The organism is Neobacillus novalis NBRC 102450 (assembly GCF_001591805.1).
Classification (GTDB): domain Bacteria; phylum Bacillota; class Bacilli; order Bacillales; family Cytobacillaceae; genus Neobacillus; species Neobacillus novalis.
On sequence record NZ_BCVP01000005.1, the window covers coordinates 173,015 to 230,685 of the forward strand.

At 41.3% G+C, this 57,671-nt stretch carries 56 protein-coding genes, 1 other RNA gene and 1 other annotated feature (2 of these 58 running past the window's edge); of the genes, 10 read left to right on the forward strand and 47 right to left on the reverse strand.

Going from position 1 to position 57,671, the window contains the following annotated elements:
• Positions 1-378: the 5' portion of a YqeG family HAD IIIA-type phosphatase gene (locus tag BANVL01_RS04250; RefSeq protein ID WP_066090304.1), read on the reverse strand. It extends 138 nt beyond the left edge of the window; only the first 378 of its 516 coding nucleotides appear in the window; the start codon lies at positions 376-378; the stop codon falls past the left edge of the window.
• A gap of 389 nt (positions 379-767) precedes the next feature.
• On the opposite strand from BANVL01_RS04250, the gene BANVL01_RS04255 reads away from it, so the two are divergent.
• Entirely contained in the window at positions 768-908 is a 141-nt protein-coding gene (locus tag BANVL01_RS04255; RefSeq protein WP_066090305.1) for a sporulation histidine kinase inhibitor Sda, read from the forward strand.
• A gap of 39 nt (positions 909-947) precedes the next feature.
• Here the strand turns inward: BANVL01_RS04255 and BANVL01_RS04260 are convergent, their stop codons facing one another.
• Complete coding sequence (locus tag BANVL01_RS04260) at positions 948-1,730, reverse strand: phosphatidylserine decarboxylase (RefSeq protein WP_066090307.1); 783 nt, start codon at positions 1,728-1,730, stop codon at positions 948-950.
• A 119-nt stretch (positions 1,731-1,849) separates the two neighbouring features.
• Between BANVL01_RS04260 and pssA the strand changes: the two genes are divergently transcribed.
• Together pssA and sigK are read left to right on the forward strand one after the other, a co-directional pair.
• On the forward strand, positions 1,850-2,389 hold the full coding sequence (gene pssA / locus BANVL01_RS04265; RefSeq protein ID WP_066090310.1) for a CDP-diacylglycerol--serine O-phosphatidyltransferase: 540 nt from the start codon (positions 1,850-1,852) through the stop codon (positions 2,387-2,389).
• Between the two features lie 159 nt (positions 2,390-2,548).
• The gene (gene sigK / locus BANVL01_RS04270; protein ID WP_066090313.1) at positions 2,549-3,265 is read left to right on the forward strand and encodes an RNA polymerase sporulation sigma factor SigK; all 717 of its coding nucleotides are present in this window, start codon (positions 2,549-2,551) and stop codon (positions 3,263-3,265) included.
• Between the two features lie 30 nt (positions 3,266-3,295).
• Here the strand turns inward: sigK and BANVL01_RS04275 are convergent, their stop codons facing one another.
• Positions 3,296-4,270: a F510_1955 family glycosylhydrolase gene (locus BANVL01_RS04275; protein WP_066147708.1), complete on the reverse strand. Its 975-nt coding sequence runs from the start codon at positions 4,268-4,270 to the stop codon at positions 3,296-3,298.
• A gap of 181 nt (positions 4,271-4,451) precedes the next feature.
• On the opposite strand from BANVL01_RS04275, the gene BANVL01_RS27655 reads away from it, so the two are divergent.
• Positions 4,452-4,622, forward strand: coding sequence for a hypothetical protein (locus BANVL01_RS27655; RefSeq protein ID WP_169803128.1), 171 nt, complete (start codon positions 4,452-4,454; stop codon positions 4,620-4,622).
• Positions 4,623-4,740: 118 nt separating this feature from the next.
• Complete coding sequence (locus BANVL01_RS04280; RefSeq protein ID WP_066090316.1) at positions 4,741-6,540, forward strand: M3 family oligoendopeptidase; 1,800 nt, start codon at positions 4,741-4,743, stop codon at positions 6,538-6,540.
• Between the two features lie 425 nt (positions 6,541-6,965).
• Here the strand turns inward: BANVL01_RS04280 and BANVL01_RS26530 are convergent, their stop codons facing one another.
• The 8 genes from BANVL01_RS26530 to BANVL01_RS04305 form a co-directional block, all read right to left on the reverse strand.
• Positions 6,966-7,106, reverse strand: coding sequence for a YrzI family small protein (locus BANVL01_RS26530; protein WP_082804855.1), 141 nt, complete (start codon positions 7,104-7,106; stop codon positions 6,966-6,968).
• A gap of 27 nt (positions 7,107-7,133) precedes the next feature.
• Positions 7,134-7,277 (reverse strand): YrzI family small protein, encoded by a 144-nt coding sequence (locus tag BANVL01_RS26535; protein WP_082804856.1) that lies wholly within the window; start codon positions 7,275-7,277, stop codon positions 7,134-7,136.
• A gap of 31 nt (positions 7,278-7,308) precedes the next feature.
• On the reverse strand, positions 7,309-7,449 hold the full coding sequence (locus BANVL01_RS26540; RefSeq protein WP_082804857.1) for a YrzI family small protein: 141 nt from the start codon (positions 7,447-7,449) through the stop codon (positions 7,309-7,311).
• A 230-nt stretch (positions 7,450-7,679) separates the two neighbouring features.
• On the reverse strand, positions 7,680-9,248 hold the full coding sequence (locus BANVL01_RS04285) for an SSO2105 N-terminal domain-containing protein (RefSeq protein WP_066090319.1): 1,569 nt from the start codon (positions 9,246-9,248) through the stop codon (positions 7,680-7,682).
• Between the two features lie 1,022 nt (positions 9,249-10,270).
• Positions 10,271-11,404, reverse strand: a complete 1,134-nt coding sequence (locus BANVL01_RS04290; protein WP_066090322.1) for a bifunctional cystathionine gamma-lyase/homocysteine desulfhydrase — start codon at positions 11,402-11,404, stop codon at positions 10,271-10,273.
• A 1-nt stretch (position 11,405) separates the two neighbouring features.
• Entirely contained in the window at positions 11,406-12,329 is a 924-nt protein-coding gene (locus BANVL01_RS04295; RefSeq protein WP_066090325.1) for a PLP-dependent cysteine synthase family protein, read from the reverse strand.
• Between the two features lie 18 nt (positions 12,330-12,347).
• Positions 12,348-13,043, reverse strand: a complete 696-nt coding sequence (mtnN, locus tag BANVL01_RS04300; RefSeq protein WP_066090327.1) for a 5'-methylthioadenosine/S-adenosylhomocysteine nucleosidase — start codon at positions 13,041-13,043, stop codon at positions 12,348-12,350.
• Between the two features lie 14 nt (positions 13,044-13,057).
• A complete protein-coding gene (locus BANVL01_RS04305) occupies positions 13,058-13,696 on the reverse strand; it encodes a class I SAM-dependent DNA methyltransferase (RefSeq protein ID WP_066090328.1) in 639 nt (212 codons plus the stop codon).
• Positions 13,697-13,894: 198 nt separating this feature from the next.
• On the opposite strand from BANVL01_RS04305, the gene BANVL01_RS04310 reads away from it, so the two are divergent.
• The gene (locus BANVL01_RS04310; RefSeq protein WP_066090329.1) at positions 13,895-14,098 is read left to right on the forward strand and encodes a DUF2536 family protein; all 204 of its coding nucleotides are present in this window, start codon (positions 13,895-13,897) and stop codon (positions 14,096-14,098) included.
• Between the two features lie 177 nt (positions 14,099-14,275).
• On the opposite strand, the gene BANVL01_RS04315 is transcribed toward BANVL01_RS04310, so the two are convergent.
• The 22 genes from BANVL01_RS04315 to cymR form a co-directional block, all read right to left on the reverse strand.
• Positions 14,276-14,956 carry a YrrS family protein gene (locus BANVL01_RS04315; protein WP_066096785.1) on the reverse strand — a complete coding sequence of 227 codons (681 nt, stop codon included), beginning with the start codon at positions 14,954-14,956 and terminating at the stop codon, positions 14,276-14,278.
• Positions 14,957-15,029: 73 nt separating this feature from the next.
• The gene (locus BANVL01_RS04320) at positions 15,030-16,793 is read right to left on the reverse strand and encodes a peptidoglycan D,D-transpeptidase FtsI family protein (RefSeq protein WP_066090334.1); all 1,764 of its coding nucleotides are present in this window, start codon (positions 16,791-16,793) and stop codon (positions 15,030-15,032) included.
• A gap of 76 nt (positions 16,794-16,869) precedes the next feature.
• Entirely contained in the window at positions 16,870-17,346 is a 477-nt protein-coding gene (gene greA / locus BANVL01_RS04325; RefSeq protein WP_066090337.1) for a transcription elongation factor GreA, read from the reverse strand.
• A gap of 156 nt (positions 17,347-17,502) precedes the next feature.
• Positions 17,503-18,138 (reverse strand): uridine kinase, encoded by a 636-nt coding sequence (udk, locus tag BANVL01_RS04330; protein ID WP_066090341.1) that lies wholly within the window; start codon positions 18,136-18,138, stop codon positions 17,503-17,505.
• Position 18,139: 1 nt separating this feature from the next.
• Positions 18,140-19,408, reverse strand: coding sequence for a peptidase U32 family protein (locus BANVL01_RS04335; RefSeq protein WP_066090344.1), 1,269 nt, complete (start codon positions 19,406-19,408; stop codon positions 18,140-18,142).
• Between the two features lie 17 nt (positions 19,409-19,425).
• Positions 19,426-20,355: a peptidase U32 family protein gene (locus BANVL01_RS04340; RefSeq protein ID WP_066090347.1), complete on the reverse strand. Its 930-nt coding sequence runs from the start codon at positions 20,353-20,355 to the stop codon at positions 19,426-19,428.
• The gene (locus tag BANVL01_RS04345; RefSeq protein ID WP_066090350.1) at positions 20,352-21,002 is read right to left on the reverse strand and encodes an O-methyltransferase; all 651 of its coding nucleotides are present in this window, start codon (positions 21,000-21,002) and stop codon (positions 20,352-20,354) included. The genes BANVL01_RS04340 and BANVL01_RS04345 overlap by 4 nt, the downstream gene beginning before the upstream one ends.
• A 375-nt stretch (positions 21,003-21,377) precedes the next feature.
• The gene (mltG, locus tag BANVL01_RS04350) at positions 21,378-22,514 is read right to left on the reverse strand and encodes an endolytic transglycosylase MltG (RefSeq protein ID WP_066090353.1); all 1,137 of its coding nucleotides are present in this window, start codon (positions 22,512-22,514) and stop codon (positions 21,378-21,380) included.
• Between the two features lie 189 nt (positions 22,515-22,703).
• A complete protein-coding gene (locus tag BANVL01_RS04355; RefSeq protein WP_066090356.1) occupies positions 22,704-23,006 on the reverse strand; it encodes a DUF1292 domain-containing protein in 303 nt (100 codons plus the stop codon).
• Positions 23,007-23,018: 12 nt separating this feature from the next.
• On the reverse strand, positions 23,019-23,435 hold the full coding sequence (gene ruvX / locus BANVL01_RS04360; RefSeq protein WP_066090359.1) for a Holliday junction resolvase RuvX: 417 nt from the start codon (positions 23,433-23,435) through the stop codon (positions 23,019-23,021).
• Between the two features lie 3 nt (positions 23,436-23,438).
• On the reverse strand, positions 23,439-23,702 hold the full coding sequence (locus BANVL01_RS04365) for an IreB family regulatory phosphoprotein (protein ID WP_024029968.1): 264 nt from the start codon (positions 23,700-23,702) through the stop codon (positions 23,439-23,441).
• Positions 23,703-23,817: 115 nt separating this feature from the next.
• Positions 23,818-26,454, reverse strand: coding sequence for an alanine--tRNA ligase (gene alaS / locus BANVL01_RS04370; protein ID WP_066096787.1), 2,637 nt, complete (start codon positions 26,452-26,454; stop codon positions 23,818-23,820).
• 365 nt (positions 26,455-26,819) lie between these two features.
• The gene (locus BANVL01_RS04375; RefSeq protein WP_066090362.1) at positions 26,820-27,893 is read right to left on the reverse strand and encodes an AI-2E family transporter; all 1,074 of its coding nucleotides are present in this window, start codon (positions 27,891-27,893) and stop codon (positions 26,820-26,822) included.
• Positions 27,894-27,985: 92 nt separating this feature from the next.
• Complete coding sequence (locus BANVL01_RS26545) at positions 27,986-28,120, reverse strand: YrzQ family protein (protein ID WP_082804858.1); 135 nt, start codon at positions 28,118-28,120, stop codon at positions 27,986-27,988.
• Positions 28,121-28,177: 57 nt separating this feature from the next.
• Complete coding sequence (locus BANVL01_RS04380; RefSeq protein WP_024029972.1) at positions 28,178-28,369, reverse strand: YrzR-like zinc ribbon domain; 192 nt, start codon at positions 28,367-28,369, stop codon at positions 28,178-28,180.
• Positions 28,370-28,458: 89 nt separating this feature from the next.
• The gene (locus tag BANVL01_RS04385; protein WP_066090367.1) at positions 28,459-28,959 is read right to left on the reverse strand and encodes a PRC-barrel domain-containing protein; all 501 of its coding nucleotides are present in this window, start codon (positions 28,957-28,959) and stop codon (positions 28,459-28,461) included.
• Positions 28,960-28,992: 33 nt separating this feature from the next.
• Positions 28,993-31,437, reverse strand: a complete 2,445-nt coding sequence (gene recD2 / locus BANVL01_RS04390) for an SF1B family DNA helicase RecD2 (protein ID WP_066090370.1) — start codon at positions 31,435-31,437, stop codon at positions 28,993-28,995.
• Positions 31,438-31,471: 34 nt separating this feature from the next.
• Positions 31,472-32,125 (reverse strand): tetratricopeptide repeat protein, encoded by a 654-nt coding sequence (locus BANVL01_RS04395; RefSeq protein ID WP_066090371.1) that lies wholly within the window; start codon positions 32,123-32,125, stop codon positions 31,472-31,474.
• A 156-nt stretch (positions 32,126-32,281) separates the two neighbouring features.
• Positions 32,282-32,413, reverse strand: coding sequence for a hypothetical protein (locus BANVL01_RS28530; RefSeq protein WP_268874907.1), 132 nt, complete (start codon positions 32,411-32,413; stop codon positions 32,282-32,284).
• A gap of 39 nt (positions 32,414-32,452) precedes the next feature.
• Positions 32,453-33,571, reverse strand: a complete 1,119-nt coding sequence (mnmA, locus tag BANVL01_RS04400; protein ID WP_066090374.1) for a tRNA 2-thiouridine(34) synthase MnmA — start codon at positions 33,569-33,571, stop codon at positions 32,453-32,455.
• Between the two features lie 38 nt (positions 33,572-33,609).
• Positions 33,610-34,752 (reverse strand): cysteine desulfurase family protein, encoded by a 1,143-nt coding sequence (locus BANVL01_RS04405; RefSeq protein WP_066090377.1) that lies wholly within the window; start codon positions 34,750-34,752, stop codon positions 33,610-33,612.
• Positions 34,753-34,797: 45 nt separating this feature from the next.
• Positions 34,798-35,217, reverse strand: a complete 420-nt coding sequence (gene cymR / locus BANVL01_RS04410) for a cysteine metabolism transcriptional regulator CymR (protein ID WP_066090381.1) — start codon at positions 35,215-35,217, stop codon at positions 34,798-34,800.
• Between the two features lie 152 nt (positions 35,218-35,369).
• On the opposite strand from cymR, the gene BANVL01_RS04415 reads away from it, so the two are divergent.
• Positions 35,370-36,641, forward strand: a complete 1,272-nt coding sequence (locus BANVL01_RS04415) for a replication-associated recombination protein A (RefSeq protein ID WP_066090383.1) — start codon at positions 35,370-35,372, stop codon at positions 36,639-36,641.
• Positions 36,642-36,713: 72 nt separating this feature from the next.
• On the opposite strand, the gene BANVL01_RS04420 is transcribed toward BANVL01_RS04415, so the two are convergent.
• Both BANVL01_RS04420 and BANVL01_RS04425 read right to left on the reverse strand, forming a co-directional pair.
• On the reverse strand, positions 36,714-37,664 hold the full coding sequence (locus tag BANVL01_RS04420) for an ABC transporter permease (RefSeq protein WP_066090386.1): 951 nt from the start codon (positions 37,662-37,664) through the stop codon (positions 36,714-36,716).
• The gene (locus BANVL01_RS04425; RefSeq protein ID WP_066090388.1) at positions 37,657-38,583 is read right to left on the reverse strand and encodes an ABC transporter ATP-binding protein; all 927 of its coding nucleotides are present in this window, start codon (positions 38,581-38,583) and stop codon (positions 37,657-37,659) included. The genes BANVL01_RS04420 and BANVL01_RS04425 overlap by 8 nt, the downstream gene beginning before the upstream one ends.
• A 230-nt stretch (positions 38,584-38,813) precedes the next feature.
• Between BANVL01_RS04425 and BANVL01_RS04430 the strand changes: the two genes are divergently transcribed.
• On the forward strand, positions 38,814-39,728 hold the full coding sequence (locus BANVL01_RS04430; protein WP_066090391.1) for an NERD domain-containing protein: 915 nt from the start codon (positions 38,814-38,816) through the stop codon (positions 39,726-39,728).
• Between the two features lie 244 nt (positions 39,729-39,972).
• On the opposite strand, the gene BANVL01_RS04435 is transcribed toward BANVL01_RS04430, so the two are convergent.
• The 5 genes from BANVL01_RS04435 to BANVL01_RS04455 all read right to left on the reverse strand — a co-directional run bounded on the left by BANVL01_RS04435 (position 39,973) and on the right by BANVL01_RS04455 (position 44,856).
• Positions 39,973-40,740, reverse strand: a complete 768-nt coding sequence (locus tag BANVL01_RS04435; protein WP_066090394.1) for a tRNA threonylcarbamoyladenosine dehydratase — start codon at positions 40,738-40,740, stop codon at positions 39,973-39,975.
• A gap of 234 nt (positions 40,741-40,974) precedes the next feature.
• A non-coding RNA gene (gene ssrS / locus BANVL01_RS04440) (6S RNA) lies at positions 40,975-41,172 on the reverse strand.
• Positions 41,173-41,240: 68 nt separating this feature from the next.
• Positions 41,241-43,010, reverse strand: coding sequence for an aspartate--tRNA ligase (gene aspS / locus BANVL01_RS04445; protein ID WP_066090397.1), 1,770 nt, complete (start codon positions 43,008-43,010; stop codon positions 41,241-41,243).
• A 2-nt stretch (positions 43,011-43,012) separates the two neighbouring features.
• The gene (hisS, locus tag BANVL01_RS04450) at positions 43,013-44,287 is read right to left on the reverse strand and encodes a histidine--tRNA ligase (protein ID WP_066090400.1); all 1,275 of its coding nucleotides are present in this window, start codon (positions 44,285-44,287) and stop codon (positions 43,013-43,015) included.
• An 82-nt stretch (positions 44,288-44,369) separates the two neighbouring features.
• Positions 44,370-44,610 (reverse strand) — a binding site (T-box leader).
• 60 nt (positions 44,611-44,670) lie between these two features.
• Positions 44,671-44,856 carry a hypothetical protein gene (locus tag BANVL01_RS04455; RefSeq protein WP_066090403.1) on the reverse strand — a complete coding sequence of 62 codons (186 nt, stop codon included), beginning with the start codon at positions 44,854-44,856 and terminating at the stop codon, positions 44,671-44,673.
• A gap of 284 nt (positions 44,857-45,140) precedes the next feature.
• Here BANVL01_RS04455 and BANVL01_RS04460 point away from each other — a divergent pair, with 284 nt between their 5' ends.
• Positions 45,141-46,910: an N-acetylmuramoyl-L-alanine amidase family protein gene (locus BANVL01_RS04460; RefSeq protein WP_066090406.1), complete on the forward strand. Its 1,770-nt coding sequence runs from the start codon at positions 45,141-45,143 to the stop codon at positions 46,908-46,910.
• A gap of 48 nt (positions 46,911-46,958) precedes the next feature.
• Here the strand turns inward: BANVL01_RS04460 and dtd are convergent, their stop codons facing one another.
• From dtd to BANVL01_RS04490, 6 genes are all read right to left on the reverse strand, one after another.
• Positions 46,959-47,402: a D-aminoacyl-tRNA deacylase gene (gene dtd / locus BANVL01_RS04465; RefSeq protein ID WP_066090409.1), complete on the reverse strand. Its 444-nt coding sequence runs from the start codon at positions 47,400-47,402 to the stop codon at positions 46,959-46,961.
• Positions 47,403-47,413: 11 nt separating this feature from the next.
• Positions 47,414-49,609, reverse strand: a complete 2,196-nt coding sequence (locus BANVL01_RS04470; protein WP_066090412.1) for a RelA/SpoT family protein — start codon at positions 49,607-49,609, stop codon at positions 47,414-47,416.
• A gap of 213 nt (positions 49,610-49,822) precedes the next feature.
• Positions 49,823-50,335 (reverse strand): adenine phosphoribosyltransferase, encoded by a 513-nt coding sequence (locus tag BANVL01_RS04475; RefSeq protein ID WP_066090416.1) that lies wholly within the window; start codon positions 50,333-50,335, stop codon positions 49,823-49,825.
• Complete coding sequence (gene recJ, locus BANVL01_RS04480) at positions 50,326-52,689, reverse strand: single-stranded-DNA-specific exonuclease RecJ (RefSeq protein WP_066090419.1); 2,364 nt, start codon at positions 52,687-52,689, stop codon at positions 50,326-50,328. Before recJ ends, BANVL01_RS04475 begins: the two co-directional genes overlap by 10 nt.
• Positions 52,690-52,890: 201 nt before the next feature.
• Positions 52,891-55,152 carry a protein translocase subunit SecDF gene (gene secDF, locus BANVL01_RS04485; protein ID WP_066090422.1) on the reverse strand — a complete coding sequence of 754 codons (2,262 nt, stop codon included), beginning with the start codon at positions 55,150-55,152 and terminating at the stop codon, positions 52,891-52,893.
• 117 nt (positions 55,153-55,269) lie between these two features.
• Positions 55,270-55,566, reverse strand: coding sequence for a post-transcriptional regulator (locus tag BANVL01_RS04490; RefSeq protein ID WP_066090425.1), 297 nt, complete (start codon positions 55,564-55,566; stop codon positions 55,270-55,272).
• A gap of 123 nt (positions 55,567-55,689) precedes the next feature.
• On the opposite strand from BANVL01_RS04490, the gene spoVB reads away from it, so the two are divergent.
• The gene (gene spoVB, locus BANVL01_RS04495; RefSeq protein ID WP_066090428.1) at positions 55,690-57,234 is read left to right on the forward strand and encodes a stage V sporulation protein B; all 1,545 of its coding nucleotides are present in this window, start codon (positions 55,690-55,692) and stop codon (positions 57,232-57,234) included.
• A gap of 197 nt (positions 57,235-57,431) precedes the next feature.
• Here the strand turns inward: spoVB and BANVL01_RS04500 are convergent, their stop codons facing one another.
• Positions 57,432-57,671, reverse strand: the final stretch of a protein-coding gene (locus BANVL01_RS04500; protein ID WP_066090431.1) for a DUF421 domain-containing protein. The gene runs 426 nt beyond the window's last position; only the last 240 of its 666 coding nucleotides appear in the window; its start codon lies beyond the right edge, outside the window; it ends in the stop codon at positions 57,432-57,434.

Sequence of the window (57,671 nt, forward strand, 5' to 3'; positions counted from 1 at the left end):
TCCACCTAGTACATCGGTTAATAATTGGTCCCCAATGACAACTGCCTCTTCTTTGTTAATTCCCATTTCTGAAATTGCTTTGTGAAATGCAACCGCCATCGGCTTTCGTGCCCGAAAAATAAACGGGATTTGTAGAGGGTCAGAAAAAGCCTTCACTCTTTCTTCATTATTATTTGAAACAATCGTGACGAGAATATTATGTTTTTTTATTTCATCGAACCACTCAATCAATGCAGGAGTGGCATTCGGGCGGTCCCATTCTACTAACGTATTATCCAAATCGGTAATGATCCCTTTAATGCCTCTTCGTTGTAATTCCGCAGGAGATATATCCAGAATGCTTTTTACATGTTCATTCGGTAAAAATTGTTTTAACACTAAGCTAACACCTCATTAATTCTAAATAAAATCGACTCTTAGAAAGGAGTCTCTTACTTGTAACATCATAACCAATTTCACCCTTTGTTTCAAAGAAAAGCGGATGGAAATGACAGTTTTATGAAAATAAAAAATATTTTTCGACAAACATCTACTTCTCCCAGCCCTGTGGATAACCTTATTAACATTATACCCATTGAATCATTTACATTTTCTAACTTTACAAACAATTTAATCACAAGTTATCCACTAGAACCTGTGGATAATTGGAACGATTGTTCTCTAGGATTAAATTTGGTAGATTTAGGGTACACCAATTGAACATACTACTATATGTTAACATTTCAGCAAATAGAACCATTAAATTCAAATTGGAGGTGGATTCTGACATGCGGAAACTGTCAGATGAATTATTAATTGAGTCCTATTTTAAAGCAAGAGAGCTTAACTTAAGTCCAGATTTTATTGGTCTCATTGAAACCGAAATTCAACGTCGTTCTTTATTCAATAAAATTAAGCGGTCTTCATAATCTCCTTAGCGCCCTTTAAGGGCTTTTCTTTTTGTCCTCTTATTTCTTTAAAAACCCAATCTTTTCTCCAACTTTAATTTCTTTCGGGGTTTGAATAGCTGGATCTATTTGGAAAATATTTTTTTCGAATAATAAAACGACAGTAGACCCAAAACTAAAATAGGCCATTTCACTGCCCTTTTCCAATACAGTCCCTTTATGTGTTGTTTCGATAGAATTAACAAACATGGCACCAACCTTGACAATGGTTACATGTCCAAACTCCGTTTTAACTTCCGTCATGACACGGTAATTCTTTGCCAGCGTTCTAACTCCGTACTTTACCCCCCATTTATTAACAGGATACGATTTCTTTCCCAGCGTCCACTGGTTCGTGACATTACCATCTACGGGACTATGAATTCGATGATAATGACTTGGGCTTAAATAAAGAATCATGTATGTACCATTTAAATACTTTGTTAACAGCTCCTGATTTCCAAGCATTTCTTCAATGGAGTAGGTCTTTTCTTTTACAACGATTTCACTTGTTTCTTTTATTTGGCCCACATCTTCGATAACCGCATCTACCGGACTAACAACAGAATGATCCGTTTGATCGATTTCCCGTACTTCTTTTTTTAACGTCCTAATAAATAAATCGTGAAGAGTGGGATATTCTGACAAGCCCTTCTCCATTTCTTCTTGGTTCAAATGATAAACTTTTGCAAAAGATGGTACGATGAATCGACTGAGCCGTGAACGAGCAAATCTCTTCAGAACAACGGATGTCCACCTTCCATTTGTTAACTCAATCAAAAGACGATAAACAGTTTGTAACATTGAAAGACCCCCAAATAGTGTAAAAATACTCTTTACGAAAAGACATAAAAGACTTAGAATTAAATAATATGAAATAAGGAAATTTATTCCCCTTCGGCTAAAAAGGAGTGGTAAGGGAAATGTTTTTATTGAATGTAATTGATCAGACCATTAAAAAGGTTAAATCGCAAACAGCCAATGTGATAACCTTAGCAAATTTATCATTAGGCGGATTTGCGATTGTTTTCGGACTAAATGGAAATTTAAGACTAAGCCTGCTGCTCATTTTTATTGCCGCGTTAGCAGACCGGTTTGACGGTATGATTGCCAGAAAGTTTAATATCGAATCAGAACTAGGAAAGCAATTAGATTCCATGAGTGATATTATATCATTTGGAGTGGCACCAGCACTATTACTATACCAAGGAATTTTAAATGAATTTGGCGGACCTGGCTCATTTTTCACCGTTTTCTACATAGGCTGTGGCGCATTTAGATTAGCGAGGTTCAATATTACTGAAAGTAATGGATATTTTACCGGTTTACCGATTACCGCTGCCGGGTGTTTGGCAACTCTAAGCTTCTTGGCCATTCCCTACCTTCCATCCCAAACGTTCTTATTCATTATCATCATTCTATCATTCCTAATGGTTAGTTCCTTTAAACTTAAAAAAGTCTAAACGATAAGAAAAAATGACCTGCTTATGTAAGATAACGGTGGTCATTTTTTTTTGCAATCCTTAAATAAAATTTTCTGGACAGACACAATTTCCCGTTTTCTTCATAGGAATTATTAATAGGCAATAGTCCTAAAGAAAAAAAGACGGGGGTGGGTTTAGATGTCTGGAATTTTAACAGCTCTCGGTTATTTAGTGAAAGAATTCCTTTTCCTAGTTTCCTATGTAAAGAATAATGCCTTTCCGCAACCCCTATCTGCTGCAGAAGAAAGAAAGTACTTACGGTTAATGGCAGAAGGGGATTCGCATGCCCGTAATATGCTTATTGAACACAATTTACGACTTGTCGCGCATATCGTGAAAAAATTCGAAAATACCGGCGAGGATTCCGAGGATTTAATCTCAATTGGAACCATCGGTTTAATCAAAGCGATTGAGAGTTACTCAGAAGGAAAGGGAACGAAGCTCGCCACCTATGCCGCTCGATGTATCGAGAACGAAATCCTGATGCATTTACGTGCGCTTAAGAAAACGAAAAAGGATGTTTCCCTGCACGACCCGATTGGCCAGGATAAAGAGGGGAATGAAATATCGCTAATTGATGTCCTTAAATCAGAATCTGAAGATGTCATTGATACCATCCAGCTTAACATGGAACTGGAAAAAATTAAAAAATATATCGAAGTACTTGATAACCGGGAAAAGGAAGTCATTATTGGCCGCTTTGGCCTTGATTTGCAAAAGGAAAAAACACAACGGGAAATCGCCAAAGAACTCGGGATTTCACGAAGCTATGTTTCCAGAATTGAGAAGCGCGCCTTGATGAAAATGTTCCACGAATTTTATCGCGCCGAGAAGGAACGGAAGAAAAAAAACTAATATAAATGGATAGAAAAACAGAGCAGGAAATTATTCCTGCTCTGTTTTGCCGTCTTTAATAAGATTGCGCCAATTTTTGCCGCCATCCATAGATTCATATAAATCATTTTTATAAGTTGTGAATGCCATTTGATTCGTGTTTTTTGGATTAACTGTTAAGTAAGTAATCGGATTATCATAATCCAAATAAGGAAAAGTGATGCTCTTCTTTTCTCCCGATGTAGGATTTACAGTACTCAATAAGATTTTATCGTTTTCCACACTGGAAAATAGAATGGAATCTCCGGTAAACGTGAGCGCGGTAACCATAAATGGCTCGGTGATAAGCTTCATGGTGTTTCCATTATCGGTTGAATAATAAATCCCTGATCTTGTGGACATCGCCATTATGGCACCATTGTTCGCGTGCACGGCAATCATTCCCAGTGAATCCGCATTGAAATCCTTGAAGGCACTCTTATTCCATGTGCCGCCGTTATCGGTTGAGTAATTCACGCCTAAGTCTAAAGCATCATTTGGCTGTTCACTGATTACATATAACCCGTCACCTGCGAAGCTGGCCGCGATGAAATGAAAATTTGTTTTGCCATAGAAGGCTAATTTTCTTAGTGTTTCCCCTTTATCAGTACTTTGGATCAAACCTAGCGGGTCTGAAAATCCTGTCCCTTTTTGCGGATGCCCGCTCGATAGGAAACCGGATTCGAGCGCTTGGAAACCAATATAATCATGTTGATTCATTGTTGTTTTCGTCCACTTTCCATCACTGTACATTTTCAAGCCGTCATTTGCCGCCAAATAAAGTGCATGATCATTGCCTGGATAGCCAATTCCACGAATATTTTTTACCTTGAATGATTTTGTCTCGACAATTTCAAAATTCGCATTTGTTTCAGCCTTTTTTTCTTGATTAGTTTTTTTAGTATCCTCGCTTTTATTTGAGCACCCTGAGGCGATTAATAATATTCCGGTGAGAATAGCCATCATCACTTTCATTTGAACCTTCACTTGTTTGCCTCCTGAAAAAAATCTTAATCTATGAGGTATTCGCTTATGAATCCTTATCCATCCACTTATACCGCAGTCCCGATACGGTTGTCAAATAATTGCGCCGGATAAACACATCCGCCTATACAAGTAATTTAACAGGCACATACCCTGTAATAAACGGATAAAGGAGGGAATCCTGATGACTTACGGTTATCCAAATTCTTTCGGTTGTCCAGCACCCTATCCAACATATCCAGCATATCCTGCTCCCTATGCCAGCGGTGCCGGTGTATGGATTGCAGTTATAATCGTTCTCTTTATTCTATTGTTTATCTTCGGAGCCTGGTGGTGGTATTGCAGTTTTTATTAAGAACTTTTACGGCTTATGCACTTCTGCATAAGCCTACTATTTCGGAAACCGTAAAATATAGAATTTTTCGAAAGGTTCCCTTATAATAAAATAGTACATTAAAAAGGGGGTACATAGAATGACAGCCACTACATATTCAGAAGTTTGGGATCTTGACGTTTTTTTTAAAGGAGGCAGTGGGTCTCCTGAGTTTCAAGAACACTTAATTCAAACCGAAGACCTCATTCAAAATTTTGAAACAAAAGTAAACAACTGGACACCCATTAATTCTCTTGAGGACGCCAATTACCTGCAAGAGTTACTTTCCGATTTAGAAGTTTCCGCAAAAAAACTTTTTCAGGCTGGAGCCTTTGTTGGCTGTTTGTTGGCCCAAAATACCGAGGATAAAAAGGCCTATTCGCTTGATGCGAAAATAACCAGTTTAAGTGCTGGCTTCCAAACAGCACTTGGGTCATTAGATAATCTGCTGACATCGATTGATGATGTCGTCTGGCAGCAGCTAGTAGCCACAGAACCTTTAAAGGAGTTCGCCTTCGTGTTAACGGAAAGCCGTGAAAAAGCGAAGGAAAAGCTGTCTAAAGATGAGGAAGCTTTAATCAGCGCCCTTGAAGTGGACGGCTATCACAGCTGGGGACAACTATATGATTTAATTGTTAGTAAAATCAAAGTTTCTTTTAATGAAAATGGTGAGGAAAAGCAACTTTCTGTCGGTCAAGCCTCCAACAAATTCTCCAGCTCTGACCGCGACGTCCGTTCTGCTGTTTTTAAAAATTGGGAAAAGGCCTGGGGCGAACAGACAGATTTCCTGGCGAAGACGTTAAACCATCTGTCTGGATTCCGGTTGAATGTCTATAAAAAAAGAGGCTGGGAGGACGTCTTGAAGGAGGCGCTCAGCATTAACCGGATGGAAAAGGAAACCCTTGAAACAATGTGGGCTGTCATTTCTGAAAATAAGCAGAAACTCGTTCAATATTTAGAGCGGAAAGCTAAGCTCTTGGGTCTTGAAAAGATGAGCTGGTTTGATTTAGATGCACCATATGGTAATACAGAATCAAAGGTGTCTTATCAAGAAGGCGCCGAATTTATTGAACAGAACTTTGCTCACTTTGGCGATAAGATGGCTGCTTTTGCGAAGAATGCCTTTGAAGACCAGTGGATTGAAGCTGAGGATCGTCCTGGAAAGGCACCAGGAGGCTTCTGTACCGGTTTACCTGAGAGTAAACAATCCCGAATCTTTATGACATACTCCGGGACACCATCAAATGTATCTACACTGGCACATGAGCTTGGGCATGCGTTTCATTCTTTTGCCATGAGAGATGTTCCGTTCCTGAACTGTAATTATGCGATGAACGTTGCCGAAACCGCTTCGACCTTTGCGGAAATGATTGTCGCTGATGCAGCCGTAAAAAATGCTAAGGATGAAGAAGAAAAACTCGTTCTATTAGATGACAAAATCCAAAGAACAGTCGCCCTTTTAATGAATATTCATGCCCGGTTCTTGTTTGAAACACGTTTTTATGAGGAAAGAAAACAAGGAACTGTAACAGTTGAAAAGTTGAATGAATTAATGCTTGAGGCTCAGAAGGAAGCATACTGTGGAGCTTTAGAGGAATATCATCCATTATTCTGGGCATCGAAGCTGCATTTCTTTATTACTGGTGTTCCATTCTATAACTTCCCATATACCTTTGGCTATCTCTTCTCCCTCGGTATTTATGCCAAGGCATTAGAGGAAGGAAAAGGCTATGAAGAAAAGTACATGGCCTTGTTGCAGGATACGGCATCAATGACAGTAGAGAACCTGGCAGAGAAACACTTACAAGTGGATCTTACCCAAAAAGACTTCTGGGAAAAAGCTGTTCACATCTGCCTTGATGATATTGATGAATTCTTAGAATTAACGAAAGGCAAATAATAAAAACATAAAAGCATCGGCCTCGTTAAATGGCCGATGCTTTTCTAATTTCTGTTTATTCCACCGTTATTTCAGATATAATGACACAGCCAATCGCCCCAGTGATAATTAACGCCATCGCAACCATGAACATATTCTCCACCCCTTAGATTGATCCTGCTACTTCTAATTTGAATTTATCATATTTTCACAGTAACAAACTTAGGGAATGGTGAACATTTTGTTAACAAATATTTTTATTTTTTAGACTTTGTTTTAAAGATAAGCGATAAAAATAAAATATGCAGTGGCATGTTTTATTACCTCCTATTTAACTTTCTTTACTAGGTGGTATCCTTCGAATCCCAGAGGCTAGCACCCCGACCTTGCATTAGAAAAAACAACATATTAAAAACCACCTTTCTTTTTAGCCAATTTTTTAATCCTTACATGTAGCGGTACATCGAGACTTGACGTTCTTTGTTTTGTTCATAAAGCCTTTCAACCATTTCTTGGTGTGCAGCTTCTTGAATATTCATTTTACGTTTATTAATCGTGATCGTTAAAAAAAATATATTGAGAGTCATTTTGTTTCACTTCCTTTATTTAAAGCATTAATACATGAAATGCTGCATGGAAATTTGGCGGTCTTTGTTTTCTTCATACAATTTTTCAACCATTTCCTGTTGCACTGCCTCTTGAAGGCTTACTTCTCGTTTTTTAAAGGTGATCGAGAAAAAGAATATATTTAAGGTCATTTTGTTTCACTTCCTTTCGATACAGCTCCGATTACATGAAATGATGTACGGAAATTTGACGGTCTTTGTTTTGCTCATAATGATTTTCAGCAAGTTCATTTTGCACGGCATCTACAAGTCTTGCTTGACGTTTTTTAATGGTAATTGAGAAAAAGAATATATTTAGGGTCATACCTGCCACCTGGTTACTAAAATCTATAAAATCTTACATTTCGCCTCCGAACCAAGAAAAGAGACATACCGTGACGATTCTCACGTCATTCCATCAGGAAGGGATTTGAACCCCCGTCATGAACCTTATGTCCAAGACACCCCGCGGTGCTCTGTTAGAGCCGGCGATTTGCAACAGACCATTCCTTCCATTGGTCAGCCTGCCGCAAAGAATGGATTTTAGTACCAGGATTACACAACCTTGAATTGTATTTCTTGGTTCTTCATCATTAATGTTTTATGAATCACATTCCACAGCTTCCATCTATGGTTTACTTTGAATGTTTCTATATTTGTTACCATCATCCCCATAAACTTACGCCTTTGTTTACCGTTGTTTGACTTCGTCTCGGATTCTTCCATTGACCCAAGAAGGGAAATCAGCTTTGGCTTTACTATCGTTCGTAAATGGTTTAGAAGTTCTTGCGGTATCTTTTCATCAAAATCAAGACCTCTTCTCCCAATAACAAAAGAAGCAGCTTCATGAACGGAAAGACCATACTTTTTACTATATTTAAATCGCCCGATGACAGAAGTATAAGCAGGATTTACCTTTTTTATCTTAAATCCATTCCTTAAACCTCTTGAGATAATCGCCTTTTGTAATTTTGTTTTAGCAAACGAATGGACACGGCGATTGAAGAGTTTATTCGTGTCATGATCTTGTTTTAATTTGATATCTTCTAAAACCATTGCCCCGACGTTCCAAGACAAAAGATACTGAACGATGTCTTTTGCTAATTCTCCTGAAATATTGGAACTGCGATTACTTTTGACATATTCTATTTCATGACAATAGAAGGTTTTAGAATCCAATAAGTTTCCTTGCTTTGTTAAAATAGAAATCGCTACTCGATCGACGTTCACATCAACCCCGGCCACAATATCGGACTGAATCTTTTCATTCCAATTCAGTACAGAACCGTGGGCTTCCTCATCATATGTGATGTGGACATAAACCTTACCATTTTTACGTTTTAACTCAATGGAATAAGGCTTATATTCTTCGAAGGGGTTACTCTTTGATGTTTTACCAACTTCATTAGGTAAAACGACCTCAACCATTTCATTGAAATATTTGTCTGAAACATGAAGTTTGAACCGTAATCTAGGACTCTTTTTTCTCCCCTCAACCTGCAGTGGATTCGCCACCTCGATAAAAAGCTGTTGTTCCTTCTCATCAAACACGATTCGGGTATTTAAATTCCCTTTTTTTGACTTGTCACCACGAGAATAAAGGGTATTCGATCGTAAATCCTTCCATTCATCATTTGAAATAGTCCCCTTCAAACGCTCATAAAAGTTCTTTTTTCCTCCAAAGATGACGGTAGGAATCGTCTGGTCTTCTTGATGTTTTAATAAACAAGATTCCTTTAATTGAAGTTTTTCTAAGCGGGCATTCAATCCAATTAAACATACTTCAAGTGAAACCTTCTTCGGTCTTTTCTTACCTGTCTGATAATCTTCTATTTTCTTGCATGTCTTTTTTATTTTTCCTTGGACCCCTTCGATTCTTGATGGTAAGAGTTCTTTTTGACTTGAAAGAATGGCTTGTGCTTGCATCACAGCATCTTCAGCATATCTCTTATTCAATCGAAAGAGGGCATTAACCATTTTAATTAATTTGCCTGACTGTTCGCCTTCTATCAAGCGATTAAAGGAATATCGGAATGCAGTACAAAAAACAGCCATTAATCGATTTAGTTTTTCAAGTTCCACTGTATTCTTATCATCTATTAAGCATATTTTCGTAATCTTCATTCCAACCGCCCTCCACTTAGAACAAATGTTCTGTAGTTAATTATAGGGTTTTATTGGAAGAAATGCAAGGAATAAATACCATATCATTTAGTGAAATTTTAATAGTATTTTGTATTTTTTGGTAAAGTTTTTAAACAGTTGTTACCTCCTAAAAATGATTTTTTAGTAATCTGATTCAGCAACATTTACAATTTATGCAAGACATATCCATTTTGCCTGTAAAAAGGGCACAAAAAGGCCGCAAGAAGAAAAAAGTCCCCTTGCGGCCGGTCAATTTTTGGACACAAAAATACCGCAAGGCGTCATTCTCCCTGCGGCATGGATATGTATTGTAACGTTAAGTTAAGCAATCCATTCCAATCTGGTCGAATGCGTGATATTCAAATATACAGTTTTCATGCCAGTGCACGATGCAATTGATAATAAAATCATTTTCTTCGACCTCCTTTTGGAATTTTTTACTTACAAGGGTAATTATATCCACACATCGATACTTTGTAAACCTTTTTCCAGCATTTTTTTTAAAAATAATGAAAAAGCCCTTAAATTAGAAAATCTTTAAACAGGTAGGATTTAGTAAATGTCCGATTATGAGTAAATAGGTGAGGTATCCTTATAAATAATATGCAATCTTATTGGCGACCGAACTTGGATGATTTTCTCGTTTTCGGTCGCTTATACCCCTTATAAGCTACCGAACTTGGACGACTTTCTCGGTTTCGGTCGCTTATACCTCTTATAAGCTACCCAACTTGGATGATTTTCCTGATTTCGGTCGCTTATACCCCTTATAAGCTACCCAACTTGGATGATTTTCTCGGTTTCGGTAGCTTATATCCCTTATAAGCTACCCAACTTGGATGATTTTCTTGGTTTCGGTAGCTTATACCTCTTATAAGCTACCGAACTTGGACGACTTTCTCGGTTTCGGTAACTTATACCTCTTATAAGCTATCGAACTCGCATAAAAGGTGTCAGGTACCATGTGAAAATTTCACATAGTGCCTGACACCCTTTTTATGCTATTCTAATGCCTGGGTTAAATCCTCCAGTAAATCTTCAATATCTTCAAGGCCAACGGAGATCCGCACTAAGCCGTCTGTTATGCCCAATTCTGCCCGCCGTTCTGCCGGTATCGACGCATGGGTCATTCTTGCCGGAACTGAAATCAAGCTTTCGACTGCACCGAGGCTTTCAGCCAACGTAAAATATTTCACTTTACTTAACAATCGGTCTGCATTTTCTGCACTGCCGACATCGAACGAAACCATGCCGCCGAAGCCTCTTGTCTGCTGCTTAGCTAACTCATGATTCGGATGTGTCTCCAAACCTGGATAGAAAACCTTTTTCACTGCCGAATGGCCTTGTAAGAATGCCACAATCGCCGCTGTATTGGTTTCCATTTCTTCCAAGCGAATCCCCAATGTACGCATCCCACGAATTAACAGCCACGAATCCTGCGGCCCCAGTATACCACCAGTGGAATTTTGAATAAAATGAAGGTCTTCAGCCAGTTCCTTGCTGTTAACAACCGCTAACCCTGCAACAACATCGCTGTGACCCCCAAGGTATTTTGTTGCACTATGAAGGACAATATCAGCACCAAGCTCAATTGGATTTTGCCAATATGGCGTAGAAAATGTATTATCTACGATTGTCAACAGATTTTGCTCTTTAGCAAGCTTTGCGACTGCTTGAATATCGGTAATCTTTAGCAGCGGATTTGTTGGTGTTTCTAAATGAATTGCCTTCGTATTTGGTCTAATTTCATTTTTAATATTCTCTAATTCGGTTGTATCAACAAAGGTAGAGTCAATTCCTAAACGGTTCAATACCTTCGTCATGACACGAAATGAGCCGCCGTATACGTCGTCCGTCAAAATAACGTGATCGCCGCTGTTAAACAGCATCATAACAGCCGTCATTGCCGCCATCCCTGAGCCAAAGGCAAAGCCCGCTTCACCGCCCTCAAGATCTTTAATCAGTTCTTCCAGTGCGTTTCTCGTCGGATTGCCTGTACGAGAATATTCGAAGCCCTTATGGCCGCCGACCCCCTCCTGCTTATACGTACTTACTTGATAAATCGGAAAAGAAACCGCTCCTGTTGCTGGATCCTCACTAATGCCGCCATGAATCAATTTCGTTTTTCTTCTCATCCTAAATTCCCCCCTCAAAGATTTTTTTGCTTAAATATCGTTCACTGCCGTCTGGAAAAATAACAACGATGTTGGTGCCAGCCTTAGCTATTTCAGCCTCTTTAAGCGCCGCATAAAAGGCTGCTCCAGAAGAACTGCCGACAAGCAGCCCCTCTTTAGCTGCTAACTCTTTAACGAGGTGAAAGGCATCCTCGTCGGTAACGGTGTGAATGGTATCAAAATAAGAAGACTCCATAAACGGAGGCAAAAACTCCATACCAATTCCCTCTGTTTTATGTGGGCCAGGTTCGCCGCCATTTAAAATTGAACCTTCAGGCTCAACAATGACAGTCTTTATTTGTTTCTGTTGTTCTTTCAAGTAACGAGCAGTTCCCATGAATGTACCACCTGAACCTGCTCCTGCAACAAAAACATCTATCTCGCCATCAAGTTGATTCCAGAGCTCGGGTCCTAATGTTTTATAATAGGTTGCTGGATTAGCTGGGTTGGCGAATTGCTGAGGACAATAAGAACCGGGAATCTCTGTAAGCAGTGCTTCTGCTTTAGCAATCGCCCCCTTAATTCCTAGCTCCGTTGGTGTATGAACGATTTTCGCCCCAAGCGCTTTCATGATTTCCTGCTTTTCCATGCTGAATTTTTCCGGTATACAAAAAATTACCTGTACCCCTTTATTGATGGCGGCAAGCGCCAAGCCAATCCCGGTATTTCCTGCAGTCGGCTCAATTACCGTCCCGCCCGTCCGAAGTTTCCCGCTCAAAAAGGCCTCTCGTAACAGTTCAATTCCGAGCCTATCTTTGACACTTCCCCCTGGATTCATGAACTCCAATTTGGCAAAAATACGAACACCTTCCGGCAAAGGAAACTGAGTAATCTCAACAATCGGTGTGTTCCCAATTAATTCATGAACATTTTTGTAGACCTTCATTTCTCCACCCCTGTTAACCTAACGTAAGGCTGCCACCATTTTCATAACCAATGTAGCAGAATTAGTTGCTGCTTTATCAATAAACTGATCAAACGAAAGTTCGGATTCTTTTCCGGCAATATCAGAAAGCGAACGAATAATCACGAAAGGAACGCCAAAGCGATGAGCTACTTGTGCGATGGCAGCAGCCTCCATTTCCACCGCTTGTAACTCAGTAAATTTGGAGCGGACGAAATCGACACGAACTGGATCCTCCATGAAAGAATCTCCGGTAACAATCAAGCCCTTCACGATTTGGAAGTTTTCTAATTCATTTGCCGCTGCCTCTGCAACTGCCATTAATTTTTCATCGGCAATAAAGGCTGCCGGCAGCTGTGGAACTTGACCATACTCGTAGCCGAATGCTGTTACATCGACGTCATGATGACGAACCTCCGTGGAAATAACAGCATCCCCGACATTAAGGTCTGGATTAAAGCCCCCAGCTGAACCGGTATTGATAATGCAATCTGGCTTAAATTTTTCAAGCAGGATGGTCGTCGACATTGCAGCATTGACTTTGCCAATCCCAGAACGCAGGAGAATCACATCTGCACCGTTCATCGTTCCAAAGGTAAATTCGCAGCCCGCGACTGTTTCTTGTGTTTGATTGTCAATATTGTCTCTAAGTAGTGTAACTTCTTCTTCCATTGCTCCGATGATGGCGATTTTCATAATTTGACCTCTTTCTACTGTTTTACGGCTTCCAATAACCAGACAAAATCGTTGAATTGTTTAAAGGTAACGCTAAAATTGTTTTCTTCTAAGATATTTTTTAAAAACGGAATCGTTGTATAATATTCAGTTTCCAAATCTTTTGCCAGGTTAAGATAGCCTTGATGTTTTGCTTTTACGATCGTATGATAATAATCTTCCGTGGATTGAAACATCGTATCCGCAAACACTATTCTACCACCTTTTGAAAGCAGGCTGCCATAGTGAGTAACAGCGTTTGCTTTTTCGTCATCGGTGAGATGGTGGAAGGCATACGTGCTGACAAAGGTATCAATATTGTTTACCTTAGGAAACTGAAGAAAATCGCCATCGAGAAGGACTGCTTTATTGCCAAGCTTTGCTTCAGCAATTTTCCTCATTGGAGGAGAAGGTTCAATTCCTGTCACTCTAAGCCCTCTTGCCAACAGCTTTTGAGTCAAATTGCCTGTTCCTACGCCAAATTCCACTACATGACCAACCGAACGGTCTGCCACAGCAGCTAATATTTGCTCATACTTTGAAAATACTTCTTTATATTCAATATCATGACCAATAACCGTATCATCGTAAGAATCAGCCCATTGCTCAAAAATGTCTAAAAATTCTCTGCCCATAAAATCAGCCCCCATATATAAACGCATAATTCCTATGAGTATACTATGATTTAATTTAAAACCATGTTATCACAATTCACACCTTTATTCAATTCCCAACGCGGGACAAGGGGATTTTGTCCCAGAACTTTTAAACAATTCCCGTTGCTAGCAGGGAAGGAAATCACTAAAATGGAATTATGGAAAGGATGATTTAAAATGAATTTTCAATTTGACTTAATAGAGGATAAAGTGGAATTTTTCGAAGCTAATAATCTTAAAACCCTGCAGAAAAAGATTGAAGCACAAATTGACGAGAACAGAGCCATCTTGCTTGGGGTACATTCTGTTTCCCACCAAATGCATGTCAACGAAAACGGACAAACCTACTTTACGGCTGTAGTACATTTTAAAAAGAAATAGGGGACAAGGAGCATGTTTCTTAGTTTCGACAAAGCCATAATACATATCCAAGTATCTCATCGGGACCATAGAAATACTTAGGCAAACAGGAGATCCTCTATTAGAAAATTATCTTTGGTAGAGTTGATAGCCAAAAAAATAGGATGTTGCCATTGTTATGGCAACATCCTATTTCCGTTATTTTTGCAGTTCTGCGAGTTCTTCGACTTTGGTTGGCATCCAGCCTTGACCGTCGACCCATTTTATATAAACTTTATATTTTTGTGTTTTATCCTTGGAGTGGACGGTTCCGATTGATGCATTGGTTGTTGATTTGTCACTGCCCAGCCAAAAAACCGTCATGTTGCTTGGGTCTAATCCGGTCGCATAGGAAATAGCGTTCAGCATCTCATCCCAATCTGTTCCGCTATAAACTGGGGCATGATTACCTGATTGTGATGTTCCAACAGGCTTCCAGCTCGGATTTTCGATGGTTTTGAGGACATTGGAAGATGCGCCCCCATTAGATACGACCGCCTGTGAATCATCCGGCTTTTCCGGTGTTGCTGCTTCCTCACCCGGTTGGTCGCCCGCCGCAGTATCATCAGATGAGCTGTCATCCTTTTTGGGATCCTCATCTTTTTTGACGTCTTCATCTTTTTTCTTATCTTTAACCTCTTTATGTTCCGTATCCTTTTGCGCTGTTTTTGGGCTTTCCTTCTTTGGTGCTGCCTTGTCATTCCCTGAAGCAAAAATATTGTATGCAACAAAAATAATTAACAGGAGCACAACGATAATTAAACCATTTAATACGATATTCGTCTTTTTTCTTTTCGCACGGTAACCAGAACGCGAATTAGAATTAAAATCATTACTCAAATAAATCACTCCTAAAAATAAGGCTCTCAATATTCTAACATGATTTGCAAAGAACTTGAAGGGAAAACCTTTTTCACTGTTCCTTTCCATGATCATTTTCATACAGCATCTTGACCATTTCAGCAAACAACAAATTAACCCCGCCTTCCGATCCCAGCACATCCAAATTTACAGCCACCAACGCATATTTAGGATGCTGGTAAGGAAAATAGCCGGCAAACCATTTATTATGCAATTGTTTGCCATCTTCATATTTTCCCGTTTCTGCGGTACCCGATTTCCCGGCCACTTCGTATGGCAAATTCTTAAACCATCTCCCAGTTCCATTGGGATTAAGGACGACTTCACGCAAAAGCTTCTGCAGCTTCATGGCCGTATAAGGAGAAATCGTTTCTCCCTTTAAGCTTTGCTCGGGGAAATCAACCATCGTTGTCCCGTTTTTATATTCAATTTTCGATACCGCTCTGACCATTTCCTTTTTACCACCTCTGGAAATCGTTGCCATCATATTGGCGACGGCTAAAGGAGTCGCACGGACTTCATTCTGACCAATTCCCGACATCGCCACAAAATTGGCATCTTTTCGGTCTTCATCAAACAAAAACACCCTGCCCTTATCTTCGTCAGCAAGCTGCTTGAAATTGCTTGTATGATAAACATCCCCCTGCCAGCCATTTATGCCTGTCAGTGACAATTTAGCCGCATAATCCTCTAACATGTGAGAGTCTGTTGTTTGCAGCTCTCTTGCCAGCTCACCAAACGTCCGATTACAGCTCCTCGCAAAGCTATTGGTAAAATCCAGCATTCCATAATCGTATGTTAGTTCCGGCTTCCCATTGATTTTTTTACTGCAGTCAAAAAACCGGGCCGGGTCGTCAAGATTATGATCGATGGCCGCTGTGGCAACAACGGTTTTAAACACGGAACCGATAATCTGCTGTTTTAACATCCTATTGGTAATACCTGCGCCGCTATAGGGGTCCTTTTTATTCATCATCGGCCGTGACACCATCGCAAGCACACTATTGTCCTCAATATCCAGGAGGACCAACCCGCCTTTTTTAATCTGATACTGATCCACTAAATCCTCCGCTTTTTGCTGGAGGCTCTTATCAATCGTTGTCCTTACGTTTACAGGATAGAACGGGTTCGCCGGGTCGACATACTTGACATTAATTCCGAACAGCGGCGCACCGCCGCCATCTACATGGTAAACAAGCTTTGATTTCCCTTCAGGAAGCAGGAATTCATCAAAGCTTTCTTCAAGCCCGGAGACACCTAGGAGGGTTTTCTCCGAGAGTTCTTTATTCGGGTACCGTTTTTTTAATTCTTGCGGGTTTTCACCTGTCAGACCAAGGAATTGCTCGGCAGGCACATCAGAACGTTCAAACTTTTTTTCAAGGGCAAACACACCAGGGATTTTCAAGTCATTGATTCGTTCCATTTGTGATGCGGTCAGCTCACGCGGTTCCGGATCGCCAAAAGAGAACGGTTTTTTTGCCGCTTCTACTGCCGTTTGCAGCATATGAACCGGTATACCGGAAATATCCGATACCTTCTCAATCTCCCAATCAGTTTTTTTCAAAAATGGAAATAGAACAAGAACGGACACCTTTTTATGCGTCAGCATATCCCCATTGCGATCAAGGAAGTTCCCTCTGCCATTATCGATTACCAGCTCTTGGGTTCTTTGTTTGACACTTTCCTCAAGTAAATTCACATTATGTTTTGAAAAAGTTTCGGTCTCAATTAATTGGATTTGCATTAAACGAATTAAAAGCAACAGCAAACCAGTTATACAAATGAACAGCCATCCAAGTGCCCGTTTTCTCCACATAAAAAACACCTCGTCAAAAGTTTTGACGAGGTTTGTACATTTCAAACAATGTTTAAATGAATAAATATTATTTCAATTATTTAATACTTACGATACGGACGCTCATTTCGCCGCCTGGTGTTTGAACGGAAACTTGATCGCCGACTTTCTTACCTAATAAGCTTTTCGCAATAGGTGAATCGTTGGAGATTTTCCCCTCAAATGGATCCGCCTCAGCACTTCCGACAATGGAATACGTTTCTTCATCACCATCTGGAAGCTCAACAAAGGTTACCGACCTGCCTAATGCAACGGAATCGCCTTTAATATCGCCTTCAGCAATAATCTTAGCATTGCGAATCATATTTTCTAGAGTTGTAATGCGGCCTTCAACAAAAGCCTGCTCCTCTTTCGCGGAATCATACTCGGAGTTTTCTGATAAATCACCAAAGCTTCGCGCGATTTTAATTCTTTCCACCACTTCTTTACGCTTCACTGATTTTAAATACTCAAGTTCTTGGTTTAATTTGTCTTTTCCTGCTTGTGTCATTGGAAATACTTTCTCAGCAGCCAAAATCCTCACTCCTTCTAGTCTTCACAAATCCCCATTAGAATTGTGTATGTAGTGTATGTAGGTATTATGCAGATTACGCATAATAGATAGCAGCGCGTCCTTGCAAAATAAGGGCGCGCAACAAAATATATTTATTCCTTATCTTTTGCTATTGTGTCACAAAATTGATTTTTGTTCAAGAATTGTTTGAATTTTTGTGACCATTAAATCGACAGCAACATGGTTTTGCCCACCTTCAGGAATAATCACATCTGCATAACGCTTGGTTGGTTCAATAAACTGATTATGCATCGGACGGACCACATTTAAATATTGATCGATAACAGAATCAAAATTCCGGCCGCGTTCCTTAATATCACGGGTCAAGCGGCGAATAATTCGTAAATCAGCATCGGTATCAACGTACAATTTAATGTCCATTAACTCACGGAGGCGCTCGTCTTCAAGCACTAAAATCCCCTCTAAAATAATAACATCCTGGGGCTCAACCGGAATAACATTTTCAGACCGGGTATGAATCGAATAATCATAGACCGGTTTTTCAATTGCTTCATATCGTAAAAGCTTTTCAATATGTTCGATCAGTAAATCATTATCAAAGGCTAGCGGATGATCATAATTTGTTTGTAAACGTTCTTCAAAGGGTAAATCTCTTTGATCCTTATAATAATAATCCTGTTCCAATACTAAAATAGAATGATCCTTCAAACTTTCGTAAATCGCTTTTGTTACACTGGTTTTTCCGGAGCCGGAGCCGCCGGTGACACCAATAACAACAGGTCTAGGCATCATGCTAGTTCTCCTTTCGCATCATGTTGTTAGGGTATACCGGTTTGTCCAATTTAAATTGCACAATCTGAAGAGGGTGTCTAGCTGCATCCAGTTCATTACCTTTTTCATCCCATATTTTATCTACTACATGTGTAAAGTTTTGAATTTCTGGTCCGAAGAATTCCACTTCTTCCCCTGGTTTAAAATGGTTGCGCTGCTGCAGGGTTACCATTTGCGTTTCCTCGTTGTAATCCAAGACAAGGCCGACAAATTCGAAACTAGTCTTCTTGCTATGATTACCAAACATTTGCTCTTTATACCCTGGAACGCCTTCAAAAAACGCTGGAGCCGTTTCACGGTTTGCACATTTGTCGAGCTCTTTTAACCATTCCCGCTGAATCACAAAATTCTCAGGGTCGGCACAATACGCGTCAATCACTTTGCGATAAACGCTGACAACCGTTGCGATATAATGAATTGATTTCATCCTGCCTTCGATTTTTAAACTGTCAATACCCAATTCAATCATCTGTGGAATCGCCTGAATGAGATTAAGATCCTTCGGGCTCATCGCAAACGGTGCATCACCCTCTGCATAAAGTGGATTTTCGTTATCGCCTTCTAGTTGAAATAGATCATAATCCCAGCGGCATGATTGGCAGCAGCCGCCACGGTTGGAATCGCGTGCGGTCATATGGTTGCTCAAGGTACAGCGTCCAGAGTAGGCAATGCACATTGCTCCATGAATAAAGGTTTCAATTTCTACATCAACCTTTTCCTTCATTTCTCTGATTTCTTCCGCACTTACTTCTCGTGCTAATACAACCCGTTCTGCCCCCGCCTCTTTCCAAAACTGGGCAGCTTTCCAGTTGGAAAGTGATTGCTGAGTACTAATATGGATTTCAATCTCTGGGGCAAGCCGCTTGCACGTTTCAATAATGAGCGGATCGGCGACAATAATCCCAGCAATTCCGGTCTCCTTCAAGCCAAGTATATATTCCTCTAAACCGGCAATATTTTCATTATGAGCAAAAATATTTGTCGTTACATAAATCTTTGCACCAAAATTTTTAGCAAACTCGACGCCTTCTTTCATTTCTTCAAATGTGAAGTTATCGGCGTTTGAACGTAGTCCATATTCCTGACCGCCGATAAATACGGCATCGGCACCATATTGAACCGCGATTTTCAGCTTTTCAAGATTGCCTGCTGGGGCAAGGAGTTCCGGCTTCTTCACAATGACACGTTTCCCGTCAATCATTTCAGAAATCTTATCTTTAACTGTATTCATGAACGAACTCCTCCCTTTTAATATACTGTTTCTTTGAAATAGAACCCTGTATCTAGTGAACGATTTGCAGGCTGTATTTCTTCGATTGCCTTAAGCAGCTCGTCCTTTTTATCATCATAAGCATCTGGGTCCTCGAAAAATAAATCAATCGCCTCTCGATATAGTTTAGTCACAGCCAAAAGATACTCTTGGCTCTTTAATATCCCGTCAATTTTAAACGAGTCTACTCCAGCTTCTAACATGTCTTGAAGCTCATCAATGATACAAATATCATTTGGACTCATAATATGGGTTCCATTTTCATCCTCAAAAATAGGATATTTATTAGCACGTTCTTTATCATGCAGGAACATATTTTTTTCCATCTTGCGATTTTCAATCTCCAGGACTTTTCCTTGGTATTCATAATAGTTGCCGAGGAGCGAGCGCTTTGATTGGAACATGCAGCTCATGCCATGTACCAATACTTCGATTTCTACTTCCGCATTTTCTTTCGTTTCGACAATCGCGTCCATATTAATCTCACGTGCCAGGACTGCTCTTCCCGTACCTTTTTTGCCCCAATAGTTACATGTATACCAGTTCGTCCCGGTTGTCTCGGTACTCCAATGAAGCTTCATTTCCGGCGCCACTTCTTTCGCTGTCAATAGCACAGCAGGATCACCGAAAATAATGGCATCCGCCTTGGCAGCCGCGGCAAAGCGAATATAATCACCGAGTTCCTCAATTTTTTCATTGTGAAAAATCGCATTCATCGCGATGTAGACTTTTTTTCCTTTAGAATGAGCAAGTTCAATCGCCTTTTCGACATCCTCACGGCTAAATTCACCGGCAAGCCGTAAACCATATCGCTGTTCACCGACAACAAACGCATCCGCTCCCGCCTCAGCTAATGGCGCGATATCGTCGACAGTCAATGGTGTAACTAGCAATTCTGTTTTTTTCATTTCCTCTCACCTCTTCTTTTGCTGATTGCGACGCCGTCCCCAACAGGAAGAATCACCGAATCATAATTCGGGTGATTCATTAACCAGCGGTTAAAATCATCAATTTTCTTTACGAGATTACGGGTTCTTTTAGATTCAATTTCTGATTCAGCAACAAGTCCTTTAAACAATACATTGTCAGTAATAATTATCCCATCTTCAGTGAGATGGTCAGCATAGATTTCAAAGAACTTTTTATATTGACCTTTTGCTGCATCGATAAATATCGCATCAAATGGGGCATATCGACTAACTTCGACATCAACCTCCAGCGCATCGCCTTCGATTAAGGTAATTTGCTCACCAATCCCCGAACGGTGGATAAATTCCTGGGCTGCCTTTATCCGCTCCTCATCGCGCTCAATAGTAATGATGTGCGCACCGGGCATAGCCCCCGCAATTCTTAAGGCCGAATACCCAATCGCGGTTCCAACCTCAAGAATTTTTTCTGAACGGTGAATCCGCAGTAATTGCAGCATTGTTTCAATTCCGGCAAGCTCCATAATCGGGACTTGATACTCTTTCGCATAGCTCTCCATTTCCGTAAACAATGGATTCCGCTCAGCTATTAGACCTTCAATATAAAAATGCAGCTTCTCATTTAACAAGCTGCCATCACCTCTATCCTAGAAAAGCGTAAGCGACCGTTTAGCTGCGTATGGACTGGAGCGCTTCGACTGAGATAAAGGAAACACGGAGAGCGTTAGCGATCCGATGTTGACTTATCGTAGGGAGAAGAGCGAAGTCCACTAGCCGCTGGAAGCTGGAGCTAGACATTTCTCAAAGTAAAATACTAGACATGAAAAAATAGCGTTCACAGGTGCGGACGTCATGAGCTGAACGAATTCAAACCCGGGTGCGTTTCGGGCAGTCATGCCGCAGATGTACCTTACTGTGAGTTACGCTATAGATTACTTTTAAAACACTTGTACTATTTTATCACAAATTAAAGGGGGATGCGAACTTCCCCCGCTAATTATGATTTATTTTTTATTGGAAATATGCTTGGCTTTTTCCTTATTATGTTCTTCTAATGTTTTTGTAAAAATAACTTCACCTTCAGCGGTTGCCAGGAAGTAATAATAATCTGTTTCCTCCGGCTCCAGTGCGGCTTCAATAGAAACCTTTCCGGCGTTGGCAATCGGTCCTGGAGGCAGACCGGTATGTTGATAAGTATTGTAAGGTGAGCTCACCTCTAAATCCTTATATAAAACCTTTTCTTTATGCTTTCCTTGCGCATAGAGGACGGTTGGGTCCGTTTGCAGCGGCATTCCCTTCTTCATCCGATTATAGAATACGCTGGCAATCTTTTTACGGTCGGCCTTCCCGGTTGCCTCCTCCTCTACTAAAGAGGCCATTGTTAACAATTGATGGACTGACAGCTTTTTATCATTGCTTTCTTCAGCGTAATCCGCTAACACAGTCCGTGTTTTATCTAGCATGGCAAAGACCATTTCTTCGACTGAAGGGTTCGGCTTATAGAATGGGTAGGTCGCGGGAAAAAGGTAGCCTTCAAGCTTATATTTTATCGAACCGCTCATGATTTCATCGGATAAGACATCAGGGTACTTGGCCATGAGCTCTTTAATAAACTCTTTATCATTCAATTTATTAAAGACATCCTCCTCGTTCTGTTTGGTAGCCTCGGCCATGATGGCGGCAATTTCCTTCAGCTGCTTTCCTTCTGGAATTGCGATTTTAAAGCTGGCCTTCGCGAGGACTTTTCCTGTTTTCAAGCGGCTGACGATTTCAGGTACATCCATTGATGGACTAAGCTGGTACTCCCCGGCCATAAATCCGCCTTCATTTTTCAATTTTACATAATACTTAAATACTTTTGCATTTTTTATGACGCCATTTTTTTCTAACGTTTGGGCAATACCAGTTACCGATGAGCCAATCGGGATTTCAACCATTTTCTGACTCTTACTTTTGGAATCGACTGGTTTAAGTGCTGATTGTATGTAGAGATAACCTCCGCCGCCAATAAAGACGATGAATAATAGCAATAAAATAGAAATAATTAATACAATCTTTCTGACAACTCTTGCTTCACTTTGATGTTCGAGCATTTTTTCTCGAATTGAAGCTTTTTTTGCGTTCTTTTCGTCTGTTGTCATTGTTTTCCCCCTTCCCCTTTTACCAAAGTAACAAAATATTTTGCACTTATTTTTGCAAAATATTAATCAGTTAGCAAAATAAGACATCGTAATTATTTCAGCATATAGTGAGAAAAATGTCAATTTTACTATGAAATTGTCTAATTACCCCATGAAAAAACCGGCTAGAAAATAGCCGGTTATAATAATTTATTCTTCCTCTTGCTCATCATTGAAGGTATTAAAAACTTCTTCAACCATGTCCCATTCTTCGTCAGTTTCGATTTCCATTAACTCTCCGAAGCCGCCATCATCTGTTGGTATATAGGCATAAGTAAGTATGTCAATTTCCTCTTCTTCATTTGCTCCAACTGGATAAAAGAATACATAGGACTTTTCAAATTCGTCTGAGTCAAATGTAAAAAGAATTTCAAATAACTGTTCATCGCCATTTTCATCAATAAGTGTAATATAGCGATCCTCATCATGTTCGTGTTCGTGTTTGTGGTCCATTTCTTCACCTCATTAATTTTTACTGTCAAGATAGCCTTGCAGGATCATGACAGCGGCCATTTTATCAATAACCTTCTTACGCTTCTTTCGGCTAACATCTGCTTCAAGTAAAACACGTTCGGCTGCCATCGTGGTCAGGCGCTCGTCCCATAGAACAGTAGGGACAGCGAATTTACTTTCGATTTCAGCAGCATATTGCTGACTCGCTTCACCACGCGGGCCAATCGTCCCGTTCATGTTTTTGGGAAGGCCGATGACAACCGTGTCTGCCTGATACTCACTAATTAATTGACCAATTTCCTCAAAACCAAACTCCTGCTTTTCTTCGTTGATTTTGAGGGTTTTAAGGCCCTGAGCTGTCCACCCTAGTTCATCACTAACGGCAACACCGACAGTCTTTGAGCCCACATCTAAACCCAATACGCGCATTCCTTAACCCTCTCGCTGCTGTTTTAAATAGGATTTGACCAATTCTTCAATTATTTCGTCCCGTTCAAGCTTACGAATAATATTGCGAGCATCCCGATGACGCGGAATATAGGCAGGGTCCCCGGATAATAGGTAGCCGACTATTTGATTGATCGGATTGTAGCCTTTTTCTTGCAATGCTTCATAAACTTGAAGAAGAACATCATTTACATCGTGTTCAAACGGCTCTTCAGGAAAATTAAATCGCATCGTTTTGTCAAAGTTCATTTCATGCACCTCACCTTTCTAATAGGGGAGAAAATTGTAATAGTCTAGCAACAGCACCAAGGCGCTTCCTCTTTCTAGTATTGTTACCTACATTTTACACTACTTTGTCCTATTATCAAACCGATTTTACCCATTCATCAACGAATTGAAGGGCAGTATCCAATTTTTCCGGATCTTTACCGCCAGCCTGGGCCATGTCAGGACGACCGCCGCCGCCGCCGCCGCACCTTGATGCTACCTCTTTGATCAGTTTTCCGGCATGGTAACCTTGTTCAATTAAATCCTTCGTCACAGCCGCAATTAAATTCACTTTTCCTTCATGTGAGCTGCCTAGGACAAGTACAACCGAACCAAGCTTTTGCTTCAAATCATCGGCCATATTTCTTAAGTTATTCATATCAGCTGCTTGAACCTTGGCTGCTAATACGGTTACGCCATCAATTTCTTTTGCCTTTGATACGAGGCTTCCTGCTTCAATATTTCCAAGCTTCGCTGCGAGCGACTCATTTTCCCGCTGCAGCTGTTTGATTTCAACTGTCAGGGAATCAATGCGGTTCACGATATCTTTTGGATTCGATTTAAGTTTTTCAGCCGCTTCCTTTAACAAGCTTACTTGGTCATGTAAGGATTTGTATGCTGCTTCACCTGTGACGGCTTCAATCCTTCTCGTTCCAGCACCAATTCCGCTCTCAGAAATGATTTTAAATAAACCAATCACCGATGTATTCGGAACATGACAGCCGCCGCAAAGCTCAAGGCTGTAATCGCCGACTCTGACAACGCGGACAATATCACCATATTTTTCACCAAAAAGCGCCATTGCTCCCAATGCTTTGGCTTCAGCAATTGGTTTAAGGCTGATATCCACCTGGATGTTTCTCCAGATCTTTTCGTTTACGATTCTTTCGATTTGATCAAGTTCTTCCGGATTAATTTGACCAAAATGCGAAAAGTCAAAACGAAGGCGATCCGGTTCAACAAGGGATCCTGCTTGGTTTACGTGCTCGCCAAGTGTATCCTTTAATGCCTGATGGAGCAAATGGGTAGCCGTATGGTTTTTGATGATCTTCACACGATTTTCAGCGTCAACCTTTGCCGCTACCTGTTGGTTCGTTTTTACCGTGCCGCTCTTGACCACAACCTGATGAAGATTCTGTCCATTCGGTGCTTTTTGAACATCCTTTACAACAACGCTTACTCCTTCACCCTCAATCAACCCACGGTCAGCAATTTGGCCGCCGCTTTCTGCATAAAATGGGGTCACGTTCAGAATTAATTGAACTTCTTCACCTGCCTGAGCTTCATCGATTAGCTCGCCGTTTTTAATAATTGCCGCCACAGTGGAGCTTGTTTCAAGCTGATCGTAGCCGGCAAACTTACTTTCCACGGTAAAGTCACGAAGCACACCGCTTTGCACCTGCATCGAATCGACATCATGACGTGCGGCGCGTGCCCGTTCCCGCTGCTGCTCCATTTCCACTTCAAAGCCCGAATGATCCACCTTCATGCCTTCTTCTTCGGCATATTCTTCGGTTAACTCTACTGGGAATCCGTAGGTATCATACAGACGGAACACATCGGCACCGGTAATCGTATCACTATCATTTTCCTTTTCCTTCTTAATGACACTTGCTAAGATTGCTAAGCCTTCATGAAGGGTTTCATGGAAACGTTCTTCTTCATTCTTAATAACCTTTTGAATGAATTCAGTTTTGTCTTTCACTTCCGGATAGAAGTCAGCCATGATGTCGCCGACAACTGGAACGAGTTCAGACATAAACGGACGATTGATATTGATTTGTTTTGCGTAGCGGACAGCACGGCGGAGCAGACGGCGCAATACATAGCCGCGTCCTTCGTTTGATGGCAATGCCCCGTCGCCGACAGCAAAGGCAACGGTACGGATATGGTCGGCGATGACTTTAAACGCCACATCGCGGTCTTTATCAACACCATATTTTTCGCCTGAGATTTCCTCTGTTGCCCGAATGATTGGGATAAATAAATCAGTGTCAAAGTTCGTTGGCACATTTTGGACCACAGATGCCATTCGTTCTAACCCCATGCCGGTATCAATATTTTTCTTTGGCAGCGGTGTATATGTACCATCAGGGTTATGATTAAATTGTGAAAACACAAGGTTCCAAACTTCAAGGTAGCGCTCGTTTTCACCGCCTGGATATAACTCGGGATCGCTTGGGTCATTACCGTATTCAGGTCCGCGGTCATAGAAAATCTCAGTATTCGGGCCGCTTGGACCTTCACCGATATCCCAGAAGTTTCCTTCAAGACGAATAATCCGCTCTTCAGGCACTCCAATTGTTTGGTGCCAAATTTCATATGCCTCATGATCCTCAGGGTGGATTGTAACAGATAGAAGCTCTGGATCCCAGCCAATCCATTTTTCATTCGTTAAAAACTCCCATGCCCATTCAATTGCTTCTTGCTTGAAATATTCACCAATGGAAAAATTGCCAAGCATTTCAAAGAACGTATGGTGACGAGCTGTTTTCCCGACATTCTCAATGTCATTTGTTCTGATTGACTTTTGTGCATTTGTAATTCTTGGATTCTCAGGAACAACACGGCCGTCAAAATATTTTTTTAACGTGGCGACACCACTGTTAATCCACAATAATGACGGGTCATCGTGCGGGACAAGTGATGCACTTGGCTCAATCGCATGTCCTTTTTCTTCGTTAAAAAACTGTAAAAACATCGAGCGAATTTGTGATCCAGTTAAATTTTTCATATTGGTTAACCTCCTTTTGATTAAAAAAGCACGCAAAACCCATCTTGCGTTCCACGCAAAAAAGCCCTCATCCCCAGCAGGGACGAGAGCTTTTCTCGCGGTACCACCCTGATTATGAATACAAAAAAAACGGTATCCATCTCTCAAAAATACTCTTAACGCGAGTCTACGGCAGTGATTAGCTGCACTCCGGATTAGCTTTCTGTCATCCTTCATCTAGAGCCTCTTTCAGCCTGGGAAGCTCCTCTCTTCAACGCTTTACGCGGTACAGATGGACTACAACATACTTGATCCTTCTACATGATCCATATATTCTATATGAGGAATTATAGCGACCAAGAAAACGTTTGTCAATTTCTTATTGTTTACGATTCATTCGATTTCCCGTTTATGAAATGATTTTTTGCATGGAGAATCGCGACTTTAAGAACGACAAGGACCGGCACTGCCAATATTAGCCCTAAAATTCCGCCAATTTCGCCCCCCGCTGTTAACGCAATCATAATGATTAATGGGTGCATATGAAGACTCTTTCCGACAATAAAAGGGGACAATATATTCCCCTCAAGGAATTGCAGGCCGAAAACAATCACTACCGTAATGATAACCAGTTTGGCAGATGAGGTTGCCGCAATAATAACGGCTGGCACCGCCCCGATAATCGGCCCAAAATAGGGGATTACATTTGTGGCCCCAACAATCAATCCCAATATCAATGGATATCTTAAATGAAAAATCCAAAATAACAAGGCTGATATACTGCCGATTATCATACATATTAACAGCTGCCCCCTGATATAGCTGCCAAGGGATTCATCAATATCTTTGAGAAAAAGCGTCCCCTTTTTCCGCCATTTTTTAGGAGTCATATACCAGCAAGCCTGTTTAATTAGTTGAAAATCTTTTAACATATAAAAGGCAATAAACGGGATAAGCATCAGGATTAACGCTGAATTAAAAAATTTCATTAAGATGTTCACGAGAACCGTTAATAGTGAGTCTAGCTTTTCTTCAAAAGTGTCGATGCCTTCATCTAATCTCTCTTGAAGACCATCCGGCCACGCCCTGGTGTGGGACTGGAGCTTCGCGATCCATTCGCGGTATTGCTCGGCAAAGACTGGCGCACTTTCAGTTAAATCTTTTAATTGGTCAATCATTGCCGGTATCCCCTTATAAACGGCAAAGCCAATTCCGCCAAAAAAAATAATATAAATGAGGATAATCGCCAGGCCGCGATGAAGCCCTTTTTCATGTAATTTTTCAACAAGCGGATGAAGCAAATAGGTAATAAATCCGCCAATAATAAATGGAAGAATAATGATAACGGCCACACGGAGGATCGGCATCCATACAAAACTAATTTTTAGAAAAAGATAAACGGCAATTAATAAAAGGAGCAAAAAACCGATTCGGTAATACCATTTCATGCGAATATCCACGTAAATGCCTCCTTGTGCTTAGTTTTCGAGACAACCTGTGTAAATATTCAACAAAAAATCCCCCTAGGAACTCAAGGGGGATTCAGGTACATTTAAAAGATTGCTCGTTTTACTTTCCGTTGCATTCTTTTCATATTGCGGGGCGACATCATATTATTTCGCTGAGCAAGATTATAGGCTGCCAGCCCTGCACCAAAAGCAATCATCGTCGTCATCATTTTGTTCATCCGTCTCACCTCTTATTTTAATTGTCCAGCGAAAGCTCGCGCATCCGCTTTTCTATTCTAAAGGGTGTAACGACGCTCTTCTTCTTCAAACAAATCATCTAAGGAACTAAGTGACCCGTCTTCTTCGACTTGATGGGTGTTGATTATACCTTCAGAAACCGAGAGCTCAATAAAACAATTCCAGCAATAATATTGGTTAATGCCGATTTTGCCGATATCCTTGCTTTGACAATTGGGACACTTAAACATGAAAGGACACCTCACGTATCATTTAGCTTGGCAGAATTTACTTAATAAATTCTGATACGCATAAATTCAACTGCACCTCGAGCCTTGCCCTAATGGGATTCCTGGCTAGACGGCGAGTTTTCATTTACATCTACGATAATGGCATCCTTTCCGATTGCTAAGGGCTTCCCGGATTGAATGACTTGTTTCCCTTCCGTGATTTCCGAAAAGAAGCCATCCGTGATTTCGTACCCTACGATTGTGCCCACTTCTTCTTGAAAATATACGTCTTTTAACAAACCAAGTGTGTTCCCACCCTTAGAGAGCATCATCATCCCGTCTAAGGAATGTTGATGGTTTAAGGTATAATCAGGTCTATTTTTTAGCTTTTCTAAATGCTCGGGGTCCTCAATCATAACGCCATCCCAGCCGAAGGAAGTCACCTTTTGTATGTCCAAAAAAAAGGATTGTTTGAAGAAAACGCCTTTTTTTACCAAGAGGCCTTTTACCATGCCACCGCTTGAGATACAGAGATCACTTATCTCACCAATTTTGGTACCGGTTCTCGTTTCAAATACAGGCTGCCCTTTCAATAAAGAAAATGTCCGCAAAGAGTGTCCCACCTCCTGTGAACATTTATAGTTTTAGTCATTTACCATAAAATCATAAGGTGAAACGTTTTCCATTCCTACCAGTGGATTAACCTGCATTAATTCTTCTTCGTAGGACAATTCTTTTACCGGTTTTTGGTCGCCATTGGTTGCTGATTTTTCTTGGTCTTCAGCCAATTTATTTTTATTTTTAACGTGAATGGTTTCTTGAAGCTTTTGGCAAAGGGTCGTTTGCCTCGAAAGCTCATCGGCTCTTTCGACACCCATTCGCAGTGCATCCTCTTCGCCGCATAAAATCAATGATTGTTTGCTTCTTGTAATCGCCGTATAAATTAAATTTCTCCGCAGCATCCGATAATAGCTTCTAGTTATCGGGAGAATAACAATCGGGAACTCGCTTCCCTGTGATTTATGGACCGAGCAGCAGTATGCATGTGTAATCTGAGTTAAGTCCTGCTTTGTATATTCAACCTCATTGCCTTCAAAAGAAATATAAATCATATCTTGCTTTTCGGTGTTTTCTTTTGCGTAAATGATCGAGATAATTTCACCTATATCCCCGTTAAAAACATTGCTTTCCGGCTGGTTGACGAGCTGGAGCACCTTATCACCAATACGGTATTTCACATCGCCAAAGGCAATTTCCTTGCGCTTGCCGTCAGGATTCGGATTGAAAATTTCCTGAAGTAAGACATTTAGCCGGTCAATCCCGGCAGGACCTCTGTACATCGGTGCCAATACTTGAATATCCTTTGCCGAATACCCTTTATTTTTGGCATTTTGGGCCACTTTTTCAACTACTTGAGCCACCTGGGTGGTTGAACATTTGATGAAGGAACGGTCGGCTTGCTTCGCGGTAACATCAGGAGGAAGATACCCCTTTTTGATATCATGAGCCAGTTCAATAATCGAGGACCCTTCAGCCTGACGATAAATATCTGTTAATCTGACGGTTGGAATCCGCTCAGATTGAAGTAAATCTTTTAAAACCTGACCAGGACCAACAGACGGAAGCTGATCTTCATCTCCGACCAGGATGACTTGGATATTTTCCGGCAAGGCCTTAAACAATTGATTAGCAAGCCAAATATCAAGCATCGAGGTCTCATCGACAATTAATATTTTCCCCTCTAGCGGGCTTGCATCATCGCGGTCAAACGCTTCCGTTCCATTAAACCCGAGCAGCCGGTGGATGGTTACGGCAGGAAGACCTGTCGATTCGCTCATTCTTTTGGCCGCTCTTCCTGTTGGTGCCGCAAGCAAAAATGGGAAAGGTTCATTCTTTTTCTGATAGTCCTTCAGCTCTAAGGAGACTCCGTGCAATTCCGCATAAAGTTCAACAATTCCCTTAATGACCGTTGTTTTACCGGTTCCTGGGCCCCCTGTTAAGATAAGCATTGGCGACATTAATGCAGTTTGAATTGCTTCTTTTTGAGTTGGCGCATATTGCACCTTGAGCCGCTCCTCCAAGCTTCCTAGTGCGAGAAGGAACTCCGATTCAGGAAATTGATCCTTGTATTCCGTTTGCTGCAGTATGCGCTGGATGCTTGTTACAAGTCCTTTTTCTGCGAAAAATAACGATGGCAAATAAACGCGCTTTTCTTCTCCTTTTATTTTCTCCTCTTGTTCAAGTTTAATGACCTCAGTCGATATATCTGCGTATTCAATCTGATCGCGCTTATTTTCCTCGAGGAGAACTTTTACTTGTTCAAGTAATTCCTCGGCGTGCATGAATACGTGTCCTGTTTGGATGCTTTCTTTTTCAAGTATGTAAAGACAAGCTGCTTTAATTCGATCAGGATGATTACCCAAAATTCCCAGCTGGTATCCAAGCTCGTCCGCCCGTCCAAAACCGATGCCTTCAATGTCCTCAACAAGCTTGTAGGGATTTTTTTGAATGATACCGAGGGTTTCCTCTTTATACGCTTGGTATATCCGCATCGAAATTTGCGGGCCAAAACCATATTGGTTTAAGGCTACCATTACCTGTTCAAGTCCTTGATGTTCCATCAGTGTATCGTAAAGCATTTTTGCCTTTTCAGGAGGAAGCTTGGGAATGGAATCCAGTAGTGACGGCTGATTAAGAATTTTGGAGATCGCGTCCTCACCTAAGGTATCGACAATACTTTGGGCTGTTTTCTTGCCAATTCCTTTAAACATTTCACCCGATAAATAGGCTGCAACTCCTTGTTTTGTTTGCGGCATATCCTTTCGAAAATGATTGGTATGAAATTGCATTCCAAACTTTGGATGTTCCTTAAACTCCCCGAAAAAAATATATGTCTCCTGTTCATGGATTTTCGGAAAATAACCGGTAACTACTGCCTCTTTGTCTTCATAGTTGTGATTGGTTTCATCGACCCTGATTCTTAATACGGTATATAGGTTTTGTTCATTGTGAAAAATCGTTACAATCGGCCGCCCTTTGACGAACTTTGCCTGCTCTTGAAATAAATCAAGCGTGTCTTGCTTTTCCATTTTGTGCTCCCTCCTTTCGGTGGCGTTTGAATAATTAAAGGTTGTTTTCAATCAATTTTTTTGCATGACCTGCAAGTAAATGGTCTGGCTGAATGTTGAGTGCTTTATTAAACATTTCAATTGCTTTTTGTGCATTTTCTTTAAAGGCATAGGAAACCCCTAAATTATAATAGGCATCTGAATGGGTTGGGTCCAGCTCGATACAGTTAGTAAATTGAACCATTGATTCATCAATAAGTTCTAATTGAGCTAAACATAAACCATATTGGAAGCGTGCTTCTGCATCAGTTTCATTAAGTTCGACACTTCTTTGTAAATAGGGAAGGGCAAACCGTCCCTGATTTAGTTGAACAAGTGTTAAGCCTAACATGAAAAAGTTGTCACTTGTGTTGAGCCCTCTTTTCATAGCTGTTTCAAACATATTCTTGGCTTCGTTAAAGAGGTCCTTACTAAATAATAAGTTACCGATACTATAATAAGCAGCCGCAGCATTTTCATCTAGTTCAATTGCTTTTTGATAAAATTTTAACGCTTTTTCATCATCACCGACTGCTGAAAGCACATTGCCGAAGTTAATGTAAGCAACTGGATCGTTCGGGTTTTCTTCAATGGCTTCATTAAAGGCCTTTGCTGCCTCTTCCCAGTTACCTTCTTGCATGTATTGTACACCTAATTGGTTTTTATCCATTATTTCAACTCCAATCCTAAGTGAAAGTATACCATATTTCATTCAATAATTAATTTCTAAGCTTGACGAGGATTTGGACATTCCTTTAGATCATAGAAAATCCAAAAGAAACCGGGATTTCGCCGATTTTGGCATTTATTTCGCCAAACTTTGGATTTATTTCGCCAACTTCGCATCCATTTCGCCAAACCGAGCAATAATTTCGCCAAACCGAGCAATAATTTCGCCAAACCAAGCAATAATTTCGCCAAACCAAGCAATAATTTCGCCAAACTCAAAATTCTCCATAAAAAAACCTGACTCCAAATAAGGAATCAGGGTTAATTATTAACCAACATACGTTAACTTTTCACCATTTTTAAAAACTTCGTCAATCGTTCCGCCGCCAAGACATTCTTCGCCATTATAAAAAACGACGGCTTGTCCCGGTGTTATCGCCCGAATGGGTTCGTGGAAAATAACCTCCACCTTTGCCCCTTCTAATAGACGAACAGTTACTTTATTATCTTCCTGGCGGTAGCGGAATTTAGCCGTACATTCAAATTCCGTCGGTTTTTCCCGATTCGAAACCCAACTCACGCTGTCAGCGGTAATCGAGTCAGAATATAATTTCTCGTTGTGAAAACCTTGTCCGACATAAAGGACATTTCTTTTTAAATCCTTACCAATCGCAAACCATGGCTCACCCGATCCGCCAATTCCTAAACCGTGGCGCTGGCCGATGGTATGATACATTAGTCCTTCATGCTTGCCCTTTACCTCGCCATCAAATGTTTCCATATTTCCTGGCTGTGCTGGCAGGTATTGACCTAAGAAATCTTTAAAATTTCTTTCCCCGATGAAGCAGATACCGGTACTATCTTTCTTGGTCGCAGTTGCAAGCTCCGCTTCGCGTGCAATTTCCCGAACCCGTGGTTTTTCCAGATTACCGATTGGGAACATCACTTTACTTAGCTGTTCCTGAGTCAATTGGTTTAAGAAATAGGTTTGGTCCTTATTTTCGTCAAGGCCGCGGAGCATTTTGTATTCCCCGTCACGAAACTCGACCTGGGCATAATGACCAGTGGCTAAATAGTCCGCACCTAGTTTTACAGCATGCTCCAAAAACGCCTTGAATTTGATTTCTTTATTGCACATTACATCAGGATTAGGCGTCCTGCCCGCTTTATATTCATCAAGGAAATAGGTAAATACCTTGTCCCAATATTGTTTTTCAAAATTAACCGCATAATATGGAATGCCAATTTGATTGCAAACGCGAATGACATCGTCATAATCTTCGGTAGCGGTACAAAAACCGGTTTCGTCGGTGTCGTCCCAGTTTTTCATAAAAATACCGATGACGTCATAGCCTTGCTGCTTTAATAAAAGCGCTGCTACAGATGAGTCCACTCCGCCTGACATCCCAACAACAACCCGGGTATTTTTTGGATCTTTTTGTTCCATTTCGTATCACCTCTCATTTGACGCAAATCAAACTGAATTTATTTTTTCAAACGCGAAACAATCCTGGCCGTTTCTTCAGCCGCCTTGATGACTTCTTCAGACGTCGTATTAAAACCGAAGCTAAACCGAATCGAATTGATTAAGCGCTCTGACTGTTTACCAAACATGGCAACAAGGACATGGGAAGGCTCAATTGAACCCGCCGTGCAAGCCGAGCCACTCGAAACAGCAATTCCAGCTAAGTCGAGATTAACGAGCATGGGCTCTACACTTGTCCCTGGAAAGCTTAAGTTTAATACATGCGGCAGCGAAAACTCAAGCAATCCGTTTATCTCAAACTCCACATCTAGTTCACGCAGCTTTTGCAAAAAGACTTCTTTAAAACCTATGAACCTTTCACGCTTGGCGGCCCGTTCTTCACCTGCAATTAAAACAGCTTCATGGAATCCAGCAATTGCTGCTACATTTTCCGTTCCAGCGCGCCGTTTTCTTTCTTGATCACCGCCAAATAGACGAGGAGCCATTTTTACAGTTGACCTTGAGAAGAGAAATCCTGTTCCCTTTGGACCATTAATTTTATGAGCGGAAACTGATAATAAATCAATTAAGCTTTCATTGACATCGATGATTTCCATTCCATAGGCCTGAACAGCATCTGTATGAAAAATGGCTTGATGATTTTTCAAAAGCTGGCCAATTTCCGTAATCGGCTGAATCGTTCCGACTTCATTGTTTCCATACATAACAGAAACAAGAATAGTATCATCCCTTAAGGCAGTCTGGAGTTCCGAAAACGAAATTCTCCCAGTTTCATCGACAGGCAGATACGTCACCTCAAAGCCCATCTTTTCTAGCTTTTTGCAGGCGTGAAGCACGGCATGGTGTTCAATTTGTGTTGTAATGATATGCCTGCCATTATGTTGGTAGCTTTCGGCCACCCCAAATAAAGCCATATTATCGGCCTCGGTTCCACCGCCAGTAAAAATAATCTCGCTTTCCTTCGCCCCAATGCTTCGAGCTAGGGCTGCGCGAGCTAAATCAATATGATGACGCGCCTCTCTGCCATATGAATGGATACTTGAAGGATTTCCAAAAGTTGAATTCATGACTTCTAGCATTCTTCCAGTAACCCTTGGATGCATTGGAGTCGTGGCGGCATGATCGAGATAAATTCGTTCCATTATTACACCTTCAATCAAAATAATTCTCTATAATTATCTTTTACATCAAATATAAAACATATAACCATCATGCTCATTGTCATCACTATGATTGGCTAGATCCTCTAATGTCGTGTTATCGAGGACATCTTTGATGGCATCGCGGATGCGAATCCACAGCTCGCGCTTCGCCGGTTCTTCGTCTTCAATTCCCTCTACAGGAGTGATCGGACCTTCAAGAACACGAATCACATCTCCTGCGGTAATTTTTGACGGTTCATTTGTGAGAATATAACCGCCGTACGCTCCTCTAATACTTTTGACCAATCCGGCGTTCCGTAACGGAGCAATCAATTGCTCTAAATAATGTTCCGATAGATCATTTGCCTGGGCAATCGTTTTTAATGAAGTAGGTCCCTCACCATGTTTTTTAGCAAGTTCAATCATGATGGTCAGACCATAACGTCCTTTAGTAGAAATTTTCATAATACGCACCTCGATTTGTAATCTATATAAAAAAAAGAAAAATCCTTAGTAAATTGATAGGCATTAGAAATTATAACACATTCTTCACCAATATGCTTTTAGCAGTGAAAATGGTAAGATTAAGGTGTGAATATTTTTTTGGAGAGATGTATATGCAGCAAAAGCCTTTAGCCTATCGGATGCGTCCTAGAACGATTGAAGAAGTCTCAGGCCAGGAACATTTGGTTGGTGACGGAAAAATAATTGCCAGAATGGTAAAAGCAAAACAGCTGACATCGATGATTTTATACGGACCGCCGGGCATTGGCAAAACCTCGATTGCCAGTGCGATTGCCGGCAGTACAAAATATGCCTTTCGGACGCTTAACGCCGTTACGAACAATAAAAAAGATATGGAAATTGTCGCCGCTGAGGCGAAAATGTCGGGGAAAGTCATTCTGCTTCTCGATGAAGTCCATCGTTTGGATAAAGCGAAGCAGGATTTTTTACTGCCCTATTTGGAAAACGGAATGATTGTGTTAATCGGGGCAACAACGAGTAACCCCTATCATGCGATTAATCCTGCAATCCGAAGCCGCTGTCAAATTTTTGAACTAAAGCCGTTATCACCTGTTGAAGTGAGACAGACCTTAACTCGCGCCCTTGAAGATGAGGAACGGGGTTTTGGGGGATTGAAAGTTGAGATATCCGATGAAGCTTTACTCCATTTTGCCCAAGGCTCCAATGGGGATGTCAGGAGCTCCTTAAATGCTCTAGAGCTAGCAGTACTTTCCACGGATAAAAATAAGGATGATATTATCCATATCGATGTGAAAACAGCCGAGGAATGCCTGCAAAAGAAAAGCTTGGTGGCTGATAAAGACGGGGATGGCCACTATGACGTCTTGTCGGCTTTTCAGAAATCGATACGCGGCAGCGACGTAAATGCTGCCCTACATTACCTAGGAAGATTAATTGAAGCTGGGGATATGCCTAGCATCAGCCGGCGCTTGATTGTAATTGCCTACGAAGATGTGGGCCTTGCTAATCCACAGGCGGGAGCCCGTACGCTTGCTGCAATAGAAACAGCTGAAAGAATTGGCTTTCCCGAGGCGCGGATACCGCTGGCCAATGCGGTAATTGAACTATGCCTTTCACCTAAGTCCAATTCGGCCGTCTTAGCCATTTCTGCCGCACTTGAGGATATTCAAAAAGGAATTGTCGGAGAAATACCGGATCATCTGCGTGATGCCCATTATAAAGGAGCAAAAGAGCTTGGCCGAGGGATTGGCTACAAGTATCCGCATGATTATGAAAACGGCTGGGTTCCGCAGCAATACTTGCCAAACAAACTAAAAAACAAACAATACTACCAGCCCAAGAAAACCGGAAAATTCGAACAGGCACTCGCCGTCGTATACGCAAAATTAACACGGTCGAAATAGTAAATAAGGTGTCAGGCACTATGTGAAAATTTCACATGGTGCCTGACACCTTTTGTTAATTATTGGAATCATCTACGCTGCCACGTCTCGTTTTTTGAAGACGTAGAAGGCTAGGAATTGGAATATAGCAAAGTAGATTAGGAGCATGGTGATGGAGAAGGGAAGGGTCATTCCTTCTACCATTGGTGTTCCTTCAAAATATTGCTTTAAATCCGTATTGGCAAACAAAAGGTATTTTGCCCAGTTAAATTTCATTGCTAACAAAGCAGTAAATTGAGCGCCAGTAAACAATAAAAACAGTGATAAGCCGATGGCAAGTGAGCTATTTCGGAATACAGACGAAATCATGAACGCCATTGTCACTAGCATTATCATGGCAATTGAACTTAAACCGTAATCGATTAACAAGTGGACAACTATGTTTTGCTCGGTAACTTGTCCATTGTAATAATTTAAATACGGAATTGCTTTTTCTGGCGTGCCAAACAGGATGGCGCCGAGTGTAGTTGAGAAGACGAACAGAATGGCCAGCAAGAACAAGGCATACAATAACACCGTTAAATATTTCGATAGGAGGATTCTTGTCCTATTGATGGGCCGAATCAATAACAGCTTTATAGTTCCCCAGTTAAATTCACTGGCAACAATTCCGGCCGATATAATAATGATGAATAATCCCGCTAACATAATCAGCTGTGATGAATCTTTTACAAATGACCAAACTGTATATTTTTCCCTTGACGGAAGATCATGCTTAATGCGGTAATCATTAATGGCGATTTCTTTTTTGAAAAATTGCTTTTCCATCGTTGTCCGACTTTGCGCCAGTTGCTGTTTTAACGCATTATTTTCCTCTTGTAAAACTTGCTGCCAATTGCTATCCTGAACAAAATCTTTATCATTGTGTTGTGCCTTGATAATAATCCCGACTAGGGTAATTGAAACGATAAGAATCCCAATCATCACAAAGGTTCCAGGGCGTTTGAAAATCTTCATCCATTCATTTTTGATTAGATTAACCACGGTTTGCAGCCCCCTTTTCCGATGTCACTTCAAGGAAGCGATCTTCTAATGTTTTTGCCACTTCTTTTATCCCGAAAACCTTAATATCTTCTTGAACAAAAACTTTTACGATATTCGGAATTTCCTTTTTCGGAAGCTCAACGGCCACTCCATTGCTAGAGAGGGTTGCGCTAGCATTTGGATAATTTACCCGCAAAATCGATAGGGCTTTTTCACTCGGGGTAACCTCCAGCTCATACATAACTTCGCTGCCGTTGACAAATTCCTTCATATGCTGGACATCAATTAGCCGTCCATTTTGAATAATCCCAATCCGATCACACATCATTTCCATTTCCGAAAGCAAGTGGCTGGAGACGATTACGGCCATATTTTTTTCCCGTGCCAGCTTGCGGACATAGTCGCGGATTTCCCGGATCCCCGCTGGGTCGAGGCCGTTTGTGGGCTCGTCAAGGATAAGAACATCTGGTTCATGTAACAGACATTGTGCTAAGCCTAAGCGTTGACGCATTCCCAGTGAATAGGTTTTTACTTTGTCGTTGATTCTATCTGTTAAGCCAACCAGTTCCACTGTTTCGCGGATTTTTTCCTTTGTAATCCCTTTTGACATTCTTGCATAATGGACGAGGTTTTGATAACCGCTTAAAAATTTATACATTTCCGGATTCTCAACGATAGCACCAATGTGGCCTACTGCCTCTTCAAACTCGGATTTAATACTTGACCCGCCAATGGTAATGTCTCCCGATGTAATCCCCATTAAGCCGACAATCATCCGAATGGTTGTCGTTTTCCCGGCACCATTTGGGCCCAAGAAACCGAAAACCTCACCTTTATTCACTTGGAAGCTGATATTATCAATAATCGTTCTTCCCTTAATCACTTTCGTTACATCTTTTAGTTCAACGATTGTTTCCAAACTCTCTCTCCTCTCTATGTAAAGCGTCCCAACTAAGTTTAACTGATTGTTGAAAAAATTTCCTAGTTTATTATAACCTTATTCTTCTTTTTTCTAAAAACGGCCGGGGGTGGAATCATTTCTAGGTCTTAAGACTGGGGAGAGTGTTAACAAAATATTCATTTATTTTTAAAAAAAACGACAAGTTTTCCGATAAAATGTATTTATATCAATGTGCAAGGAAGTGTATTATGTCTTTCAAGCCTCGTACTGAATCAACGGAATTAATAAAGTTTAGATTCTTAAATCCACGTATAACTTTATCAACAAAGGAAAAAAAGCGTTATTTAAACCTTGAAAAAGGGTATCAAGGAGAAGTGATGTTTGACCAATTAACCGAGAAACTGCAAAATGATTTGTATATTTTAAACGATTTATGCCTTGAGTTTAATAACTCAGTGTTTCAAATCGATACCTTAATTATTGCTCAAGAATTGATTTACCCTTTTGAGGTAAAAAACTTTGAGGGTGATTATTACTACGAATCTGAGAGTTTCCATTCCAAGTTATCCAAAGAGGAAATAAAGAACCCCTTGGATCAATTAAAACGCAGTAAATCGCTCCTTCGCCCTTTCCTTAAAAAACTCGGAATTTATTTACCTGTTGAAGGCTTGGTGACTTTTGTAAACCCCGAATTCACCTTATATCAAGCCCCTTTAGACGCACCGATTATTTACCCAACACAGCTCAATCACCTTATGAAAAAATTAAATCAGATTCCATCAAAGTTAAATTACCGCCACAAAAAGCTGGCTGACCAATTAGTAGCGATGCATCTTAGCGAATCACCTTACGCCTGGAAGCCGATCTATACCTATGAAAAGCTAAAAAAAGGTATCATCTGTCCTATATGCTTTTCATTTATGCTTTCGGTTGGGGATAAGAAATTGGTGTGCGAGAAATGCGGCTGCGAGGAAGAGGCAGATACAGCTGTTTTACGGAGTGTTGGGGAGTTAAAATTTCTTTTTCCTGATAAAAAAATTACTACTAGTGGTATTCATGAATGGTGTAAGGTGATTGAATCCAAGAAGATGATTAGGAGGATTCTATTAGTAAATTATAGAGCTGTCGGGGAAAGACACACTAGATATTTTGAAATTGATTAAATTTTGCAATGGATAATTTCTCATACTGAAATAGGAGCTCTCAATTGGTTCTTTCTGGTAATGCAACTCTTTCCCTTTTACCCAACGAGCTCCTTCTTGCTGTTTTCGGGTAATGCAGCTCTTTTCCTTTTCAACGTCGACTATTTTTGCATGGATTGCTGTACTATAAATTTCTTACCTCAAACTGAATACATATTAAAAAAACCCTAAACTTAAAAAAGTTCAGGGCCCGGCCTACACAAAATCATTTCTCATCCGAAATACGATGTATCTTAATGTCTTTAAGTAATTCCCTCACTACATAGCTCGCCATGATCAAACCTGCAGCGGATGGGACGAAGGCATTGGAGGCTGGCGGCATTTGTGCTTTGCGGATGGCGGCATTTTCATTGCCGACCTCTTTCTTAATATCTTCGCGAATGACAATTGGACTTTCATCAGAAAAGACAACTGGAATCCCTTTATGAATTCGTTCTTTCCGTAGCTTGGTGCGAATCACCTTTGCAATCGGGTCGGTATGGGTTTTGGAGATGTCCGCAATCTTAAAACGGGTTGGATCCATTTTATTGGCCGCCCCCATACTTGAAATAATTGGAATATCTCGTTTTAAACATTCTTTCATCAAATGAATTTTATAAACAATCGTATCAGAGGCGTCGACGACAAAATCCAAGTTGTAGCCAAAAATCTCCTCGTACGTCTCCTCAGTGTAAAACATTTTCAGCGCAATCACTTCGCAATCGGGATTAATATCCATTATCCTCTCCTGCATAATCTCTACTTTCGGTCTGCCAATCGTTGACAGCAAGGCAATCAGCTGACGGTTAATATTTGTGATATCGACATCATCTTTATCGATTAGTATTAAACGGCCAACTCCAGACCGAGCCAAGGCCTCAGCAGCAAACGAACCGACGCCGCCTACTCCTAAAACAGCGACCGTGCTGTTTTTCATAATTTCTAGTCCTTCTTTACCAACCGCAAGCTCATTACGGGAAAATTGATGCAGCATTTATCTTCACTCCAAATTCAATTTCATATTTCATAAATCCATATTCATAAATCATAATCCATAATTCATATTTAAAAAACTCATATTCGTATTAAAGTTATTTTTTCACCTAAAAAAATATATCATACTATTCGATAAAAACAAGTATTTTTATAGGAATTACCTAGATAAAGCAAAAATAAAACCTCCCGCCGCTTTCTCTGCAGTCAGGAGGTTGATTTTTTAAAAATAGAAAAAAGTCCCAATGGTGCCGTTGCTTCAGGGTCCTTAGTTTTGATCCCGCTCTCAGCAGGTGGGTGTCCTGTTCCCGGTATTGTAAGTCCCCTTACCCGTCAAAGGGTGAGGCATTTACGCAACCAGAAAACTCCAGACTCCCGGATAAATAATGTTCGGTCAAAACTTCAGGTAATACAACGTACATCTCAGGACTTCTTCTTTAATTACTTTTATATTATCATATTATTACGCTTGATTCAAGGTTTTATGAAAGCGAATTCTTGTTATTTTTTAACATTTAGTGACAAGTTTAGTTCAACTAATTGGGCCTCGGAAACTTCACCCGGGGCATTTGTTAATAAACAGCTTGCACTAGCAGTTTTTGGAAAGGCAATCGTATCGCGTAAGTTGGAGCTGCCGGCTAACAGCATGACCAAGCGGTCAAGACCGAGCGCGATTCCGCCGTGCGGTGGTGTTCCATATTCAAAGGCATTCATTAAGAAGCCGAACTGCTTCTTCGCTTCTTCCGGTGAAAAACCAAGGACACTGAACATTTTTTCCTGAATTGGCCGTTCAAAAATCCGCAGCGATCCGCCGCCAAGCTCATAGCCGTTCAGGACAAGGTCATAGGCTTGGGCACGGACCTTTCCAGGGTCAGACTCCAGGTATGCAAGGTCTTCCCTAAATGGCATCGTGAATGGATGGTGGGCAGCATAATAACGGCCTTCCTCCTCATCGTACTCAAACAGCGGCCAGTCCGTCACCCAAAGGAAGTGGAAAAGACTTGTATCGATTAACCCCAATTCTTTTCCAAGCTTAAGTCTTAACGCACCAAGGGCGTCTGCGACAACACTTTTCTTATCGGCAACAAACAGAAGTAAGTCCCCTTCCGAAGCCTCAAGAGTCGCTTTAAGTGCCTGCGCATCTTCAGCTGAGAAGAATTTCGCAATCGGTCCCTTCAGACCTTCTGCATCCACCTTTAACCAGGCAAGACCTTTCGCGCCATAAACAGCCGTGAACTCGGTTAACGCATCAATATCTTTACGGGAATACTTATCTGCACTACCTTTTACATTCAAGGCTTTTACTTGTCCGCCACCGGCAACTGCACCGGCAAACACCTTAAAGCTTGAATCCTTGACGATTTCTGATACATCGACAAGCTCAAGGCCAAAACGGGTATCCGGTTTATCGGAACCAAAACGGCTCATCGCCTCATCGTAAGTCATTCGCGGGAAGGCTGCCGGCACTTCCACACCTTTTACTTCCTTCATCAACTGAGTCATCATTTTTTCCATCATGCCCATGATGTCCTCTTGGCTTAAGAAGCTTGTTTCAATATCGATTTGTGTAAATTCAGGCTGGCGGTCGGCACGCAGGTCCTCGTCACGGAAACAGCGGGCAATTTGGTAATAGCGCTCAATTCCGCCTACCATCAGCAATTGTTTAAACAGCTGCGGTGATTGCGGCAGCGCGTAGAACTCACCGGGATGAACACGGCTTGGGACTAAATAATCGCGTGCTCCTTCTGGCGTACTTTTTGTCAGAATTGGTGTTTCGATATCTAGGAAGCCTTCGCCATCGAGAAAATCGCGAATTTGCTTCGTCACCTGATGACGCATTTTTAATGTTTCAAAAATGACTGGGCGGCGGAAGTCTAAATAACGATATTTCAAGCGAACATCTTCTGATGCATCCGTATTATCAGAAATCGTAAACGGTGGCGTTTTCGCCTCATTGATAATCGTTACTGTATCCGCTTGGATTTCAATTTTACCTGTTTTCAGGTTCTCATTAACAGTCCCAGCTTCACGTGCAACGACTGTCCCGACAATATCAAGAACAAATTCACTGCGGATTTTTTCCGCTGTTTGAAGGGCTTCCTTTGATAAATCAGGATTAAAGACAACTTGAACAATACCTGAACGGTCGCGCAAATCGATAAAAATTAAGCCGCCAAGGTCGCGTCGTTTTTGCACCCAGCCCTTTAACGTAACTTTTTCACCAACTGCAGACTCTGGTACTTCGCCGCAAAAATACGATCTTCCAAACATTGTTACTCCCCCTTTAACCCTTGAAAATAACGAACAAATGAATCAAGTTCTATTTCAACTTGGTCACCCGTCGCCATATTTTTCAAGTTAATTTTTTTATTCTTAAGCTCATCTTCGCCAAGAACGGCAACATACTTGGCTTTCAGGCGGTCCGCCGCTTTAAATTGAGCCTTAAATTTTCGATCCAAGTAATCTCTTTCCGCTGAAATACCAGCCATGCGCAGCTGCTGCAGGAGTCCTACCGTGTAATCCTTCGCTTCCTCCCCGAGAGCAGCAAGGTAACAATCAATCCCTTGATCCGTTTCCAATTCGATTCCTTCTGCATTAAGAGCGGCAATAAACCGTTCAATGCTTAAAGCGAAGCCGATTCCTGGTGTTTCCGGACCGCCAATCTCTTCCGCTAAACCATTATAACGTCCGCCGCCGCATAATGTGGTAATCGCCCCGAAGCCTTCCGCGTTGCTCATAATCTCAAAAGCAGTGTGATTATAATAATCTAAGCCGCGGACTAAGTTGGCATCAACTTCAAACGGGATATCGAGCTGGGTTAAATACTGCTGTAATTTTTCAAAATATGCTTTAGAAAAATCGTTTAAAAATTCTAAGATAGAAGGTGCAGATTTCATTAATTCATGATCACGATCCTGTTTACAATCCAAGATTCGCAACGGATTTTTCTCCAAACGATTTTGACAGTCATGGCAAAACTCGCCGATTCTTGGTTGGAAGTGCTTCACCAGCGCATCACGGTGTGCGATACGGCTCTCTTTATCGCCAAGGCTGTTGATGATTAGTTTCAGTTTCCGCAAACCCATTTCTTTATACAGGTTCATCGCCAGCGAAATGACTTCGGCATCAATAGCCGGGTCGTTACTGCCGAGCGCCTCAACGCCAAATTGGACAAATTGGCGGAAGCGGCCTGCCTGCGGGCGTTCGTAGCGGAACATCGGTCCCATGTAATAAAGTTTTACAGGCTGGCTAGCGTAGCCGAACATTTTTTTCTCGACAAACGAGCGAACGACTGCAGCGGTGCCTTCCGGTCTAAGCGTGATGCTGCGCTTTCCGCGGTCTTCAAAGGTGTACATTTCTTTTTGAACAATATCAGTGCTGTCGCCAACCCCTCGTGAAAATAATTCGGTCGATTCAAAAATCGGGGTGCGAATTTCTTGGTATTGATATTTTTCGCAAAGTTCTCTCGCCTTTGCTTCAATCAACTGCCACTTTTCTACTTCTCCTGGCAGTATGTCCTGCGTGCCTCTTGGAATGCTTATCGACATAGCAGAAACCTCCTTTTCAAAACTGATTTATGTAAAAATTTTTTAACGAAAAATAAAAAAACTCCCATCCCTTGTAATAAATACAAGGGACGAGAGTTTGTGTTCCCGCGGTGCCACCCTAGTTGAATAGCCTTCAAAAAAAGCTATTCCTCTTAAACAGTTAACGCCTGCTACGTCCTTCTCCTACTAGAGCCTGGGCTTTTTCAGAGAGAAGCCTACGGAGTGTTCATTCATTAAGGCACATGCAGAAATGCTTTCAGCCTAAGGCATTTCCTCTCTTTTCATGGGTTAGCTTAATTACTATGCTCCATCAATGGTTATTTCCCTATTTGTTTTATATTTATATAATAATACGTAGCATTGTACGCAATGTCAAGAGCGTTTTACGACCTTTCTAAATGTTTTTTTAACTTTCTGACATCGCCTATCGATAAACCGAATTCAGAAGCTAGCTCAAACGAATTTGACTGCTGTTCTTTTTGAATAAAATCATGAAAATCGACACCAAAAAGACGGCCATCCATTGATTGTATGTTCATTCCCTTTTCACTTGATCGCACATAAATCACCCCTGTCTCCTTCTTCTTTATCGTTATTATTTCCACACAAGCGGAAAAAAATCATGAAAGATGGGTAATTTGTTGCTTTGTTGCCCTTATTTAACATTTTAGGAATGATTTTCACTCATGTTTACGCTAAAATAAAAGAAGTAGAAAAGCGTAAGCGCCTTGTCCAGGGGCGACCGGCATAAGACGAGCAGGCGAGAAGGTTGTTCTTTAACCTTCTTGACTGATTGGCTTATGACCCGAGCCCCTAGGCGCTGGAGCTGGACAAACAGCAAAGGAGGGTGTCGATGTTCAAAAAATTCAACCTGCTGCTAGTAAGCATCATTCTTATTTTCGGGGCCTTCCTGCCGCAGGGGAAAAGTATCGCTGCAACCGGTTCTATAACCATTTCCACTGATACTGTCAATGTTCGCGGCGGCCCAGGCTTAAGCTATCCCCTTATAAAAGTAGCAAAACGGGGCGAAAAGTATTCAATTGTATCAGAAAAAGATGATTGGATTGAAATTCAATTATCATTTGGAAAAACGGGTTGGGTCGTCAATTGGCTTGTCTCAAAAGAAAATGCGGCGAAAACAGCCAGTACCGCCCAGGCTTCGGGTTCAAAAAGCACAAGCGCCGCTGCCAAAACAGATCAATTACGGGTTCGTTCGGGACCTGGGACAAGCTTTCCGATCGCCGGGTTCTTGAATAAAGGTCAGCAAGTAACGGTACTTGACCAAAATGAAAACTGGTGTAAAATCAGCTCAGCATCCACTGAAGGCTGGGTTGCAAGAGATTTTTTAGAGTATAAAACCGTTAAGCAGGAAAATACTCCAGCACCTCCGCCTGCGAAGACCGCAAGCAGCGGCGTGGTGAATGGTGATACCTTAAACGTTCGCAAAGAGCCGTCTTCTTCAAGCACGTTGGTTGGAAAATTAACAAAAGGCACGACTGTAACCATTTATTCGAAACAAAATAATTGGCTTGAGGTTGGTTTTTCCACACTAAGAGGCTGGGTTAGTGCGGAGTTTATTGACACATCTGCCTCAAGCCCAGCAAAGGACAACCCAAAGAAAGAATCGAGCGGCATGAATGGGACGGTAACTGCCGGCAGTCTTAGTGTCCGCCAAGGAGCATCATTGGATTCAAGCATCATTGGCACGGTATCACTGGGCCAAAGCTTTACTATTTTGGAAGAGTATAATAATTGGGCAAAAATAGAGTTTAAGTCTGGTAGTTTTGGCTGGGTTGCCGGCTGGTATCTTGAAAAGTCAGCAGTGAAAACCAATACTGGACAAGCTGTGAAGGAAAGCAAAGTAACCATTCTGCAAAATGGAACAAATATCCGCAAAGCGCCCAATGTTCAATCGGATGTTGTGGAGCTGGCTAACGAAGGAGATACCTTCTCAGTACAAAGTTTAGCGAATGACTGGTATGAAGTGAAACTGAAGAACGGTAAAACGGGCTTTGTTGCTGGCTGGATAGTTTCAACAAACGGCACGAAAGCGCAGATTGTCAAGTCAGGAGCAGAAGGTTATCTGAAAAATAAAACCATTGTACTCGACCCAGGACATGGCGGCGGGGATAACGGGGCTACAGGGGCAGCAGGAACATTAGAAAAGGAATTAACGCTGCGAACAGCTAAGCTTTTGTATGATAAATTAAGGTCTGCTGGAGCAAATGTCTATTTAACTAGAAATAATGATTCATTCCTACCGCTTCCATCCCGAGTAAATACTGCACATAGTTATCATGCTGATGCGTTTATCAGCCTGCATTATGACAGTAATTTAGATCGCAGTGTCCGTGGTATGACCGGCTATTATTATCATTCTTATCAAAAGTCACTTGCTGATACGCTTTATGCTTCAACTGTAGGGCAAACGAAATTGAAAAATCGCGGCGTCCGCTTTGGTGATTTCCATGTAATTCGTGAAAATAGCCAAAAGGCTGTCCTCATGGAACTTGGTTATTTGAGTAATTCTGAAGAAGAAATGACGTTAAAATCGAGCGGCTTCCAAGAAAGTGCCGCAACAGGATTGTATGATGGATTAGCAAGGTATTTTAAAAGTAATTGAATAAATATAAAAAGGCTCGGCACTAAATCTAAAGTGCCAAGCCTTTTATTATGCCTTACTTTCCACGATCAACGTCACTGGACCGTCATTGGTTAATTCAACATCCATCATGGCGCCGAACAGACCTGTTTCAACGCGAATACCTTTTTCACGCAGGAGCCGGTTAAAAGCTTCATAAAGTCCCACAGCTTGCTCTGGTCTAGCTGCCTCGATGAAACTTGGTCTTCTCCCCTTACGGCAATCGCCGTAAAGGGTAAATTGTGAAACGGAAAGAATTTCACCGCCGACATCCAATAATGACAAATTCATTTTTTCATCTGCATCTTCAAAGATCCGTAAATTAGCAATTTTATCAGCTAAGTAAGCCGCATCCTCTTCTTTGTCGTCATGGGTCACACCGACAAGCAGGACAAGCCCTTTGGTAATTTCACCTGTTACTTCACCGGCAACCGTTACCCGTGCGGCTTTGCTGCGTTGAACAACTACTCTCATACCAATACTCCTTAATTCATAATCCGGCGAACCGAATAAATATCCGGAATTTGTTTAATTCTTTCAACTACCCTTTGCAAATGGTTAACATTGTGAATTGCAATCGACATGCTAATCGTCGCCATTTTATTGCGGTCTGATTTACCGGTGACGGCAGAAATATTTGTTTTCGTCTCATTTACGGCTTGAAGCACTTCATTTAGCAGACCGCGGCGGTCATAGCCGCTGATTTCGATATCCACATTATATTCCTTCCGGTCATTTAAGGAAGATTCCCACTCGACCGGAATTAGCCTCGTTTGAGCATCATTCGAGTCAATGTTCGTACAATCAGAGCGGTGAACGGAGACGCCGCGGCCCTTGGTAATAAAGCCGACAATATCGTCGCCAGGAACAGGGTTACAGCATCTCGATAAGCGAATTAACAGATTGTCAATCCCTTGGACGCGGACGCCGGATTCCCGTTTCTTACTAGATGGAAATGTTTTTAAATCCGAAATCACATTGGTAATGCTCTCTGACTGTTCCTGGTCGCGTTTCTTGCGCCATTTCTCCGTTAACCGGTTCGCCACCTGCAAGGCCGTTACCCCGTTATAGCCAACGGCCGCATACATATCTTCTTCATTGGAAAAATTAAATTTTTCCGCAACCTTTTTCAGATTGTCTGATGTTAATATTTCTTTCAGCTCAAACTCCAGATTACGGATTTCTTTTTCAACTAGCTCTTTCCCTTTGACGACATTTTCATCACGGCGCTGCTTTTTAAAGAAGGCGCGAATCTTGTTTTTCGCCTGCGAAGTCTGTGCCAGCTTCAGCCAATCCTGACTTGGACCATAGGAATGTTTCGAGGTTAATATCTCAATAATATCCCCGGTCTTCAGTTGATAGTCGAGCGTCACCATTTTGCCGTTCACTTTGGCACCAATTGTTTTATTGCCTATTTCCGAGTGGATGCGATAGGCAAAATCGATTGGAACAGAACCAGAGGGCAGCTCAATGACATCGCCTTTTGGCGTAAACACAAACACCATATCGGAGAACAGGTCAATTTTCAATGACTCCATAAACTCTTCGGCATTGGCGGTATCATTTTGGAACTCAAGAATCTCCCTGAACCAGGTTAATTTTTGCTCAAAAGAAGAGCTGTCGCTGATGGCTTTGCCTTCTTTATAAGCCCAGTGCGCTGCAACCCCGAATTCGGCAATCTGGTGCATCTCATAGGTACGAATTTGCACCTCAAGCGGGTCGCCTTTCGGTCCAATCACGGTTGTATGCAGCGATTGATACATATTCGGCTTCGGCATCGCAATATAATCCTTAAAGCGGCCGGGCATCGGTTTCCAACAAGTGTGAATAATGCCAAGAACCGCGTAGCAATCTTTAATACTGTTGACTACAATCCTGACTGCAAGCAAATCATAGATTTCACTGAATTGTTTATTTTGTAAAACCATTTTTCGATAAATACTGTAAATATGCTTTGGACGGCCGGAAAGCTCTGCCTTAATGGAAACTTCGCCCATCCGCGCTTTGACTTCTTCGATGACATCCTCGAGATATTGCTCCCGTTCCGCCCGCTTCTTCTTCATTAAGTTAACAATCCGGTAGTATTGCTGCGGATTTAAATATCTTAATGCTGTATCTTCCAGCTCCCATTTAATCTTAGATATACCAAGACGATGTGCTAAAGGGGCAAAAATTTCAAGTGTCTCATTTGAAATTCGGCGCTGTTTCTCCACAGGAAGATGCTTCAGTGTTCGCATATTATGCAAACGGTCAGCAAGCTTAATCAGAATCACTCGAATATCCTGAGCCATGGCCACAAACATTTTTCGGTGGTTCTCAGCCTGCTGTTCCTCGTGAGATTTATATTTAATTTTCCCTAGTTTCGTTACCCCATCGACAAGCATCGCCACTTCGTCATTGAAAGCTTCCTCGATATCCTTTAAGGATACAATTGTATCTTCCACGACGTCGTGAAGAAAACCCGCAGCAACCGTTGCAGGATCCATCTCCAAGTCAGCTAGAATCCCTGCAACCTGGATGGGATGAATAATGTACGGCTCCCCCGATTTTCGATATTGTTCACGATGAGCATGTTTAGCGAATTCATACGCTTTTTTAACTAATTCAACATGCTCCTCATTTAAATAGGTCTTGGTCTTGTCGATGACTTGATCGGCTGTTAACACTTGATCATTCGCCATGAAATCACCTTTATTTTCGTCTCATTTTATTATTCAATGTTATTTTTAGAAATATTGTTACAAAATTAGAATGATTGTTTCTATTATCGAAAAAAATAGCGAAGATGTAAAGAGATTGTGAAGTATTTTATGAAAAATATCGAGATGTGTCGAAAATTATTTTTATATTATATAAAGAGAGCACCCTCATCTGAGTGCCCTCTAGCTCATTTTTTAATAGTGCATAAGTGTTAAAATATCATAGCCGTCAAGCTTTTTCCGGCCATCTAAATAGCTTAACTCAACTAAGAAAGCGATACCAGCAACTACTCCGCCGAGCTCTTCCACTAATTGAATCGTCGCTTCAATTGTACCGCCGGTTGCTAACAAATCATCCGTTATTAACACGCGTTGTCCAGGTTTAATTGCATCCCTATGAATCGTCAGTACATCTTTTCCGTATTCCAGGCCATAGCCTACTTTAATCGTTTCACGCGGCAGTTTGCCCTCTTTACGGACTGGGGCAAAGCCTACTCCCAGCGAATAAGCAACGGGACATCCAATTATAAAGCCACGAGCTTCAGGTCCTACAATGATATCAATTTGTTTCTCTTTTGCATAAGAAACGATTTGGTCAGTTGCATATTTATATGCTTCACCATCATTCATTAATGGGGTAATATCTTTAAATTTAATTCCTGGCTTTGGCCAATCGGGTACGATGGTAATAAATTGCTTTAAATCCATTCTGTTATTGCCTCCTCAGTTTCTACCGACTCTTGGATAATTTGATCGAACCAGCCCTTTAAATCTTGGAAGGACGAAAACAATAAATCCCGTTCAAGAGCATATTGCTTCTGCTTAGTTTGATAAGTCCTAGAGTCACTTAAATCACGCTTTTGCGCGCCGGTTTTTAAAGAAATAAATCCATTGTTTATTGTAACAAAATCCAGTTCAGAAAACACCTTTGACATAAAGTTTATCGTTTCCTGTGACCAGCCGCGATGTTTGGCGATATCTTCGCCATATCGCTTAAGATCAATTGGACCTTTCTTTACTAAAAAGGCATAGAACCATTTAAAATGGTCACGGGTTGGAATCGTGCTGAAGAAATCACTGGATTGCTTATAAAAATACGCATACACCCTTGCCGGCTGTTTCCCTTTTAATAAAACCTCAAGAATCTCTTTTGAGGGCGGGAAGTCAACTAAGACGATATTTGCCTGGTTACAATTGAGAGCTTTTGCTTCTTCGATATCTTGAACATGAATCGTCTCAGGCATCAATTCAGGGCTCATTTTTTCTAGATGTTCCTTATTAAAAATAATGAATTTCCTGTTTTCAGCAGGTACGGACCCGGCAATGGTGCTTATTCGCTTTTGCCCGCGATAGTCAAATAACTGCCAAGAATTCACCGCGATATCGCGAATGAAAATTTGTGGTTTACGTATATTGTTCCATTCATTAATAGATAATTCTCCAATGAATGAAATTTTTGAAGCAGGTGAAATTTGGTCAACTAAAGATCCTAACCCAAAACCTACTCCATCAAGATTGGCATCAGCTTCATTCACTAACACCTTTAAATGGTTTTGTTCACTGCCAATTTTTCTCATACTGGCAATAGCAGCATTATTTATTAAAACTTTTGGTTTAGGGTTGTCCATTCCAAAAGGAGAAAGCAGACTCATTTCTTCGACTGTCGATAAACTAATGTCTTCTAGACGGATTTCCTCATCCAGATAGGTTACGGGGACAAAATCCGCTTCCGTTAACTGCTCCTCAGCAAGGCTATTTAATCTTGTGCGGAGCTCAGCAACATCCTCTAATTTCAAGGTCATTCCTGCAGCCATCGGATGGCCGCCAAAGTGAGGAAGAATCTCACGGCAGGTCGATAAATTTTTAAACAGGTCAAAGCCGGCAATGCTCCGGGCAGATCCCTTTGCGACCCCTTTATCCGGGTCAAAATTTAACACAATCGTTGGCCGGTAGTACTTATCTACAAGCCTTGAGGCGACGATGCCAATGACACCGGCATTCCAGCCTTCTCTACCGATGACGAGAACCTTATTGGACGGAGTTGAATAATTTGTTTCCACCTCTTCAATTGCTTCAGCGGTAATCGCATTAACAATCGCTTGCCTTGTCTTATTTAACGCATCCATTTCTTCCGCTAAATGCTGTGCTTCCTCCGGGTCTCTAGTGAGGATAAGCTGAACTGCGAGGTCTGCATCTTCTAAGCGGCCCACGGCGTTAATCCTTGGTGCAAGTGTAAATCCAATGGTTTCTTCATTTATTGACAGCGGATCGACCCCAGCCAATTTTAAAATCGCTTTAAGGCCAATATTTTTCGTAGCCTTTAACTTTTCAAGCCCTTTTTTCGCAATCAGCCGATTTTCACCTTTTAATGAAACTAAATCGGCAATCGTTCCAATGACGGCAATTTCAAGTAAATGCTCAGGAACTTCACCATAAAGGGCATGGGCGAGTTTAAAGGCAACTCCCACTCCTGCTAGTTCCCGAAATGGATAATGGCTATCAGGAAGCTTTGGGTGAATAATCGCAAGTGCTTCTGGTAAGACCGGCCCCGGTTCATGGTGGTCGGTAATAATTAGGTCAATTCCGATATCTTTTGCCACTGCTGCTTCGTGGAGAGCAGATATTCCAGTATCAACAGTAATAATTAACTTTATTCCATTTTCCGCCGCTTGACGGAAGGCTGATTCATTCGGCCCATACCCTTCAGTAAAGCGATTAGGGATGTAGAATTGTACATTTGCTCCCAGGTCACGAAGGGTAATCATCAACACCGATGTACTGCTTACACCGTCAGCGTCATAATCACCAAAAATAAGGATGGATTCTTGTTTATCAATTGCCTCTCGAATTCTGTTAACTGCAATATCCATCCCTTTTAATAGGTAAGGGTCATGAAATTCATCCTTGCCAAATAAAAAATACCGTGCAGATTCTAGGCTGTCTAAGCCACGGTTGACAAGCAGCGACGCAACTAGAGGTGTAATTTTCAATTCATCTGCTAGCAGCTTTACTAGATTATGATCAGAACTGCGAACAATCCATCTTGATTTTGACTTTAACATTTGCTTGTTCACCCCTCAGACTTTCTTATTATACAGGAGCGTTAAAAAGCTTTCAATATAGAAAACTCGCCGATTGGCGAGCCGATTGGCGAGCCGTTAGGCGGTTCATGAGGCGTAGTTGCACTTATGCCTGATCGGAAAGTATTACTTTCCGATCGGCGAAAAAGAAAAACCGCAGAGCTTCTGCGGTTTTTCAAAAAATTACACTTGTGGTTGATCTGAATATTTCTTTTTAACCTTTTCTGTTTTAATAACTCCCTTTTTCTTTAGCTCTCTACATTTCATAACAAACCATAGTGAACTTGCGATAAAAAGGGAAGAGTATACACCGACAATTAATCCTACAAACAAGGCGATAGAGAAATTGCGTATTGACGCACTTCCGAAAATCATTAAGCTTGCAGTAGCAATTAATACGGTTAAAACAGTGTTGATCGAACGCGTTAATGTTTGACGGATACTAACATTTACAACGTCAGCAATCTCCTGAACGGTTTTGAGACGCTTTTTCTTATGCAGGTTTTCACGAATCCGGTCAAAGGTTACGATTGTATCGTGGTTCGAATAACCAACAATTGTTAAAATAGCAGCAATAAAGGTTAAATCGACTTCAAGTCTTGTAAGACTGAAGAAAGCAACGATAAAAAACGCATCGTGAAGCAAGGAAATAACGGCCGCAATCGCCATATACAATTCAAATCGAATCGTAACGTAGAGAATTATTCCTATCGATGCAATCAAAACGGCGTAAAAGGCATTTTTCGCCAGCTCTTTCCCAACTTCGGACGAAACAGTGCTGACATTCGGCTCTGAGCCGAATTCCTTTTTAATCTCTGCTTTTAAATGGGCTATTTCATCTTTCGATAAAACACCAACCATTCGAGCGGCACCAATTTGATTTTTATCACCAGAAATAACGACATCATCCGTTTTTAAATGAAGCTTGTCAAAAGCATTTTCAACCTGTGTCGTTGTTAAAGGTGTTTTTGATTGAATTTCTACACGCGTTCCGCTTGAAAAATCAATTCCTAAGTTCATACGGAAAACCGAAAGTATGATTACTCCAGCAACTAGAAGTACACCTGAAAAAACGAAGAATTTATTTTTCATTTTAATAAAATCCAGCTTATCAAATCTGGTTGGAAGATCGATTGTATCAAAATTTTCAGCAATGTTATGAATTTTGGCCGGATTCACGCCAAACCAGCTAGGTTTCTTATTAAATAATCCACTGTGAACCCATAGTCCCAACATAAACCTCGAGCCGTAAACAGCGGTGAGAAAACTCATAAAGATACTCACGAGTAACATGGTAGCAAACCCTTTTACGGAGCTTGTCCCATAGAAAAATAATACAGCCGCAGTCAACATCGTTGTCAAGTTGGCATCAAGAATGGTCCGAAACGCATGGTTTTCACCAGCCTGGAATGCTGATTTAATCGATTTACCAACTTTTATCTCATCCTTGATCCGCTCGTAGGTAATGATATTCGCGTCAACTGCCATCCCAATCCCCAGAATAATCGCGGCAATTCCCGGCAGTGTTAAAACTCCATTCATCCAATCAAAAACCAATAGAATCAAGTAAATATAAAAACTTAACGCAACAACTGCAATGAATCCTGGAAAACGATAATAGAAAATCATAAACAAGAAAATGATGGCGACACCGATGATTCCTGCAAAAATCGTCTCATTTAATGCTTGCTCTCCAAATTTTGCACCGACAGAAGTAGAATACACTTCCGTAAGCTTGACTGGTAATGAACCAGCATTTAAAAGCGATGCCAAGGTATTTGCTTCTTTTGTTGTAAAACTGCCTACAATTGAAACCGTATTTTGATTAAATACTTGCTTTACAGTTGGAGCTGATATATATTTTGGATTTGGTTTTGCTGCCTCTGTTTTAAAGGAGTCTTTTCCTTCTACAAAATCCATCCAGATAACAAGGACATTTGGATTCGTGTTCATAATTTCTTCAGATACTTTGCGGAATTTATTCGCATCCTTTAATGTTAAAGAAACACTTGGTGCACCAGTTTCGTCAAAAGTCTGCTTTGCCCCGCCTTGTTTTAAGTCTGTGCCGTCCATCATTGGACGGTCATTTGCATCGCGGAAGGATAAATTTGCCTGGGTAGACAAAATCTCACGAGCTTCGTTTTGGTCAGTAACCCCCGCAAGCTGAACGCGGATTCGGTTTGTTCCTTCAATTTGAATACTCGGTTCACTTACCCCTAGGACGTTGATCCGTCTGTCGAGCGCTTGAGCTGTACTAGCTAAAACGTCTTTATCAATCTTTTGTCCCTTTTTCGCCGGCTCAACCTCGTACAAAACCTCAAATCCGCCTTGTAGGTCAAGTCCTAGCTTAATGTTGTTTACAACGTTCTTTGCTGTTGCTCCCGCTGTGCTTCCGATAATGAGAACCAGAAGAAAGAAAGCAATAATTCTGCTGCGCTTTACCATTATGTAATGTTCCTCCTTAGTGCCTGTGCCTTAGCACTTTTACGTCCAAATAATTAAAAAGTCACTGCTACTATTATGGAATAAGTTAGAAATGCTGTCAATTTGAAAATGGCGGGATTATTTCAATAACTCTTTCAATTCATTTTCATCATCAAATGAGAATTCAGCCGTTTTATATGTCTCAATGGCTGCGAAGCTGAGATAATCACTTACCTTAACAGAGAGAATTGCTTGGATAATTTCGTGCAGCATTAATTCATCCTTTACCTTCTTCCACTTTTTCTTAATTAAGAAATCCCAAAGCTCTTGTTCCGTTACCGAATTGTAACCGAGTAAGCGAAACTCTGAAAGTTTACTTGCTATTGCCGGCTGTACCTGGGTACGAAAATAATCGTATCTGTGGCTATTATCCATTCACTCTGCCCCCTAAAGTTACTTGCATTCAAAAAGGTCTTACTACTTGTCATGCTTTGTCCACCACGTTGCATATAGTTAATTGTATATGAATTCTTCTTTTTTGAGAAGGTGGGAATTAGCATGTCGAAGTTTTTAAAGGGGACTTTTATCCTATTAATTGCCGGATTCATTACCAGGGTGCTCGGTTTTATTTATCGGATTGTCTTAGCGCGGAGCATTGGCGAAGAAGGCGTGGGCTTATACATGATGGCGTATCCCACCTTTATTCTTGTCGTAACCATTACACAGCTGGGTCTTCCGGTGGCGATTTCAAAAAATATTGCCGAGGCTGAGGCAAGAGGTGATTATCCTGAAATAAAAAAAATCCTTGTTGTTTCCCTGGCCACTACGATTAGCTTATCGATCATTCTTACACCGGCCATCATCCTGCTGGCACCCATTCTAGCAACGACACTGTTCACTGACCCAAGGACCTATTATCCGTTAATTGCGATTGCTCCGGCTATTCCAATTATCGCCGTTTCTTCTGTGTTACGAGGTTACTTTCAAGGAAGACAAAATATGCGGCCCTCAGCCGTTTCGCAGATTTTAGAGCAGGTTGTCAGAATTACCTTAATTGCCGTGATGACAAAAGCATTTCTTCCCTATGGCGTTCATTATGCGGCTGCGGCGGCAATGGCGGCATCCGTTTTAGGTGAACTAGTATCATTGGTCTACCTAATGACGACCTTCAAATTGAAAAAGCGTTTTCCGCTTAGAAAGAATTTTTTCCAATTTGCTCAAAAAGGAAAGCAGACGTTTCACGATTTAATGGAAATTGCTTTACCGACCATGGGAAGCAGAATGATTGGTTCTGTCGCCTGGTTTTTTGAACCAATCGTCGTTGCCCACAGCTTAGCTCTAGCAGGTGTTTTAGCGGTGAACGGGACTAAACTATATGGGTTGTTGACCGGCTACGCGATGCCGCTGTTAATGCTCCCATCCTTTGTCACCTTTTCATTAGCAACATCATTGGTTCCTGCCATCAGCGAGGCCAATTCCCGCAATAACCATAAATTAATCGGCTATCGGCTCCAGCAGGCGTTAAGATTAACGTTTTTAACCGGCGGGCTTGCCGTCATTGTCCTCTATGTATTGGCCGACCCACTCATGCAGTTAATGTATGGCTCAACGAAAGGGTCCTACTTTATTCGGTTAATGGCGCCGTTCTTCTTGTTTTATTACTACCAGGGTCCACTACAGGCTGTTCTCCAGGCGTTAAATCTCGCCAGAGCGGCGATGATCAATAGTCTTATTGGCGCCGTTGTCAAAACAGCTGTGATCTTTTTCCTTGCCTCACAGGCTTCCTTCGGCATTACGGGGGCAGCTCTCGGAATTATTGTCGGCTTTGTGTTAGTAACGGTTCTTCACTTTGCCACTGTTTTGAAGAAGGTTACCTTTCCATTTTACATTCGCGATTATTTAAAAGGTTTTCTCGTCATGGGTGCCTCCGGCTGGTTAGGATATTGGTTATTTGAGAATATCCTCTTAAGTGAGCATTTGCTGCTAAGGATGCTATGCTCGATCACTGGCATGGGGATTTCCTATATTGTCATGCTCCTGCTATTCGGACTGATTAAAAAGGATGAACTCCACCGGATTCCGTGGATTGGGAAGTTATTATAAGAAAAGCGTAAGCGCCCTGGTCAGCGGCGTATGGCCTGGAGCGCTCCAACTGAGATAAAGGAAACACGAAGAGCGGAGCGATTCGATGTTGACTTATCGTAGGGCGGAGAGCGAAGGACACTAGCCGCTAGGGCGCTGGAGCTGGACAATTCTCAAAGTCAAAGATTCATACAAGTTTTTTCGGCGTGTCTCTTCCTTCAATCATGGGTATCAATGAAAAATTTGCCGTTTTCATAACTGCAAAAGGAAATTTTCTTAATGTCACGATAACCCTTTTTTTTAAGTTCTTGGCGGAGCCATAGATTGGTTTTGTTTATCCTTTTTAAATTTTCTTCCTCAATCGTTCCATCCATAATGAGCGGGATGGTAATATCACCATTATTAGCAGGAGTCTTAGGTTGGTACGGGTCGTCAATTTTTTCTAATACAGATAGTTT

Coding starts and splice junctions, on each gene's coding strand:
- BANVL01_RS26530 (WP_082804855.1), bottom strand. CDS start 7,106: ATGACTCTCAATATATTTTTTTTAACGATCACGATTAATAAACGTAAA.
- BANVL01_RS04260 (WP_066090307.1), bottom strand. CDS start 1,730: ATGTTACAAACTGTTTATCGTCTTTTGATTGAGTTAACAAATGGAAGG.
- BANVL01_RS04475 (WP_066090416.1), bottom strand. CDS start 50,335: ATGGATTTAAAGCAATTTATTACCATCGTACCCGATTGGCCAAAGCCA.
- mnmA (WP_066090374.1), bottom strand. CDS start 33,571: ATGGAACAAAAAGATCCAAAAAATACCCGGGTTGTTGTTGGGATGTCA.
- mtnN (WP_066090327.1), bottom strand. CDS start 13,043: ATGAAAATCGCCATCATCGGAGCAATGGAAGAAGAAGTTACACTACTT.
- BANVL01_RS04430 (WP_066090391.1), top strand. CDS start 38,814: ATGTCTTTCAAGCCTCGTACTGAATCAACGGAATTAATAAAGTTTAGA.
- BANVL01_RS04310 (WP_066090329.1), top strand. CDS start 13,895: ATGAATTTTCAATTTGACTTAATAGAGGATAAAGTGGAATTTTTCGAA.
- BANVL01_RS28530 (WP_268874907.1), bottom strand. CDS start 32,413: ATGGAGAATTTTGAGTTTGGCGAAATTATTGCTTGGTTTGGCGAAATT.
- BANVL01_RS04380 (WP_024029972.1), bottom strand. CDS start 28,369: ATGTTTAAGTGTCCCAATTGTCAAAGCAAGGATATCGGCAAAATCGGC.
- BANVL01_RS04405 (WP_066090377.1), bottom strand. CDS start 34,752: ATGGAACGAATTTATCTCGATCATGCCGCCACGACTCCAATGCATCCA.
- hisS (WP_066090400.1), bottom strand. CDS start 44,287: ATGTCGATAAGCATTCCAAGAGGCACGCAGGACATACTGCCAGGAGAA.
- BANVL01_RS04395 (WP_066090371.1), bottom strand. CDS start 32,125: ATGGATAAAAACCAATTAGGTGTACAATACATGCAAGAAGGTAACTGG.
- dtd (WP_066090409.1), bottom strand. CDS start 47,402: ATGAGAGTAGTTGTTCAACGCAGCAAAGCCGCACGGGTAACGGTTGCC.
- BANVL01_RS27655 (WP_169803128.1), top strand. CDS start 4,452: ATGACTTACGGTTATCCAAATTCTTTCGGTTGTCCAGCACCCTATCCA.
- BANVL01_RS04255 (WP_066090305.1), top strand. CDS start 768: ATGCGGAAACTGTCAGATGAATTATTAATTGAGTCCTATTTTAAAGCA.
- BANVL01_RS04320 (WP_066090334.1), bottom strand. CDS start 16,793: ATGTGGAGAAAACGGGCACTTGGATGGCTGTTCATTTGTATAACTGGT.
- BANVL01_RS04305 (WP_066090328.1), bottom strand. CDS start 13,696: ATGGGCAGAGAATTTTTAGACATTTTTGAGCAATGGGCTGATTCTTAC.
- BANVL01_RS26535 (WP_082804856.1), bottom strand. CDS start 7,277: ATGACCTTAAATATATTCTTTTTCTCGATCACCTTTAAAAAACGAGAA.
- BANVL01_RS04285 (WP_066090319.1), bottom strand. CDS start 9,248: ATGAAGATTACGAAAATATGCTTAATAGATGATAAGAATACAGTGGAA.
- BANVL01_RS04355 (WP_066090356.1), bottom strand. CDS start 23,006: ATGGACCACAAACACGAACACGAACATGATGAGGATCGCTATATTACA.
- aspS (WP_066090397.1), bottom strand. CDS start 43,010: ATGTTTGGAAGATCGTATTTTTGCGGCGAAGTACCAGAGTCTGCAGTT.
- BANVL01_RS26540 (WP_082804857.1), bottom strand. CDS start 7,449: ATGACCCTAAATATATTCTTTTTCTCAATTACCATTAAAAAACGTCAA.
- BANVL01_RS04415 (WP_066090383.1), top strand. CDS start 35,370: ATGCAGCAAAAGCCTTTAGCCTATCGGATGCGTCCTAGAACGATTGAA.
- BANVL01_RS04460 (WP_066090406.1), top strand. CDS start 45,141: ATGTTCAAAAAATTCAACCTGCTGCTAGTAAGCATCATTCTTATTTTC.
- cymR (WP_066090381.1), bottom strand. CDS start 35,217: ATGAAAATTTCTACTAAAGGACGTTATGGTCTGACCATCATGATTGAA.
- BANVL01_RS04490 (WP_066090425.1), bottom strand. CDS start 55,566: ATGGATAATAGCCACAGATACGATTATTTTCGTACCCAGGTACAGCCG.
- BANVL01_RS04435 (WP_066090394.1), bottom strand. CDS start 40,740: ATGCTGCATCAATTTTCCCGTAATGAGCTTGCGGTTGGTAAAGAAGGA.
- BANVL01_RS04290 (WP_066090322.1), bottom strand. CDS start 11,404: ATGAGAAGAAAAACGAAATTGATTCATGGCGGCATTAGTGAGGATCCA.
- BANVL01_RS04280 (WP_066090316.1), top strand. CDS start 4,741: ATGACAGCCACTACATATTCAGAAGTTTGGGATCTTGACGTTTTTTTT.
- pssA (WP_066090310.1), top strand. CDS start 1,850: ATGTTTTTATTGAATGTAATTGATCAGACCATTAAAAAGGTTAAATCG.
- udk (WP_066090341.1), bottom strand. CDS start 18,138: ATGATGCCTAGACCTGTTGTTATTGGTGTCACCGGCGGCTCCGGCTCC.
- recJ (WP_066090419.1), bottom strand. CDS start 52,689: ATGTTAAAGTCAAAATCAAGATGGATTGTTCGCAGTTCTGATCATAAT.
- BANVL01_RS04470 (WP_066090412.1), bottom strand. CDS start 49,609: ATGGCGAATGATCAAGTGTTAACAGCCGATCAAGTCATCGACAAGACC.
- ruvX (WP_066090359.1), bottom strand. CDS start 23,435: ATGCGCGTATTGGGTTTAGATGTGGGCTCAAAGACTGTCGGTGTTGCC.
- sigK (WP_066090313.1), top strand. CDS start 2,549: ATGTCTGGAATTTTAACAGCTCTCGGTTATTTAGTGAAAGAATTCCTT.
- mltG (WP_066090353.1), bottom strand. CDS start 22,514: ATGACAACAGACGAAAAGAACGCAAAAAAAGCTTCAATTCGAGAAAAA.
- BANVL01_RS04340 (WP_066090347.1), bottom strand. CDS start 20,355: ATGAAAAAAACAGAATTGCTAGTTACACCATTGACTGTCGACGATATC.
- secDF (WP_066090422.1), bottom strand. CDS start 55,152: ATGGTAAAGCGCAGCAGAATTATTGCTTTCTTTCTTCTGGTTCTCATT.
- BANVL01_RS04335 (WP_066090344.1), bottom strand. CDS start 19,408: ATGAATACAGTTAAAGATAAGATTTCTGAAATGATTGACGGGAAACGT.
- alaS (WP_066096787.1), bottom strand. CDS start 26,454: ATGAAAAATTTAACTGGATCACAAATTCGCTCGATGTTTTTACAGTTT.
- BANVL01_RS04295 (WP_066090325.1), bottom strand. CDS start 12,329: ATGAAGGTCTACAAAAATGTTCATGAATTAATTGGGAACACACCGATT.
- BANVL01_RS26545 (WP_082804858.1), bottom strand. CDS start 28,120: ATGAACAAAATGATGACGACGATGATTGCTTTTGGTGCAGGGCTGGCA.
- spoVB (WP_066090428.1), top strand. CDS start 55,690: ATGTCGAAGTTTTTAAAGGGGACTTTTATCCTATTAATTGCCGGATTC.
- recD2 (WP_066090370.1), bottom strand. CDS start 31,437: ATGGAAAAGCAAGACACGCTTGATTTATTTCAAGAGCAGGCAAAGTTC.
- BANVL01_RS04365 (WP_024029968.1), bottom strand. CDS start 23,702: ATGAACTTTGACAAAACGATGCGATTTAATTTTCCTGAAGAGCCGTTT.